The sequence below is a fragment of the Actinomadura sp. NPDC000600 genome, assembly GCF_040492135.1.
In the GTDB taxonomy this organism is placed as follows: Bacteria; Actinomycetota; Actinomycetes; order Streptosporangiales; family Streptosporangiaceae; genus Spirillospora.
In genome coordinates this window covers 1-54019 of record NZ_JBEUPD010000030.1, presented here as the reverse complement: position 1 = coordinate 54019, position 54019 = coordinate 1, and the positions used below count along the sequence as shown (strand labels likewise).

Here is a 54019-nt window from a genome sequence, read left to right as displayed (position 1 = left end):
TCTTGCAGTCCACCTTGGCATTTCCCGCCGTGGCGTGGTTCCAGTCGATTCCGTGGATGAAATAGACGGGTTCCGACTTGCCGTTGCCGCGGGCCGGACCGGACGCCCACGCGGGGCTCTGCGCGACCACCACGGCCGCGGCGGCGGCGACGGCGACCACCAGCGCCGCGAGGACTCGGACGATTCGACGGACCATCTCTGGCCTTTCTCCGGGCCGCGACCACGGGACGGTCGCGGCTGGAAGAAAGATCCCGGATTCCGGCGAATACCGGATAGTGCCCGGGGAACCGTTCACGGTGCGGGAAGAACGGTGCCGGAGGTTCTGGCGAACACCTCCCCTTTCTGCTAGGGGGCCTCCAAAGGCCTCCACTAGGAAAGGGCTTCGAGCCGTGGAATCGGCCGAGCCCGGCCAGGACCGGGAAGAAATGGCGTCCCGGACGGCCGGGTCGCGGACCGGCTGACTTTAGGTCTAAACTCAGGTCCGGAACACGGTGGGACCTGGACACGGGGAGGGGTTGGAGATGGCGCGCACGATCGTGGTCAGCGGCGGCGGCACCGGCATCGGGAGGGCGGTGGCGGCCCGTTTCGCGGCCGACGGGGACCGGACCGTCGTCATCGGCCGCCGCGCCGGCGTGCTGGAGGAGGCGGCCGGGAAGATCGGCGGCACCGCGCTGCCGGCCGACCTCGGCGACCCGGCGGAGGTCGAACGCGTCCGCGCCGAGCTGGCCGGGCGCTTCGGCTCGATCGACGTGCTGGTCAACTGCGCGGGCGGCAATGCCGAGTACCACGGCGGTCCCGACGGCGTCGCGGAGCGGTGGACGAGCAACTTCCGCGCCAACGTCCTGACCGCGGTGCTGCCGACCGAGGCGTTCCGCGATCTGCTGAACCCGTCCGGGAGGGTCGTGTTCGTCTCGTCGGTCGCGGCGCTCCGCGGCTCGCGCGGCACGTCCTACGGCCCGATGAAGGCGGCCCTGCACCCCTACGCGTTCGATCTCGCCGCCGCACTCGGGCCGCGCGGCATCACGGTCAACGTGGTCGCTCCGGGGTTCATCGAGGACACCGAGTTCTTCGGCGGCTCCATGAGCGGCGAGCGCCGCGCGGCGCTGGTCGCGCAGACACACACCGGCCGGGCCGGGACGCCGGGTGACGTCGCCGAGACCGTGCACTGGCTCGCCTCGCCCGGCGCGGGGCACGTCACCGCGCAGATAATCCAGGTGAACGGCGGGGCCGAGCGTGGCCGCTGAGCCGCCGCGCGTGGCCGCCGAGCCGCCACGCGACGGCGCCGACGCCATCCAGGACGCCTGGCGGCGCGAGCTGCCGGGCGTCCCGGTGGAGTCGATCGGGGTCGTCACCAGGATCTGGTGGGCCGCCAAGGTCTTCGGCGACGAGCGCCGCCGCCTCCTGGCGAAGCTGGGAGTGGACGTCGCGACGCTGGACCTGCTGTCCACGCTGCGCCGCGCCGGCCCGCCGTACCGGATGAGCCCGGGCGAGCTGGCCGACGCCTGCATGGTGACGCGCGGGGCGATCACCCAGCGGGTGGAGCGGGCGGCGGAGGCCGGGCTCGTCGAACGGACCACCGCCGGATCCGGCTACCACACGCGGGCGGTCACCCTCACCGGGGACGGCAGGGCCCTGCTCGACCGCGTCGTCGCCGACCTGCTCGGGGCCGAGGACCACCTCATCGGCCACCTGGCCCCCGACCGCCGCGATCAGCTCGCCGGCCTGCTGCGCGAGCTGCTCGCCGGGCTCGGCGGCCCGAGCCCGAAGAGCCAGGTCGGGGACTGAGCCGGGCCCGGCGGGTCAGGGGCTCGTGAGGACGACGAGCTCCCGGGTCGCCCGGGTCATCGCGACGTAGCGGTCGACCGCGCCCTCGATGCCGTCGCCGAACCCCTCCGGGTCGACGAGCACGACCAGGTCGAACTCCAGCCCCTTGGCCAGCTCCGGGGTGAGCGACCGGACGCGGGGCGTCCCCGGGAACGCCGGATCGCCGATGACGCAGGCGATCCCGTCGTCGTGCGCGGCGAGCCAGGCGCCGATGACCGCGTCCAGGTCCGCGGCCGAGCCGTGGACGACGGGGACGCCGGTCCCGCGGATCGACGTCGGCACGTTGGCGTCCGGGAGCGCGGCCCGGATGACCGGCTCGGCCTCCGCCATGATCTCCTCCGGCGTCCGGTAGTTGATGCTCAGGGACGCCAGTTCGATCCGGTCGAACCCGACCCGTTCGAGCCGCTCCCGCCACGACTCGGTGAACCCGTGCCTGGCCTGGGCGCGGTCCCCGACGATGGTGAAGCTCCGGGACGGGCAGCGCAGCAGCAGCATCTGCCACTCCGCGTCGGTCAGCTCCTGCGCCTCGTCCACGACGACGTGCGCGAACGGGCCGGCGAGCAGGTCCGGGTCGGCGCCGCCAAGGGCGCTCTCGTCGACGAGGACGTCATGGAAGTCCTCGCCGCGCAGCATCGTCACCAGCCCCGTCCCGTACTCGTCGTCGGCCACCTCGATCAGGTCGTCCACGACCCTGGCCATGCGCTCGCGCTCGGCGGCGACGGCGGCCTCGCGGCGGCGCCTGCGCAGCGGCGCCTTCGGGTCGCCGAGCCGCTGCCGCGCGGCGTCCAGGAGCGGCAGGTCGGACACCGTCCAGGCCTGGGCGTCCTCACGCTGCAACCGGCGGATCTCGTCGGCGCCGAGCCAGGGCGCGCACAACCGCAGGTAGGCGGGCACCGACCACAGGTCCCCGACGAGGTCGGCCGCCTCGATCAGCGGCCACGCGCGGTTGAAGGCGGTGCGCAGCTCCGGGTCCTGCCGGAGCGACCTGCGGACCAGGTCGGGCGACGCGTCGCCCTCGTGCTTGTCCGCCAGGATCGTGAGCAGCTCCTCCCAGATCTGGTCGCGCGCCTCGTTGTGCGGCGTTCCGGGTTCCGGCGCCTGGAACGCCTCGGCCCAGTCGGCGGGGCTCAGCCAGACGTCGGACCAGTGGGTGGTGACCTCCATCCCCTCGGTGGGCGGGTTCTCGTAGAACCCGACGGCCTTCTCGATCGCCTTGACCATGTCCGCGGACGACTTCAGCCGGGCCGCGACCGGGTCGGCCTCGACCGCCGCACCCGCGCCCTCGGCGACGAGATCGCGCAGGGTGCAGGTCTGCACGCCCTCCTCTCCGAGGCTGGGGAGCACGTCGGACACATAGGCCAGGTAGGGCTGGTGCGGGCCGACGAACAGCACGCCGCCCCGGTGGTGGCCGAGGCGCGGATCGGAGTAGAGGAGGTAGGCGGAGCGGTGCAGCGCCACGACTGTCTTGCCCGTGCCGGGGCCGCCGTCGACGACGAGGGCGCCGCGCGACCCCGCGCGGATGATCGCGTCCTGGTCGGCCTGGATGGTGCCGAGCACGTCGCGCATCCGGTCGGACCGGTCGCCGCCAAGGCTCGCGATGAACGCGGACTGGTCGTCCAGCGCGGCGTGCCCGGCGAACTCGTCCGCGGTGAACACCTCGTCCCAGTAGTCGCTGATTCGACCGGCGGTCCAGCGGTACCGGCGGCGGCTCGCCAGCCCCATCGGGTTGGCGTGGGTCGCGCCGAAGAAGGGTTCGGCCGCGGGCGAGCGCCAGTCGAGGAGCAGCCGGCGGCCCGTGGTGTCGGTGAGGCCGAGCCGGCCGACGTAGACGGGCTCGGAGCCGTCCGCGCCGACCATGTGCCCGAGGCAGAGGTCCAGGCCGAAGCGGCGGAGCGTGCGCAGCCGGGCGGTGAGGCGGTGTATCTCCATGTCCCGGTCCATCGCCCGCTGCCCTATGCCGCCGGGCGCCTTGCGCTCGGCCTCGAGGCGGTCGGACAGGTCGCGGATGGCCTGGTCGAGGCTCTCGGCGATCGCCGCGAAATGCCGCTCGTCGCGCTCGGTCAGCGCCGGGTCGGCCTTCGCGGACAGGCGCTCGGGAAGGTCGAACACGCTGGCGGTCAAGGGGTTCACGTATCGGCTCCGGCTCGTGGTCGCTGCTCGTGTGCCGGCGGGTTTCCCGCGACCGCCGGGAGCCCGCGGACCGCCGTCGCCGCGCGACTCGCACGGCGACGGCGGCCACCCGCACTGCGCCCCCGGTTTCCGCAGGTTCCGGCCTCGGCCGACGATTCTGCGGCACGACCCGGGTCTTGCCGCAAGCCCCCCGGTGCGCTATACGTTGAGAGTGGCGGGGGGAGTCGTCCCTCTCAGGCCCGCGGCTTCGCCGCCGCCTTCACCGCCACCCCTCCCGGCAGACGCCCTGCCGCTCCCCCGTGCTCAGACCATGTACTGGTCGTGGCGGTGGTAGAGGTCCGCCCACTCCTGCTCGCTGAGCTGCCGCCCGCTCCCCACGATCTCGGCCAGCTCCTCGAAGTAGGCCTCGCGCGGGGCGCCGGGGGCGAACAGGACCAGCATCGACGCGGGCCCGTGCGGGTTGTCGAACGCGTGGATCCCGCCCGGCGGGACGAACAGGAAGTCGCCGGGCGCGGCGTCGATCCAGCGGTCGCCGTCGTAGAGGGCGACGGTGCCGTCCAGGACGAAGAACGACTCCGACATCGTCTTGTGGAAGTGCGCGCCCGAGCCGCGGCCGGGCTCGGCCCCCATGTCCCACCGGTAGAGCCCGTACTGACCGCCGGTCGATTCGCCCGTGGCCAGGTAGTGCACCTTCGAGCGCGTGCCGATCAGCAGGTCGGGCTCGGAGTCGCCCTTCCACAGCCTGCCGCTGACCTCGCCCTTGTCACCGTGGAAGAGCTCCTTGGGATACGACATGCCCGCCTCCTCATCATTCGTCCCCGTCGCTGCCGGACCTTCCATGGCCGTGGCCGCCGGGTCCCGTCAACGTCCCAATAGTGGCGGTCGACCGTGACATTCCGCTCGGCACCCGCCCTGGATCACCGCGCGGCGCGAGAGGGGCCCTCGCCCCGGCCGAAGGCGATGATCTGCGGAAGGGCCGGGTCGTAGCCGTCGCCGGTGTCCACGGTCATGGTCGGGACGTCGAGGGAGATCCAGCCGAAGGAGTCGAGGGAGTGCCGTCCGTCGGCGATCGCCTCCAGGAGGTCCCGGTCCCCGTGGGCGGCCCGGTGGGCGTCGTCGGCGGCGCGGCGGGCGATCCGCGCGTGCGCGACCGCCGGCGGGGCGGTGCAGCGGACGACGCGGAGGTCGGCGGTGCCGCCGAGAGGTTCGAGCCGCGGGCGCCAGACGTGGTCCTGGAAGGCGGCCTCCGCGACCGCGGTCACCCCCGCCCGCACCAGCACGGCCAGCACGTCGAAGAAGGCGGAGAGCGTCGGCAGGTTGAGACGGTCGTTCGCCGCCGGACCGGACCGGGCGGCCAGGACCATGCCCTGCTTGATCTCGTCCCGGACGACGGCGGGGCACCCGAGCCCCTGCGCGAGCCGGTGGGCGAGCGTCGTCTTCCCGGCGCCGGGCGGTCCGCTCACGACGATCAAGGTCGGCTTGGTCACAGCGCATTGTGGCATCCCGCCCCGGCGCCCCGGGTGCGGCGGCCGACGGGACCTCCGACCTGGACGTTTCCGAGAGACCGGCCCCTCGTCGTCGTTAGAGCCGGGCATGGCCGGGTAGCCGTATGCGAAGGCCGGAGGAGCCGGCGACTCGATCGACACCGAGGGGGGCGGAGTTGACCACGCCTGAGGAGAACGCTCCGAAGACCGACGACACCGACCAGGCCGCAAGGAAGCCGGGCGGCAAGTCGGGCAGGAAGTCCGGCCGGGAGCCCGAGCGGCGGCCCGACGTGCGCACCGAACTGGGCGCCGAGCTCGAGGACAAGATGTCGGAGAAGGGGCTGTCGCGGGACGACTTCTCCGGGTCCTGAGGCGGCCTCGAAGCCCGGAGGCCCCGGTTCAACGAGTTCGGCCGAATGGGTAGGGACTATCCGGTACAAGTCGCCCGCGAAGGATTCGGGGCCCTCGTGGCCGGAAAGGACCATGTCGTCGCGGGCTCGTTCAAGAACAAGGTCCAGGTCGCCGGCTCCCGCACGGTCCCCGACCCCGTGAAGGCCTAGGCACTGGGCAGGCTCAGCGGACCCGGCGGCGGTGAAGGGCGGCAGGGCCGAGAGACAGGGGGATCCGCGTGATCGGCAAGCTGTACGAGCGGTGGCTGCTGGAGATGTGGGCCGGGGACTTCGAACTCGCCCGCGAACTGATCGCGCCGGGGTTCGTCGGCCATTGGCCGGGGCAGGACGTGCACGGGGCCGACGAGCTGGTCGACATGCTCCGGCAGGGGCACGCGCCCTTCGAGGACGTCGCGGTGACGATGGACGTGGGCCCGATCGTGGACGGCGACCGGGTCGCCGCGCGGTGGACGTTCAGCGGACGGTACCGGGGCGGCATGCCGGGGGCGGCCGCCGCCGAGGGGACGGAGATCTCGTTCAGCGGCCATGACGTCCTGCGCGCCGAGGACGGCCGGTTCGCGGAGTACTGGGTGATCTCCGACACCCGGTCCCTCTCCCGCGCCCTCGGCGTGGAGTGACCGCCGCCGCGTCCGGCGGACCCGCCAGGCGTCACTTGGGCAAGGGCTGGATGGTCGCGTCGCAGAGGCGGCAGCCCAGGGTTCCCTTGTAGATGCCGTGCTCCGGGCACGGTTCCAGGTCTTCGGGGGGCGGCGGGACGCGCCAGTCGGGCCACGCCGCCGGCCGCCACACGGGGGCGGGAGCCGGCCAGCCCTCCACCATCGCGCGGTATCGCCGCAGGTACCCGAGGGCGAAGGGCGGGTCGTAGGTGAGAAGCCCCCAGCCGTGACGTGTCATCGCCAGGTCGAGCACTCGCAGCAGGAACGCCTTCTCGGACGGCCAGGCCGCCGTCCAGGGCAGCTCGTTCAGGTCGAACCCGGCCGTGCCGCGGCCGATGCGGTGCCCGTCCGCGAAGAGCAGCACGAGGTTGCTCTCCCAGGCGGACTCGGCGAGGGCGCACCCGGCCAGGGTGAGCACGTCGAAGAAGACGTCGGTCCCGCCGTTGGTCAGGTACAGCTCTTCGCCGGACGTGCCCAGGGCCAGGAAGGAGTTGCCCACGGTTTCCAATCCCTCGTCGGCGTCCCGGCGGGACGCCGTCGACACCCTACGATCCCAGCCCGATCGGGCGGGCTCACCTGTCCCTCGCGGCGGACGGGGCGGCCTCGCCCGCACCTGCGTCCCGCGGGTGCTCCTCGAAACGGGTGGGCCACCAGACCTTGGGCCCGATCAACCGGACGAGCGCCGGGACCAGCAGCGACCGGACCACGAGCGTGTCCAGCAGCACGCCGAACGCGACGATGAACGCGATCTGCGCCAGGAACGACAGCGGGATGACGACCAGCGCGGCGAACGTCGCGGCCAGCACGACGCCCGCCGACGTGATGACGCCGCCGGTGGCCGTCAGCCCCCGGAGAACGCCCTCGCGGACGCCCCGGCGCCGCGTCTCCTCGCGGACCCGCGACATCAGGAAGATGTTGTAGTCCACGCCGAGAGCGACCAGGAACACGAACCCGTAGAGCGGCACCGAGGCGTCCAGGCCGGTGAAACCGAACAGGTACCGGAACACCAGCGCCGCGACGCCGAGCGTGGCGGCGTAGTTCAGCGCGACGGTCGCGATCAGCAGGACCGGCAGCGGTATCGAGCGCAGCAGCAGCACCAGGATGACCAGGATGATCGCCAGGACGACCGGGACGATGAGGGTCCGGTCGTGGGCGGCGGTCTGCTGGGTGTCGTACTGCTGGGCGGTGTAGCCGCCGACCAGCGCGTTCGCGCCGGGGACGGCGTGCACGGCGGTGCGCAGCCGCTTGAGGGTGCTCTTCGCGGCGTCGCTGTCGGCGGCGGCCTTCAGCGTCGCGTCGATCCGGACCCGCCCGTCCACGACCTTCGGCGGGCCGCCGGGGCGGCCGGACGCGCCGACCGGCGCGGCGCTCGCGACGCCCTCGGTGCGGGCGGCGGCGTCGAGCACGGCCCTGCCCTGCGCCGCGTCGGCGATGATGACCGCCGGCTGGCCCGAACCGCCCGGGAAGTGCTTGGAGAGCGTCCGCTGCGCGGCGACCGAGGGCGCGTCGTTGATGAAGATCTCGTCCAGGGGGACGCCGTGGGCGCGCAGCCCCGGGGCGAACGCGGCGCACGCGACGAGGGCGATGGCCGTTCCCGCGACGACGCGGCGCGGATGCAGGTCGACCAGGCGGGCGACACGGGACCACAGGCCACTGCCCGCGTCGGCCCCTTCCGCCACCGGCTTGGGCCTCGCGGGCCAGAACCCGACCCGTCCGAACGCGACGAGCACGGCCGGGAGGAACGTCAGCGCGCTGAGGACGGCGCAGGCGATGCCGATCGCCCCGACCGGCCCGAGCGCCCGGTTGTTGGTGAGGTTGCTGAGCAGCAGCGCGAGCAGGCCGAGCGCGACGGTCGCCGCGCTGGCGACGATCGCGCCGAACGATTCGCGCACCGCCAGCCATCCGGCGGTGAAGCGGTCCCGGCCCGCCGCGAGCTCCTCCCGGAAGCGGGACGCGAGCAGCAGCGCGTAGTCCGTGGCGGCGCCGATGACCAGGATCGACAGGATGCCCTGGACCTGGCCGTCGACCCGGACGATGTCGTTCTTGGCCAGCGCGTAGACCACCGCGCACGCGAGGCTCAGCGCGAACACCGCACCGACGATGATGACCAGCGGGAGCAGCAGGCTGCGGTAGACCAGCAGCAGGATGATCAGGACGGCGACCAGCGCGACGCCCAGCAGCAGCCCGTCGATCCCGGCGAAGGCGTCCGACAGGTCGGCCTGGGTGGCCGCCGGCCCGCTGATCTGCGTCTTCGTCCCCGGGACGGTCTCCGCCGCCGAACGGACCCCGTCCAGCACGGTCGGCAGTTCGTCACCGAGGTCGGGTCTGAGCGGGACCACGCCCTCCAGTGCCAGGCCGTCGTCCGAGCGCAGGGCCGGGGACGGCGTTCCGAGGGTGCCGGGCGCGCCTCGCAGCCCGGCGAGCGCGCGGGTCGCGGCGTCCCGCTGGGCGGCCGTGACCTGGCCGTTCGCCGTCCACACGACGATGGCGGGGATGGTCTCCTGCTCGTCGAAGGCCCGCTGCGCCTGCAGGACCTTGGTGGACTCGGCGCTGCGCGGCAGGAAGGCCGCCTGGTCGTTGGTGGAGACCTCGCCGAGTTTTCCGGCGTAGGGACCGAAGGCGCCGCCGATGGCCAGCCAGACCAGGAGCAGCACCGCCGGCACCAGCCAGCGGATCGAGCGCGGCGGTGTTCGGCGCGGTCCGGTCATCGGTTCCTCCCCCAGCAGGTTCGACCTGCCGCTCCATACCCACAAATACCTCAATCATTGATTATCTCAACGATTGAGTTAATGTAACCTGATCCGCATGGCCGAAGGAGCGGACAAGGCGGGTGAAGAGCCGCAAGACCCCGCCGACCTCCGGTCGTTCGCCGTCGAGCTGCGCCGGATGAACGCCGAGTTCAACCGGATCGCCCACGAGTTCGCCCACGCCAGCGGGCTGCACCCCACCGACGTCCAGGCCCTGGTCGCGATCATGGACGCCCCGCAGCGCTCCCCCGACCGGCCGATGACCCCCGGGCGGCTGCGGGAGGAGCTGAACATCACCTCCGGCGCGGTGACCGCCTGCCTCGACCGCCTCGAACGCCTCGGCCACATCACCCGGGTGCGCGACCCGGCCGACCGGCGAGTGGTCCACCTGCGGTACGAGCCGTCCGCGATGACCATGGCCCGCGACTACTTCCGCCCGCTGTCGGAGGGCACCGAGGCGGCGCGGAGCGGGTTCGGCGAGGAGGACCTCCGCCTCATCCTCCGCTTCCTCCGCGCGATGAACGACGAGCTGTCGGCTCTCCGCACACGCGGTTCCGGACGCTAGGCGCGGGCGCCCGGCCTAGGCCGGACCGAGCAGGTCCCAGCGGTTGCCGGCGATGTCGAAGAAGACGGCGACGCGGCCGTAGGGCTCGGTGCGGGGCAGGGTGGCGAACTCGACGCCCGCGGCCGTCATGCGCTCGTGGGCGGCGTCGAAGTCCTCCACGCGCAGGAAGAAGCCCACGCGTCCGGCGACCTGGTTCCCGACGGCGGCGGCCTGGCGCGGGCCGTCCGCGCGGGCCAGCAGGACGCCCGTCCGACCACCCGGCGGCCGGACGACGACCCACCGCTTGGGGCGCCCGTCGTCGGTGCGCGAGGGCGAGTCCTCGACCAGGTCGAAACCGAGGGCACCGGTGAAGAACGCGATGGCGTCGTCGTAGTCGTCCACGACGATCGTGATCAGGTCGAGTCGCACTCCGCGAGCGTACGATCAGTGCGGCCGCCGTGCGCTCGGGAGCCCCCGGGCGCACGCCGAAGGGATGGGAGAGCCGGCATGGACAGGACCGAGGGCAGCCGGACCGCCGTGCTGGTCTGCCAGGGCCGGGCGGTGGCGCACGGCCGCCTGGCCCCCGACCGGTTCGACGATCCCACCGCGTCGGCGCTGCTCCGTCCCGACGAGCTGGAGGCGGTCGAGCGGGTCCGTTCGGGCGTGCCTCCCCAGGGCATGGGCCCCCGGCTCGAGTACGAGTTCCTGCGGGCCACGGCCGAAGGACTGGTGCCGCGGACGGTCGCCATCGACGACGCCGTCAGGGAGCGGGCCCGGCCGCAGCTCGTGATCCTCGGCGCCGGCCTGGACGGGCGGGCCTGGCGGATGCCCGAGCTGGCCGGGACCGCCGTGTTCGAGGTCGACCACCCCCGTTCCCAGCGGGACAAGCGGGAGCGCACCGCGGCCCTGCCCCCGCCCGCCGGAAAGGTCGCCTTCGTGCCCGTCGACTTCACCGCCGACGATGACCTCGGCGCCTCCCTCGCGGCGGCCGGGTACCGGACCGACCAGCCCACCACCTGGATCTGGGAGGGCGTGGTCCCCTACCTGACCCGCGCCGAGGTGGCGGCCACGGTGCGGGCCGTCGCCGAGGCCTCCGCCCCGGAGAGCCGGCTCGTCGTGAACTACCAGTCACCGTCGCTGGTGGCCTCGATCGGGCGTCCCGTGGCCCGGGCGATGAGGCGGCTGTCCCGGCAGCCCGACCCGATGGCGCACGAGCCATGGCGCTCCGCCTGGACACCGGCCGCCATGCGCGACCTGCTGGCCGAGCACGGCTGCACGGTGTCCGGCGACACGGACCTGCTCACCCTGGCCGAGGCGCTCGCCATGCCCGTCCGCAGCACGCGCTCCCTGGCGTCCGGCCGCGTCCTGACCGCCGACCGGCAGCGCGGACCTCTTTCGCGGGCCGGGTGACACAACGAGGGCCCGTGGCGCTGAAGGAGATGTCGGCGGCCACCCGCGTGGCCTGCCGACGCGGGCCCCGCCTTTCGACACCGCCGGTCACGAGGCGGGGCCCGCTCACCGGATCGGCATCCGCTTCCCGACGGCCGGGGTGGAGCCGCCCTCCGCGCATGAACTCCGCCGAGCGGGAACACCCTCCTTGCAGGAGGTGCACGTGAACGCAGGCCAACTGCTCAGCCAGATCCCCGGACTGACGTATCGGCAGCTCGACAGGTGGACCAGCACCGGCTACCTGCGGGCGGCGCAGGCGGGCGAAGGCGCCGGTCACGCCCGCGACTACAGCGCCGAGGAGGTCCGGGTCGCCGCGCTGATGGTCCGCCTCCACGGCGCGGGACTGAACGTCGCCTCCTCCCATCGCGCGGCCCGCGACCTGGCCGCCGGGCGGCCCGCGGTCCTCGCCCCGGGTGTCGAGGTCGTCGTCCAGGACCAGGCCGTGGCCGCCGAGCCGCACGAGGACGCGTCCGGGGGTCCCCTCTCGGCGGCTTGACCCGCCGGAGCGGTCCGGGACGGGGCGGCCCGCGCGGCTCAGGCGTGGGACAGGGCGAACGCCGCCAGGAACCCCACGACGATGATCAGGCCGGTGAACAGGTGGGTGTCCTCGTAGGCCTCGGGGATCATCGTGTCGGCGATCATGGTGAGGATGGCGCCGCCGGCCAGCGCGGTGATGCCGGCGAGGAGGTCGGCGGGAGCGTCCCCGAGCGCCGTGTAGCCGAGGACCGCCGCCAGGGCGCTGATCACGGCGATGCCGCTCCACAGCCCGAAGACGTACCCGCGTCCGCGTCCCGCACGGCGCATCCCCGAGGCGCTCGACAGGCCCTCGGGCACGTTGCTGATGAACACCGCGACCACGGTGACCAGGCTGACCGCGCCGCCGCCCAGCAGGCTCGTGCCGATCACGATCGACTCGGGCACGCCGTCCAGCAGCGCCCCCAGCGCGATCGCGCTCCCCGACCCGGGCTGCTCCTCCTCCGAGGGCTGCTGCCCTCCCGAGCGCTTGCGGTGCCGCGCGCCCCGCCAGGCCAGGGCGGCGTTGGCGCCGGCGTAGAGGACCGCGCCGACCACCGCCCCGATCGCCGTCGGGGCCAGCCCGCCCTGGTCGTGCGCCTCGGCGATCAGGTCGAAGGACACCGCCGACAGCAGGACGCCGCTGCCGAACGCCATCACGCTCGCCACCACCCGTGCCGGGACCGGAGCCAGGAAGCCGACCAGGGCGCCCATCACCAGCGCCGACCCGGCCAGCAAACCCCATCCTCCGGCCTGCAACGCTCCCTGCACGGCTCTCCCTTCCGTCCACGACCGCCACGCGGTACCGGGTCCGGCACGCGGAGCGGCGCGCCATCCGGCACGCCGCCCCTGCGACTACCCGCCGGTTCGGTCTGAAACGCCCCGAACAGCGAAGCATGCGCTCTCCGGCGGGCGCCCGCGCTCTTCGGGGCGCCGCCTCGTCCTCTCGCCGCAGGCACGGTAGCGGGGAGCCGGGCGGTGCCGGCTAGTAGGGTCGGCGCATGCCCGCTCGTGCCGCCTCCTCGTCCCCGGTGAGAGAGCCCAGGCCGCCGCAGATCCCCCGCACGCTCACGCCTGCCGGGAAGGTCGAGCGGCATCTCCGGCATGACGGGAAGTACCTGTCGCTGGAGTACGGGGCGGAAACCCTGTCCATGGAGGATCCGGACGGGGTCGAGGACGTCGAGTTCGAGGGCTGCAGATTCACGCAGACCGCTTTCACCGGGGTGGTGCTGCACCGGGCCGGGTTCGCCGACTGCGCGTTCGGCGACACCGACCTGGCGAACCTGCGGGCGTTCAACTCGCGGATGTTCAGCGTGCGGATCGTGAACGCGCGGATGACGGGGATGCAGCTCCCCGAGAGCGGGCTGCGGGACGTGCTGGTCGAGGGATGCCGCGCCGACCTCGCCGGTTTCAGGTTCGCGCATCTGCGGAACGTGGTGTTCCGCGACTGCAACCTTGCCGAGGCGACGTTCCAGTCCGCCGGCATGACCGACGTCCGGTTCGAGAACTGCCGGCTCAGCGGCGCCCAGTTCTCCGGGGCGGCGATGAAGGCGGTCCGGTTCCGCGGCTGCGACCTGCGCGGGGTCGCCGGCCTGAGTTCATTCCAGGGCGCGATCGTGTCGAGCGCCGACGCGATGGGGCTCCTGGACGCGCTCGCCGCGGAACTCGGCATCACCGTCGAGGACTGAACTCAGGCGAGCGTGAGGAACAGCTTCTCCAGTTGCGCGCGGTCGACGGCGGCCTGCTCGGTGCCCGCGTTCTCCGGCATGGCGCAGCGCTCCAGCCCGGTAGCGATGATCTTGAAGCCGGCCCGGTGCAGCGCCCGCGAGACGGCGGCCAGCTGGGTGACCAGGTCGGCGCAGTCCCGCCCCTCCTCGATCATGTTGATGACGCCGCCGATCTGCCCCTGGGCCCGCTTCAGCCGCAGCACGACGTCGTCGAGCGCGTCCCTCTCCAGTTCCATCCCGCTCCCCCTCAGGCGCTGCGCTTCTGCTCGGCGGCCCGCCGCCGCACGTCGTCCATGTCGACCGCGCGGGCGCCGTCGATCAGCTTCTCCAGTTCCTGCTCGGGCAGGGCGCCCGGCTGCGCGTACAGCACCACGTTCTCCCGGATGATCATCAGGGTGGGGATCGAGGTGATGCCGAACGCCCCGGCCAGCTCCGGCTGGGCCTCGGTGTCGACCTTGCCGAAGACGATGTCGTCGTGCCGCCCGGAGACCCGCTCGTACACCGGCCCGAAGAAGCGGCACGGCCCGCACCAGCTCGCCCAGAAGTCGATCAGGATCATGTCGTTGCCGTCGAGGACCTCGTCGAAGTTCTCGCGCGTCAGTTCCGTCGTGGCCATCACGGTCTCCGTTCCTCCGATGGATACCCCTATGGGTATAGGAACCGGCACCGGGACCCCCTTATTCCGGGACCGATGCGAGCGGCGCGGCGGGCAGCCGCGTTGATGCGGGCCCGTTGGGGAAGGCACCCCTCAAGGGGGGAGCATCATGGGTTACTCGATCAGCGTCCGACTGCGGCGGCCGTTCGGCGAGACCGTCGACCAGGTGCGCAGGCTGCTGACGGACCAGGGCTTCGGCGTGCTGACGGAGATCGACGTGCGGGCCACCCTGCACGAGAAGCTCGGCGAGTCGATGGAGGCCTACCTCATCCTGGGCGCCTGCAATCCGGCGCTCGCGCACCAGGCGCTCGGCATCGACCGGCAGATCGGCCTGCTGCTGCCCTGCAACGTCGTGATCCGCGTCGACGGCGACGACACCGTCGTGGAGGCGCTGGACCCGCAGGTCATGGTGTCGGTCAGCGACCGTCCCGACCTGGGGCCGGTCGCCGACGAGGCGACGCGGCGGCTGGCCTCCGCGTTGAGGCGGCTGGACTCCTGAGCCGCGCTGTGGAGGCTCTTCCGAGCCGCGCCCGACGCCGCCCGCCGCGCTCAGAGGCCGGGGAACTCGATCTCGGCCTCCTGGCCGTCGGCCAACAGGAAGTACCCGAGGAACGTCACGCCGTCCTCCTCGGCGTCGAAGCGCGCGATGCGGGCGCCTTCGGGCTCGTAGAAGACGTCTCCGGGGCCGAGGACCGCCGCCGCCTCGCCCTCGATCTGGTAGACGACCGAGCCGGTCTCGATGCTGCCGAACACCGGCCCGTTGTGCACGTGCAGCCCGGCCGCCCGGCGGGGCGCGATGGTGATGCGGCGGACCTCGACCCGGTGCGTGCTCCGGGCCGGCGCGAGGAGCTGGTCGAGCAGCACCGTGCGAGTGATCGGCGGGACGTCCTCCGCGCCGTCGCCCCGGTACTCACCGTCACCGACCGGCTCCCCCGCCTCGGCCGAGGCGCCGTCGCCCGGGATCGGCTCGATGGCCAGATGCGTCATCGAGCGGTCGGGGGCGGCGCCGTGCCAGTGCCATTCGCCAGGCGCGATGCGCACGGTGTCGCCGGCGCGGACCGTCTCGACCGGCCCGCCGCGCCGCTGCACGCGCCCGGTGCCCTCGGTGACGACGAGCACCTGCCCGAGCGGGTGCCGGTGCCACACGGTGCGGGCCCCGGGGGCGAAGCGGACGCTGTCGATCTGCGTCCGCGCGCCTTCCCCGGAGTCGGCCACCGGCGTGATCCAGGCGTCGCCGGTGAACCATTCGGACGGGGCGGCGGATCCATGTGTCATCTGCATGGCGTTCCTCGGGGGTCAGCGGACGGTTCGCGCGTCGAGCAGCGCGAGGATTCCGGTGATCGCTTGGTCGAAGGGCTCGGAGGCTCCCGCCGCGCGGGCGAGCACGTATCCGCCCTGGAGCGTGGCGACGATCGCGGCCGCGGTGGACGCGGGGCCCACTGAGGGCTCCAGCTCTCCCCGGTCCACTCCCTCGCGCACCACCGCCGCGAGCCGCGCGCGAAGCCAGGCGAAGGTCTCCTCCACGGGGCCGCGAAGCGCGGGTGTGGCCATGACGTCGGGGTCCTGGGTGAGCCGGCCGATGGGGCAGCCCCGCAGGACGTCCCGCTCCCGATGCAGGTACGCGGCGAGGCGGTCGAGGGCCGGACCTGGGCCGGACAGCTGCGCGTCGATGGCGGCGCGCATCTCCTCGGCGGTGCGGTCGATGGCGGCGCGAGCGAGGTCCTCCTTGCTCGCGAAATGGTGGTACATGCTGCCCTGGCCAGCGTCGGCCCGCTGCTGGATGGTCTTCGGGCTCGTTCCCACGTAGCCGCGCTCCCACAGCAGTTCGCGCGCGCTCTCCACCAGCCGTTCCCGTGTACTCACCCGGCCAGTGTACATACCGATAGGTACAGAGTCGATCGCCCGCCTCGGCGGCCCGCGCAGCCCGTCCCCGGCGCCCTCACTCCGCCGCGACCGCCTCGGGCGAGGAACGGCCGGACACGATGTGCCGCTTCGCCGCCGATCGACTCGTAGATGCTCATTCGGTCCCCTCGGGTCGGGTGACTGGGGACCGCAACGATAGACGCTTATTGGCGCTCCGCCAATAGTGCCCTCCGCGCGCGGAGGGCGGTCATGCCGACTCCCCCGCGTGGACGGGCAGGTCGGCGAGGCGCCACTCGAGCATGCCGTCGCTGAGCCGGACCGCGCGGCGGCCGTGTTCGGCCAGCAGCCGGACCGCGTCATAGGCCAGCACGCAGTACTCGTCCCTGCAGTACACGACGATCTCCCTGCCGTCGGGCAGCTCGCCGATCCGCGCGGCCAGGTGCTCGACGGGAATGGAGATCGCGCCGGGGATGTGCCCGGCCAGGTACTCCTCGAACGGCCGGACGTCCAGCACCGTGGCCGCACCGGCCGCCGCCCTGGCGCGCAGTTCGTCGCGCGTGACCTCCGCCGCGCCGTCGTCGCCGAGGTAGGCGTCGCGGGCGGCCGGGACGGCGGCCTGGTGGGCGTCGGCGACCTTGCGCAGCAGCGCGAGCAGCAGCGCGACGTCGTCCCCGGCCAGCCGGTAGTGGATGCGCACGCCTTCGCGGCGGGTGGCGACGAACCCGGCCTGCTTGAGGATCTGGAGGTGGGCCGAGGCCGTCGTCAGGTTCAGCCCGGCCGCGCCGGCCAGCGCGTCGACCGTCCGCTCGCCCTGGGCCAGCAGGTCCAGCAGTTCGAGCCGCCTGCCGTTGGCCAGGGCCTTGCCGCCGGCCGCGAACGCCTCGTACAGCCGCGCCTTCGACGCCTTCGAACCCGTGGGAACCTGCTCCGCCATCCATCCTCCATAAATCCATGGAATATTGTAATTCACGGATGCGTCCCGCATCCCCGCAACGACCCGACCTTGGAGGACTTCCGTGGGCTTCGCCGAGAGGCGCCCGCCACCGCTGCCCGATGAGGCGGGGGCGCGGGCGTGAGGAACGCTTCCGCCGATCGCCCGTCCGCGCGACCGGTCCGGCTGGGGCTGCGGGAGAACTGGCCGCAGTTCGCGCTGCTGGTCGTCGTGAACGTCTGCGTCGGCGCCCTGGTCGGCCTGGAGCGCACGACCGTCCCGCTGATCGGCACCAAGGTGTTCGGGCTGACCAGCGACCTGGCGGTGTTCTCCTTCATCATCGCCTTCGGCGTCACCAAGGCGCTGACCAACCTCGCCGCGGGCGCGCTGACCGCCCGGTTCCACCGCAGGACGCTGCTGCTCGCCGGCTGGCTGGTCGGCCTCCCGGTGCCGTTCGCCCTCGCGTGGGCGCCGTCCTGGGGCTGGATCGTGGCCGCCAACGTCCTGCTGGGCGTCAACCAGGGGCTCACCTGGTCGATGACGGTCAACATGAAGATCGACCTCGTCGGCCCCGCCCGGCGCGGGCTGGCCACCGGGCTCAACGAGGCCGCCGGGTACGTCGCGGTGGGCGCCACCGCGCTGCTCACCGGATACCTGGCCACCGCCCACGGGCTGCGGCCCGCGCCCGAACTCGTCGGCGTGGTGTTCGCCGCCGCGGGACTGGGGCTGTCGCTGTTCGTGCGGGACACCGCGGCGCACGTCGCCCTCGAACTGGCCCGGCATCCCAGGCCCGTCCCCGCCGGGGAGCGGACCGGGCCGGGCACCGTGTTCGCCCGGACGTCCTGGCGGGACCGCTCGCTGCGCGGCGCCAGCCAGGCCGGGCTGGTCAACAACCTCAACGATGGCCTGACCTGGGGCGTCTTCCCCCTGCTGTTCACCGACCACGGCCTCGGCCTGGCCGCCGTCGGGCTGATCAAGGGGCTGTACCCCCTGCTGTGGGGGCTCGGGCAGATCCCCACCGGCCATCTGGCCGACCGCGTCGGCCGCAAGCCGCTCATCGTGGCCGGCATGCTCGTCCAGTCCGCCGCCTTCGTGCTCGCCCTCGCGCTGCTGGCCCGGCCGCTGCTGGCGGGCGTCGTGTCCGCCGCCGTCCTGGGCATCGGCACCGCGATGGTCTACCCGGCCCTGATCGCCTCGGTGTCCGACCACGCCCACCCCGCCTGGCGCGCCAACGCGCTCGGCACCTACCGCTTCTGGCGCGACATCGGCTACGCCGCCGGCGCCCTGGTCGCCGGCGTCCTCGCCGACGCCCTCGGCCTCAACGCCACCGTCATCGCCGCCGCCGTCCTCACCGCCGGCTCCGGCCTGCTCGCCGCCCGCTGGATCAGCGAGCACCGCACAGCCGCGACCGAACAGCCCCTTCGTCGCTGAACGCGGGATAATTACCATGGGCGGCATGGAGCGGAGCGCGGAGGAAACGCCGTCGTCCACGGGCTTCGAACGGGTGCACGTCGAATTCGAGTGGTACGACGGCCCGAGGGGAGGCATCGCGGATATCGACGGCGTTCCGCACTACTTCTGGGCGCTACCTGGAAGGGGCGGTGGCGCGGAACACCGCGTCTGGCCCCTGAGCACCGACGTATTGGCCATGGAACGGGAGCAGTGGGCGATCTTCATTGCCTGGCACGACCGGTTCGAGGCGGGCACGAACCCTGAGGAGGACCATCCGGTGCAGGGAGGAGTCGATGCCCGCTATGACGCGCTCGAAGAACTGCTCGTGCCCCATCGCGCCGTGCCGAAGAACGCCAGAGTGATGCGAGTCGAGTGGCGCGGAAACGGCGCCCCGAAACGCTACCGCCTCGAAGGCCCCGCCTACGAGGGTCGCTGGCGGCCTCTCGCTTGAGTGCTCATTGGTCGGCCGTCCCGAGCCTCACTGCGGCGGAGCAGGGGCGCGGTCGGCGAGCCATCGGTTCAGGCCTGCGAGGGGGACGTCGGCTCGGACGACTTCCAGCAGCGTGACCGTCAGCCCCCATTCGCCGACGGCCTCATCCAGGTCGCTGGTCAGGAGTCTCATCTGGTCGGAGGTCAGCCCGCCCAGTTCGTTCAGGTCCCGGTCCGCAATGTGGCGGCGCAGCCGGCCCTCCACGATGAAGCTGACCGCCGCCGTCTGCGGAACCGGCCGCAGCGCATGGCGGGCGGGGTCGGACACCGCCACGAGGACGATCGCCTTCAGCCGCAGGAGCACCCCGTCCCGGGTGGACGCTTCGAGCCATACGTCCATCGGACTCCAGCGCAGGGGGACGCGGACCCACCGGTCGACGCCCGGCACCACCAGCGCACGGCCCGGCCCCCGCACCGTGGGAGGGCGGCCGAGCCGGGAGACCACCAGGCGCTCCCCTTCGGGCACGACTCGCAGCGACGCGATGACCAGCATCGTGATCAGCACGAGCAGGGCCAGGACGGCGAGCGACGTCCAGGTGAGGAAGCCGGGCAGCAGCTCGTCCCGATGGGGCGAGGCGGCGGCCGTCGGATCGCCTCGCAGGAGATTCCTGCTCATGCGTCCTCCCCTGGCGTTGCGGCGCTCGGGCCGGGCCCCTTCACCGGGTGACCCGTGATTCCACCATGACCGCTACGCGGCCGCTTCGCCATCGGGCACGGCCACCAATTCGGCGAGACCGACCATGTAGAGGACGACCGGGGATTGCGAAAGGCACGACCGGGCATGCGTCCGCCGTGCTCAGGACCGGCCGTCGTGGCCCGTGATCAGGCGCAGGCGGGCGCCGTCCTCGCGTTCGCGCTCCTCCAGGGCGACCTCGATCTGTTCCAGTGCGGAGCGCAGCCGGGGAAGGCGGCGGCGTTCGACGGCGCGGATGCGCTGCCGCGTGGCGGCGGCCTCGGCGTCGACGGCGGCCGCGGCGGCCGTCGCGGCGGCGTGGGCGCAGGCGGCTTCGAGCGCGGCCCGGCAGGCCCGCCGCGCCGGGGCCAGGGCGACGCCGGACGGCGACGGCGCGGACCCGACGGGCGCCTCGAAGCGGATGCGCCGGGGATAGGCCACCCCCATGAGGGAGGTGTGCTCCACGGTCAGGCCGGCGGGCTCTCCGGTCGTGGCCAGGGGCAGCACGCGGCGTCCGCCCAGCAAGGCGGCGCGCGCCAGCAGCCGGTCGGCCTCCCGGCAGCGGCGCTCCCATTCCGCGCCGGTTTCCTCGGCGACCCGGTGGAGCCCTGCCTGCTCGTCCCGCAGGATGCCGAGCTTGCGTTCCAGCAGGTCGAGGGCGGCTTCGGCGGCCGCGATGCGCTGCCGGAGCCAGAGCCGCCCCGCGCGCCCCCGCGGTCCGGTGTTCACCGCCCCCGCCCGAGGTGGTCGTCGATCATCTCGCGCGGCAGCATCGTGAGTTCGCGGCGCGGCAGGGCGGCGAGCGCCTGCCACGCCCTGTCCAGCGTCCGGTCGAGCGCGCGGGCCTCCGTCCTGCCCTGGGAGATGAGGGTCTCGCGGCAGGCGCGCTCGAAGTCGAGGTAGTGGCGGTCGGTGTCGCTGAGGGCGCCCGCTCCGATGAGCTCGCCGAGCTCGCGGGCGCGGCGGGCCCCGGCGAGGGCGGCCGTCGTCTGCGCGGCGACGTCGAGGTGGTCGGCGCGCGTGCGGCCGGGTCCGGCGGCCTTGCGCATGAGCCGCGACAGCGACTCCAGCGCGTCGACGGGCGGGTACACGCCGAGCGCGTGCAGCTCCTCGGACAGGACGATCTGGCCCTCGGTGATGTAGCCCGTCAGGTCGGGCACGGGGTGCGTGATGTCGCCGCCGGGCATCGTCAGGACGGGGACGAGCGTGACCGATCCGGGGCGTCCGCGGACGCGCCCGCACCGCTCGTAGAGGGAGGCCAGGTCGCTGTAGAGGTAGCCGGGGTAGGCGCGCCGCGCGGGGATCTCGCCGCGCGCGGCGGACACCTCGCGCAGCGCCTCGCAGTAGGACGTCATGTCGCCCATGACGACCAGGACGTGCCGCCCCTCCTCGAAGGCGAGGTGCTCGGCCGCGGTCAGCGCGATGCGGGGGGTGAGGGTCCGCTCGATCACGGGGGCGTCGGCGAGGTTGAGCAGCAGCACAAGCTCGCCGGAGGCGGAGCGGCCCTCCAGCGTCTCCCGGACGGCGGCGGCGTCGGCGTGGGTCAGGCCCATGGCGGCGAAGACGACGCAGAAGGGCTCGTCGCCCGCCGACGCCTGCGCGGCGATCTGGGCCGCCAGCTCCAGGTGCGGGAGCCCGGCGCGGGAGAAGATCGGCAGCTTCTGGCCCCGGGCCAGAGTGGTGAGCGCGTCGATGGCGGAGATCCCGGTCAGCACCGGCTCGGCGGGCGGTTCGCGGTGCACGGGGTTCAGGGGGACGCCGGCCACCGGGGCGTCGGCGCCGCCCAGCACCGGCGGGCCGCCGTCGAGCGGCTGCCCCATCCCGTCGCAGACGCGTCCGAGCCAGGCCGTCCCGACCGGGACGCGCAGCGGCGCGCCGCTGAAGGTGACGCGCATGCCCTCCGTGCGCAGGCCGCCGGTGCCCTCCAGCACCTGCACGAGCACGCGGTCGCGCGCGGTGTCCAGCACGAGCCCGTGGCGGTCGGCGTCCGGGCCCCTGTCGTCCGAGGCGTCGCCGCCTGCGCGTTCGGTCTCTGCACGGTCGTCTTCTGGGAGGTTGTCGTCCGGGCCGATCTGGATGTCGGCGAACTCGTCCCATCCGACGCTCCCGGCGCCCGTCACGACCACGAGCGGTCCGCGGACCCGCGCGATCCCGGTGTAGGAGGGCCTCGGCCAGCCGCCGCGCCCCGCCGCCTGCCGCGGGTCGGCGTCCCCGGTCACGGCAGCCCGTCCAGCCTGCTCAGGATCGTGTCGCGGCGCTCGCGGACGTCCGCCGCGGTCCGGGCGTCCTCGCGGGCCCGCACGAGGGGCGAGTAGTCCACGTCCTCGATGGCGGAGGCGGCGACTCCGCGGCCGACCAGGTCCTGGCACCGGTCCACCACGGCGAGGACGGCATCGGTCAGCGCGGCGGTGCGCTCGGGGGTGCAGGAAGCGTCGTTCGGGCTGAGGGCGCTCTGCTGCAGGACGCCTTCCCGCAGCAGGCGCCCTGCCACGAGCGTCACGCGTTCGGCGGCCGGCAGCGTCCCGGTGCCGACGAGCTCGGCGAGGGCGGTCAGGCGGTCGGCCTCTGCCAGCAGGCCCGCCGTGCGCGCGCGGCGATGCGCCCACTCCGGGTCTCCGGCGGCGGCGTGGCTGCGCGCCAGGACCGGGACGTCCCTGGCGAAGGACCCCGACCAGGAGACCGCCGGGTAGTGCCGCGAATAGGCCAGGTCCTTGTCCAGGCTCCAGCGCGCCCGCACGAACCGTTCGGTGTAGGCGGTGACGGGCTCGGTCATGTCACCGCCCGGCGGGGACACCGCGCCGATGACGGTGACCGAGCCCTCGGCGCCGTCCCGCGTCCGGACCCGTCCGGCGCGCTCGTAGAAGGCGGCGAGCGCGGACGGCAGCGCGGCCGGATAGCCCTCCTCGCCGGGCAGCTCGCCGGCCCGGGAGGCGAACTCGCGCAGCGCCTCCGCCCACCGCGAGGTCGAGTCGGCGATGACGACGGCGTCCCTGCCCTGGTCGCGGAAGTACTCGGCCACGGTGACGCCGCTGTGCACGCCCGCCTCGCGGGCCATCATCGGCATGTTGGAGGTGTTGGCGACGACGACGGTGCGGTCGGCGAGCCTTCCGCCCGTCCGGGGGTCGTCCAGCTCCGCGAGTTCCTCGAGCACGTCGGCCATCTCGTTCCCGCGCTCGCCGCACCCGACGTAGACGATCACGTCGGCGTCGCACCACTTGGCGACCTGCTGCAGCAGCATCGTCTTGCCCGTCCCGAAGCCGCCGGGGACGGCGACGGTCCCGCCGAACGGCACGGGGAAGAGCAGGTCGATGACGCGCTGCCCGGTGTGCAGGGGCGTGTCGGCGTCGAGCCGCTCGGCATAGGGGCGGGGCCGCCGGACCGGCCAGTACTCCGTCCGGCGCGCGTCCGCCTGCACGGCGCGGGTGGACGGGTCGAGCCAGACCCCCGCATCGCTCAGCGGGCGCAGCAGCCCGTCGAAGACGCCGCCGAGCAGGTGCGGGCCCAGCGGGGCGGACAGGGCGCGGCCGGTCGTGGCGGCGGCCGCGCCGGGCGCGAGCCCGCCGGTGTACTCGTAGGCCTGGACGGTGGCCGCGTCGCCCTCCAGCGCGACGATCTCGCCGGGGAGGCGGGCCGGGCCGAGCTCGACCACGTCGTTCATCGCCGTGCCGCGCATGCCGGACGTCTCCACGAGGGGGCCGTTGACGCGGGTCACCTCGGCGCCCACAGCTCCGCCGCCTCCGTCCCGAGAGCCGCCACCGCCCGGTCGGTGAGGGCGCGGGCGGACAGGTCCACCTCCGCGTCGGGACCGCGGGCGACCAGGCCGCCGCCGCTCGCCCGCCCGACGAGCGCGCCCGACCCGAGCAGTCCGCGGGCCCTCGCCGTCAGCGCCCGCTCGTTCGCCGGGGCGTCCGGGCCGTCGAACAGGGCCCGGACCTCGCCGCCGATCCGGCGGCGCAGCTCCTCGTAGGCCTCCCTGCGCGCCCGCAGGACGATCGCGCGCGAGGCCGCGCGCGCCCGGGAGCGCTCCGCCGCGGCGGCCAGCGCCCCGTCGGCGCGTCCCGCCGCCCGCGCGTCGTCCAGGATCCGGGCCGCCTCGGCGCGGGCCCGGCCCACGATCGCGGCGGCGTCGCGTTCGGCGTCGGCGACGAGGCGGGCGGCCTCGGCGCGGGCGCCGTCCGCCAAGGCCGCGCGCACCGGTGCGAGCGCGTTCTCGATGCGACGGTCACCGGTCACGGCGGCATCACCACGGTCAGGACCCCTGGACGCCGGTGGCGCGCGTCCTCCAGGACTTCGGCGGCGGCGGGCGTCATCACCACGACGGCCACCTCGTCGTCGAGCGCCTCCCAGGCGGACCGGACCTCCCCGGCGCCGTCCGCCGGGCTGACCAGCGCCCCGGCGAGTCCGTAGCCCTCCACGCGGGCGCGCTCCCCCAGCACGGCGACACGGCCGGCGGCGCTTCCCCCGGCACCGTTCGCGGAGCTCATGCCTTCCCGATCAGGATGATGCCGATGATCAACCCGTAGATGGCGATGCCCTCGGCGAGCCCGACGATGACCATCGCGCGCCCGAACAGCTCGGGGCGCTCGCTCAGCGCGGCGAGCGCCGCGGCGCCGGTGTAGGCGACCGCGACGCCGGCGGCGATCGAGGCCCCGGCGACCGCTATCCCGGCGCCCACGTACGGGGCCCAGTTCGCGGCCGCCACCTGCCCGGCCGCCATCACGCCTGTGGACATGCGGCGTCCACCTCCTCTGCCGTCATGCGGATGTGCCAGGGCCGGAACGGCCGGCCCCGCGCGTTGAAGAGCCGGGAGAACAGCTCGTAGTACTCCAGCCGGAGCGCCTGCACGCCCGCGACGAGCGCCTCCAGGGCGAACGTCACCGCCGTCCCCAGAACGAAGAGGACCACGGCGAGGACCGGCATGACGCCGCCGTGGCGCCACAGGGCGGCGGTACCCGTCCAGACGACCGCGGCCAGCGCCGCGTGCGTCAGCCCGAACGCGGCCAGCCGCGCGAACGACACCACGTTGGCGCCCAGCCGCACGACCAGGTCGAACAGCTCCACGACGGCTTCGACCGCGCCCGTGCCGCCGCCGCCCGCCCGCGCGAGGAAGCCGGTGAAGGCCAGCACCAGGCCGAGGACCGCGAGGGCGCCGCCGGCGACCGCCGCGACGGGGCGGTGGAAGTAGAAGCCCGCCGCGAGAGCGCCCGACCCGAGGAACACCGAAGCGCCGGATATGCCGGAGGGCTCGTACAGCGCCGCGGACCAGCCGCCCTCCCTCCAACGGTTGACGATGCCCAGCGCGTAGGCGCCGGCCAGCAGCGCCGTCCCGAGGCCGACCGCGAACACCATCAGCTCGACCGGGCTGTCGAGCGGCGAGAGCCACAGCCGGGGGACGACGCCGGTCGGCCCGAAGAACTCCCCGTACAGGACCCCGAACACCGTGGCGGCGATCCCGGCGCCCAGCACGAACGGCCACGCCCGCCGCCACCGCGCCGGCGGGCGCGGCCACCCGGCCGCCAGGGCCGCGGCGGCCGCCACCAGCATCAGCCCGTGGCCCGCGTCGCCGAACATGATCCCGAACATCAGGACGTAGGCCGCCGACGCGAGCGGGGTCGGATCGAGGTCGGCGTACGGGACGGGCCCGTAGGTCGCCACCAGCGGCACGAGGGAGCCGCGCAGGCTGTCCCGGCGGTCCTCCCCCGCCAGCAGGGTCGGCGCCTCCACGCCGCGCGGGTGCGGCAGCCGCACCAGGGCGGCGCCGACCTCGGCGAGCCGGGCGGCCAGCGCCGCGTGGGCCGCGCGGGGCATCCACCCGACGACCGCGGCCACATGCCCCTTCCGGACCGCGGCGTCGGCGCGCTCCCGCACCTGCGCCTCTCCTTCGACCAGGTCCGGGCGGTTGCGCTCGGCCAGCCGGCGCGGATCGGGCGCGAACGGGAGGACCGCCGGTTCCAGACCTCCCGCCCCTGGCAGGGGCCGTGCGGCGCCGCCCGGTCGGCCGTGGGGGCGCGGACCGGGCTCGGGCTCGACCACCCCGGCGTCCGCCACCCGCGCAAGGGCGTCGCGCAGGGACCCGGCGGGGGCCACGACCGCGACGCGCGCCATCCGCACCGGCCACAGGCTCTCAGGCCACCTCATCGTAGGCCTCCGCCGATCCGCCGCCGAGCGCCGCCGCCTCCAGCGCGGCGCGGACCCGCCGGACGTCGGCGGCCATCACGGCCACCGCCCCGACGACCGGCTCCATGCCGAACGCGGAGCTGCGCAGCATCGCCTCGCCGTCCCGCTCCAGCCGCCGCCAGCAGCGGATCTCGGCCCGCCAGAGGTCCGCCGCGTCGTCGACGCCCTCAAGGGGCCGGCGGGCGTTCCGGCCCAGGCGGTCGGCCATGGCGGGCAGGGTGGGCGCCTCCAGCGCCGCCCGGCCGAGCAGCCGCGCCGCCCGTCCGGAGGCGTTCTCGGGGAGCTCGCGGCCGTCGCCGAACCGCTCGCCGGCGACGAGCACGGCCGCCGCCCCCGCCGCCCAGGCGCCGGCGCGCGCCCCGAGGCCGGAGACGCGCGAGGCCCACGACAGCCTGAGGAACAGCCGGACGTCGTACGGGTCGGCCGACCCGGGATCGCCCCACGGCGAGGCGGCGAGGCGTTCGCGCACCGCCCCCGCGTCCGGCGCGTCCGCCAGGTGCGGCCACGCGGTGGCGAGCGCCCCGAGCGCGTACGGTTCCTCGGCGGGCCGGTCCTCCAGTCGCTGGAGCAGGCCGTCGACGTTCGCGACCTCGAACCATCCGGCCATGGCCCGCATGGCGGCCACGGCCCGGGGCGGAAGCCAGCCCGCCAGGACGCGCAGATGCCAGAGCAGCGAGCCGGCGACCGCGTGCTGCGCCGCGTCCAGCCCGGGCGCCGCCGGAAGCCGCTTCCCGTAGGGCGTCGCGGCCAGGCCCGCCAGCGCCTCGGCCAGAGAGCCCGCCTGCGCGAGCGCTCTGCCCCGGCCCGGGCCGAGCACGTTCCGCGCGAGCGCCCGGGCGCGGACCTGGCCGGCGACGAAGCCCGCGGTCATGGCGCCGCCCTCGTCTCGTCCAGGAGGCCGCCGACGAACCCCATGGCGCGGGCCACCAGGCCGTCCAGCCGGGTCGCCGCGGCCTCCCGGACCCGTCGGGCCTCGTCCTCCGCGGCGGCCCGCAGGGCCTCTCCCTCCTCCTCGGCGGCCCGCAGCGCCTCGGCCGCGGCCGAGGCCCGGACGCCGGCGGCCGCGGCGCGCGCCCGCTCCACCAGGCCGGCCGCCTCCTCGCGGGCCGCCTCGGTGAGGTCCCGCGCCCGGTCGTGCGCCGCCGCGACGACGCGCCTCCGGTCCTCCTCGGCTTCCGCCAACCGGGCGAAGACCGGTTCCAGCTCGTCCTCCACGGGCCGGCGCTCCGCCGGGGCGGCCGCCGCCGGGCCCGGCGCTCCCGCCGGACGGAACCGCTGCAGAAGGTCGTGGAGTGCCGGCACCCGCGCCTCCCCCTGGACTCGTCTGCTCGGTCTCCCCGCCGGCCTTGAACGCGCCGCACGCCGCCGCGGCCGGATGACTCCCTCCGCAGCACGAAGATCCCCTTCACGCGGCGACACAAACAGCGAGCAGGAGATCACACTCGGCGATCAATGGTGAGGCGTGCCCGGGCGATCACGCCGCCCGGCCGCTGACGCGGTCGTCCGCCGGGGAGCCGACGACGTCCTCGGCGAGGAGGTTCTCCAGTGCCGTCATGTGGCCCCTCTGGGCGGCGTCGAGGAAGACCGCCAGGAAGCGCCGGTAGTCGTCGACGTCGATCGGCTCCCGCCGGGCGCTGCCCAGGTGCCTGCGCGCGCGGCTCACCAGCTGGCGGACGTTGACCGGGCTGACCTGGATGATCTCCGCGATCCGCTCGTAGGGGTAGACGAAGGCCTCGCGCAGGACGTAGGCCGCCCGCTGGGCCGGGGTGAGCCTCTCCAGCAGCACCAGCAGGGCGCGTTCGAGCGCCTCGCCCCGCTCGGCCCCGACGGCGGGATCGTTGCCGGGGTCGACCAGTTCGGGCAGCAGGGAGCCCAGGGAGGTCACGCTGCGCACCCGCGCGGACCGCGCGGTGTTGATGGACAGCCGGGTCGTGATCAAAGCCAGGAACGCCGGCGGGTTGACGATCGTCGCGCGGTCGGAGCCCTGCCAGCGCAGCCAGGTCTCCTGGACGATGTCCTCGGCCTCCGCCGGGTCGGCGAGCACCCGGTAGGCGATGCCGAAGAGGCGCGAACGCACCTCGGTGAACGTCTCGGCGGCCTGGTCGAGGGAGTCCGCCCGGTCTCGTTCCTCAAGAGCAATGCTCATTCCAACCTCACGACGATGGTGTCCGATTCCGCCTGTCAAGCCGTTCTCCGAGTGGCCGTATCCGTGGGTTGCGCTCCTCATGCACTCACCATCTCGTCTAGGGTCGAATGGGGCATGACACAAATGCATGAGATCGCCTAGTTGCAGTTCAGAGCATGAGTAGGAGCTGTCACAGCAGAATTGTCAAGGCAGCACCGAAAGGCTGGAACCGCACCGCCGATACGGTTCCAGCCTTCCTTTCAGGAATGGTCAGCCCGCGTCGCGCTCCAGGTAGGCGCGCGCCAATTCCACGCGGGAGTTCACGCCGAGTTTGCGGAACGTGTGCATGACGTGAGTGCCGACCGTGGCGGGCGACAGGAAGAGCCGTTCGGCGGCCTGGCGGTTGGTCGCCCCCGTCGCCACGAGCGCGGCGACCCGGCGCTCGGCGGGCGTGAGCGCGTCCCATCCCTGCACTCGGCCCGCCTCGACTGCCCTCTCGGATGCCGCCGCGGGAACTGTCTTCGGCGCCGTCCCGCCGAGAGCGCCCAGGAGGAGGTCGTGCCGGAACGTGAGGGGGTCCGTAGGACGGACGAGACCGGCGTCGACGGCTTCCTGGAGGGCCGCCACGACCTCGGCGAGGGTGCGCCCGGCGAGGTCGGCGAGCCGGCGGGCCTCCAGGTCGCGGCCGAGCGACGACGCGAGCCGGATCACGTCCTGGGCGGGCGGGGACAGGTGGCCCAGCAGGCGTTCCGCGGAGCCGTAGGAGGGGACCGGGGAGCGCCGGCCGGTCAGGTGCGCGACCGCGCCCGTCCGGGTCACGGCGCCCTCGCGGAGGAGTCCGCGGACCGTCCCGGTCACCAGCTCCGGCAAACCCTCGGCCTGCCGGAGCAGGTCGAGGACGTCGCGGCCCGGTTCGGCGCAGAGCAGATCCCGGGCGATCTCGGCGACCGCGTCCTCCGGCAGCCGGTCGAGACGCATCGTCCGGGCGCCCGCGTCGGCGAGCCGGGCGAGCGTCGCCCGCACGTCGGCGCCGGGGGAACCGGTGCGGACGGCGAGCAGCCAGCGGATCGGGAGGGAGCGGAGCCGGGCCGGCAGGATGCGCAGCGCCAGGAGCGTCCCGGCGTCGCACCACTGAAGGTCGTCGATCACGACGAGGAGCGGCCCGTCCAGGGCCGCCTGACGCAACCGGTCCTGCACCGTCCGGACCAGCCAGAAGCGGTGCTCGGGCGACTCGGACAGCGTCCGGAGGTCGGCCGCGCCGGGGAGGGGGGGACCACCGGACGCCAGCGTCCCCAGCAGCGCGCTGAACGGGACGCTCTGCCGCTCCCGCTCCCCCGTCCCCCTGAGAACGCGGATCGCGAGGTGCTCCGCGAAGGTCCGGGCCTCCTCCGCGAGGCGGCTCTTACCGGCTCCCGGGTGTCCCTCGACCAGCAGGACCCCTCCGCGTCCGTCGCGCGACCGCGAGATCCATCCGGCCAGTTCGGCGGCCTCGGCTTCGCGACCCCGCAGCGGCCCCGTCTCGTGCTCGACCGCCATGGCTCCTCCGTTCGGCCTTCCCGGCGGCACCCCACCACCGGCACGATCCACTGTGGCCGGGAGCGCCTCGCGGTCGCATCGGGGAGAGTCCCTTGCCCGCACCCCTGGGGGACCCCCGGGGCACCCGGGGGTCCCCCAGGGAGTGCGCGCGGACCACACCCGGGAGCCATGACCCCGGAGCCCGGGCCGCCGCCCGGGCACCAAGAAACGCCCAGACAGGGCGATCAACAACGAACTGTCGCTGACCAGCGCGAACGCCCCGGGGAGCCGCCTCGAACAAAGCCTGTTCGCACGACTGCCCCCACTCCCGGAGCCGGCGCGCGGCCTCCTGCTGCCGGGCCACGGCCCCAACCGGTGACCCCGGGGGCTGCGGCGAGCGCGGCCCTAGGCGTGGCGGACATAGAGGTCGCCAAGGCGCTCGTCGCCAGCGCGCGCGTCAGCTTCCGCCCCCTGGTGCGATCGGCCATCTACCGGGCGACGGAGCCGCGCGCCTGTACGCGAGCGCCCGCGCCCGTCGGGCACCCAATCGGCGCAAGCAGCTCGCGCCCGATCAGGTCGACGAGGCCCTTTGGGTCGGCCTTTTGGGGGCGGGGCCGCCTGCCTCGTGTGACACGACGAGGCGGGTGAGGTCGACGCGGGAGCGGATGCCCCATTTGGCGAAGATGCTCCGCAGGTGGGTGTTCACCGTGTGCCGCGACAGGAACAGCTGCTCGGCGACCTGGCGGTTGGTCGCGCCCTGCGCCACCAGCCGGGCCACGCGCGCCTCCGCCGCGGTCAGGCCCCATCGGGCCTCGTCCCCGACCTCCCGGAGGCGCGGCGGACGGCGCACGCCGAGCAGGCGCAGCCGCCTCCGCACGCGGGCAGCGTCGCGGGCGGCGCCCGACTCCTCGTACAGGTCGAGGGCGGCGTCCAGGTAGTCCGGCGCGGCGGGGTCGCCGTCCGCGCCGAGGGCGCGTCCCGCGTCCTCGGCCGCGGACGCGTGGACCAGCGGGCGCTCGGCGTCCTTGAGCAGTTTGACGGCGTGCTGAAGCAGGTCGGGGTCGTCGTCGACGATTCCGCGCGCCTGGAGGGCGAGGCCGCGCAGGAGGGGCACCGCCGGGTCGAGCCCTGCCGAGTCGAGTGCGGCGGCGCGGTCCGCGGCGGCGGCCGCGAGGCCGGGCAGCCCGGCGGCCGGCGCGAGGCGCGCGAGCACGACATGGTCGGCCGGGTCGGGCGGAGCGCCGGGCGCCGGGCCCGCGGCGTCCGCCCCCTGCCAGGCGAACTCGACCAGCTCGGCGACGCGGGCGGTGTCGCCGAGGGCGTCGGCTGCCAGCGCGGCCAGCCAGGCACCGGTGCGCCGCACCGCCGGCGCCTCGGCGGCCATCATCCGCGCGCCGTCGGCGGCGCAGCGGCGGAGGCCGTCCCGGTCCCCCAAATGCACCGCCGCCCGGCCGAGCGCGTACCGGGCCGTGGCGTCGGCGAAGTCGCCCGCCTCCGGGTCTCCGGCGGAGTCGAGGGCGGCGGCGGCCTCGGCGCGGGCGGCGGCGAGCCGGCCCGCGTCGAGCAGGACCCGCGCGCGGGTCATCGACCACGGAAGGGCCGCGGCCGCGTGCCCGAACCGCCGGGCCCCGCGTACGCCCTCATCGGCCTCCCGCAATGCCGCCCCGACCTGCCCCGACGCGGTGAGGAGCAGCGCGCGCCCGCAGGCCTCCGGGGTCCCGGGCACGAGCTCGGCCCGCGCCGGGACGGCGGTGTCCGCCGCCCCGGCGCCCTGGGCGAGACGAACCTCCGCCGCCTGGCGCCTCAGGGAGCGGCGCAGCGCCGAAGGGAGGGCCTCCCAGAGCGCCTCCCGGACCAGGTCGTGCCGGAAGTCCAGGAGAGTGCCCGTTCGGGTGAGGAGTCCCGCGCCGACCGCCTCGTCAGCCACCGCTGCGGTCTCGCCGGCCGAGGCCCCCGTGAGCCCGGCCAGTTCGTCGGCGGTGAAGGCCCGGCCGAACACGGAGGCCGCTTGCAGGCCGTGCCGGGCGGGTGGCGACAACTGGTCGAGCCGGCGCCGGACGAGGTCGAGGAACCGGCGCGGGATCGTCTCGGCGGCCGTCGAGGCGACACCGGCCCGAACCGTGATGAGCCCCTCCTCCCGCATGCCGAGGAGCAGTTCGGCGACCAGTTGCGGTATGCCGTGCGCACGCCGCGCCACGCGCATCACGTCGTCGCCCGGCTCGGCTTGGAGCAGATCGGCCGCCAGTGCCCTGACATCGTGGTCGGACAGCGGCCCGAGGACGATCCGGTAGTCCTCTCCGGGACGCCTCGGCAGTGAGAACGCCTCGTCCGCGCCGCCGGGACCTGGACTCACTGCGAGCACCCAGAGGAGGGGGAGGTCTATCAAGCTCACCCGCAACGTCGCCAGCGCCTCCAGGGTCACCGGATCGCACCACTGCACGTCGTCGAGGCAGACCACCAGCGGCCTTTCAGCCGCACTCCGCGCCAGCCTGTCCCGGATCTCCCGCAGCGTCCATGACCGCAGGTCCGCCGCGCCGACGGCGGGGAGCGCGAGGGGGTCCGGCAGCGGCTCCGGACCGGCGGACAGGGCCTCCAGCAGCGGGCCGAAGGGGACCGGGAGGCCGCCGGGCACCCCGGCCCCGTGCAGGCAGGGCAGGCCCGCGGCGACGGCCAGGGCACGGGTCTCCGCGAGCAGCCGCGACCTCCCCGAACCCGCGGGCCCCTCCACCACGACCACCCCGCCCTCTCTTGCGCCCAGCGCGGCGAGCCGCTCCCCCAGCAGCCCCGCCTCGGCCTCGCGGCCGCGCAACGGAAGGTCGCCCCGCTCCGGAATCGTCCCCTCGACCGTCATGACTCCTCCGTTCGCACTGCCGCGAATGCGCCTCGCCGACACGCCATCGCCGGCAAGAGAAACTGTGGCCGGGCCCGTGTCGCGCTCGCATCGGGGACATGCCCTGGCGCGGGTCCCTGGTGGGGATCCATCCCCCGGGCCCGTGCCTGGTCGGGCCACTCCCGGTACGGGGCACGCGCGTCACTCACGGGTGCGGCCGGTCCGGGCGGAAGACGCCTCGGTCAGGTCGCGATCAAGCCTTCGGTGGTGGATCGGCCGTCGTCCCTCGGGTTCCTGCCCGTGGAGGCGTCGCGCGGCGCCGTGGGCCGTCCGGCACCGCGCGGCGCAGCCGCGGCTCCGCTCACTCCCCGGCGTCGACGGCCTCGATGATGGAGGCGGCGACGGCGTCCGGCTGGGAGGCGGCGACGGCGTGCGAGGCGCCGGCGATCTCCCGGGTCCCCCGCGAGGAGGCGCGGTCGGCCATGAACCGGATCGCCTCGGCGGGGATGTTGCGGTCGCTCCCGCCGAAGACGAACCAGGACGGCTTGGTGCGCCAGGCCGGCTCCGCCGCGCCCAGCCCGTCGGTCAGGGCACGCTCGGTCACCGGGCGCTGGGTCACCGCCATCAGCGCGGCCTCGCCGGCGTCCAGGTCGGCGCAGAACTGGCCGTGGTACTTCTCCTCGTCGATCCGGAACTCGTTGCCCCCGGACGCGACCGGATAGGCCACCAGCGCGTCGCCCAGGGTGCTGCCCGCGAACTTGCCCGACAGCGCCAGGGCGCTCTCGCCGGTGTCGGGCGTGAAGGCGCCGACGTAGACCAGGGAGCGGACGGCCGGGACGCCGGCCGCCGCCTGGCTGATCACCATGCCGGCGTAGGAGTGGCCGACCAGGACGACCGGCCGGTCGAGGCCCAGGATCACGTCCCGGACGTAGGCGGCGTCGCCCGCCAGGTCGCGCAGCGGGTTCGCCGCGGCGACGGCGCGCAGCCCGCGGCCGTGCAGGCGTTCGATCACCCGGTTCCAGCTGGCCGACTCGGCGAAGGCTCCGTGGACGAGGACGACGACGGGATTCTCAGTGGTGCTCATGAGTCTTCCTTTCGGGTCTGCAGCGCGGCCTTGAGGGTCGCGATGGCTTGCGCGGTCGCTGCCCGTGCGGCGTTGGTGTCGCGGACGGGGTTGAGCATCATGAAGTCGTGGAGCGTGCCGTTGTAGCGGACGCTGGTGGTGGGCACGCCGGCCTGGGTGAGGCGGCGGGCGTAGGCCTCGCCCTCGTCGCGCAGCACGTCGTTCTCGTCCACGATCACGAAGGCGGGCGGGAGCCCGGCCAGGTCCTCCAGGGTGGCGCGCAGCGGCGAGGCGGTGATCTCGGCGCGCTCTTCGGGACTGGTGGTGTAGGCGTCCCAGAACCACGCCATCGCCTTGGCGGTCAGGTGCGGGCCGTCGGCGAACTCGCGGTAGCTGCCGGTGTCCTGCGCGGCGTCGGTGACCGGGTAGTACAGCGACTGGTGCACGAAGGACACGTCGCCGCGGCGCTTGGCCAGGATGGCCAGCGCGGCCGCCATGTTCCCCCCGACCGAGTCCCCCGCAACCGCCATGCGGGAGGGGTCCAGGCCCTCGGCCGCGCCGTTGGCGCCGATCCACTGCGCGGCGGCGTACGCCTGCTCGATCGCGACGGGGTAGCGGGCCTCGGGCGAGCGGTCGTACTCCACGAACGCCACCGCGGCGCCCGCCCCGACGGCCAGTTCGCGCACCAGGCGGTCATGGGTGCCGGCGTTGCCCAGCACCCACCCGCCGCCGTGGACGTACAGCACGACCGGCAGCGCACCGGCCGCCCCGATCGGCCGCACCAGGCGGACCCGCACGTCACCCGCCGCAGCCGGCGCCGTGATCCACTTCTCGTCCACCTCGGGCATCTCCACCGGCCCGGCCTGGACCTCGTCCAGGAGCCTCCGGGCGCCCTCCACACCCCGCTCGTACAGCAGCGGCGGCTTGGCGGCCGCCTCGCCGAACTCCTGCGCGGCCGGTTCCAGAATGGGTTTGCTCATGCTCGTCTTCCTTTCTCAGTGGTGCTCCCGTCATCGGCCGGTCGGGGCTCCGGCCCCGTCCCGTCCTCACGGAAGTCGATCTCTCGGTGGGTTCCGTCGCACAGCGGCTTGTTCGCGGAATGGCCGCAGCGGCACAGCGTCATCCGGTTGCGGGTCTCCAGCGGGAGCCCGTCCGCGCGCTCGACCGGGACGCCGCCGGTGACCCACAGCGCGCTGGCCAGGCCGTGCTCCTCCTCCAGGACCGATACGGCCCGCGGGAGGTCCGGCTCGATCGACTCGCCGCCGCGCCGCAGGGCGTAGCTGTAGGACCCGGAGGGGCAGTGGTCGATCCGCCCCATGATGTCGGCGCGCACGTCGCTGTCCTCGGTGTCGGCGAGCATCGCGGCGATCGGCCTGGTGCGTCCGATGCAGAACGCGGCGTGGATGCACAGCTCGCCGACGCGCTGGGCCGAGATGCCGACCCCGTCGTGCACGTGCTGCAGCTCCTTGTACGGGCGGACGTCGGCCGTCTCGGTGCCGTCGAACCCGATCAGGGCGTGGGTCCCGTCGCAGAAGGGCTTCGCGCCCGACCGGCCGCAGCGGCACAGTGCGTAGGTGTCCTCGGTGGCGAGGGTCTCGCCGGTCTGCCAGGTCAGCGCGTCGTCCTCGGCGGAGACGATCTTGCGCTTGCGCCTGAGCGGCACCCTGCCGTAGACGAGGTAGGGGCCGTCCGGGAGCACGACGATCCGCTGCCGGTCGTCGGTGCTCCAGCGCCGGCGCTCGGGCGGGACGTAGGTGAACGTGGGGCCGGCCCTCATGCCCTCCACGTCGGGCATCCGCATGAGGGCCTGCGCCTGCGCCCTGAGCCCGTACATGGTGCCGGTGGCCACCGCGAGCAGCCTCGGGCTGCCGTTGAACGCCTGCTCCAGCAGGTGCAGGACGGCGCAGTAGGTGTGGTCGAACTCCTCCTGGGCCGTGCGGATCGCGCTGCCCGGAGCGTGGTCGGCGAGTCGCGGGTCGCGCCTCATCGGCAGGACGCCCGCGGGGTCCACGGCGATCGCCTCGCCGGTGGGCCCGGACCGCGGGGTGTCGCCCCGCCGGTAGCGCCGCCCGGCTCTGAGCTCCTGGAAGCGGTAGTAGTGGGCGACCTCGTCCCGCTCGGGGTGGTGGACGTCCTGGTCGCCGTCCCAGACCTCGCCGCGGGACGACCCCTCCCCCTCCTCGACGATCTCCCGCAGCGCGGTCAGCGCCGAGGCCAGGTCGCCGACCGCGACCAGCCGGCCGGCGGTGTGCCGGAAATGCCCGGCGTGGACCTGGCGGGCCGGGTCCCCGGTGAAGACCTCCCGCTCGCCGAGCCGGTCGCACAGGTGGCGCAGCCCGTCCTCGACCGCGTCGTAGAACTGCCCGATCGTCTCGTAGGCGTCGCCCTCCGGCGGGGCCCCGGGCGGCGCCGGCCGTTCGAGCCTTAGGAACATGTCGAGCGCCTCTGGACCGAACGGAAGCAGCGACAGCACCAGCGAGGGGTCCGCGTGGGGCAGCCGCCGGGGGTGCGGCGGCAGCATCCGCGGCATGTCCAGCCTCGGGCGGCCGCCGACGGCGTTGAGCAGGTTCGCGGCCAGCGCCAGGTGGAGCATCTCCTCGACGAAGACGCCGGCCACCGCCTCGGCGGCCTCGGGGTTGCGCTCGGCGTCGAGCGAATAGAGCGCGCACAGGTACGGCGGCAGGGTGGCGTGCTCCAGCTCGATCGCCCACTGCAGATGCTCACGGAGATCGTCGAGCGTGGCGATCCTCGCGGACCCGGCGGGCGCCGCGCGATGCCGTCCCTGCGGGGGACGGTTCATGGTGTCCCGGTTCATGGCGTCTCGTCCCGGAGGTCGTCGGTCTCCAGCTCCTGGGCCGCGCCGAGCAGGTTGCGGAGCCCGAGCTGTTCGCGCCCCGCGTCGGCCGGGTCGAACAGCCACTCCGAGACCGGCAGGGCCGCGACCTGCTCGGCGTCGCTCGACGCCACCAGGTCCAGCTCGGCCCGGACCTCCGCCTCGAACTCGATTTCGAACTCGTTGTCACCGGTCGGACCGTTCATGGCTCCTCCACGCGTGGCCGGGGCGGACGGCGCCCCGAGCGGACGTCCGTCCGCATGGATCAGTTGCATCGAGATCTGTCCGGTGGCGAACAGACGGGTGAGGCTCCGGCTCTGGCGGACCGCCAGCGCGTGCGCGCGGTCGGCCCCGTGCTCGGCGGCGACCAGCGCGGCGGCCCGTTCGGCGCGGCGCGTCCACGACAGCGGCGCGCCGCCGGGCCGGTCGATCCGCTCGATCACTTCGAAGCCGGTGCCGGCGAGCAGCTCGTCGAGTTCCCGGCGGGTGGGGAACAGGTTGCCCTCCGGGGCCGGGAAGTCCTGCGAGTCCCAGGCGTCCAGCGGGTCGCGGGCCACGACGGCCAGGAGCCCCAGGGGCGCCCCGGGCCGCAGGACCCTGTGGATCTCCCGGAGCACGGCGGCCTTGTCCTGGACGGTGTCCAGCACCCCCAGGCACCAGGCGGCGTCGACGGACCCGCCGCGGAGCGGGATCCGGCCGCCGTCCGCCGTGACGACCGGCAGTCCGAACAGCCGGGCGGCGGCCCGGCAGGCGGCCGGCATCGGGTCCAGCAGGATCGGCCGGACCCCGAACCTCTCGGCCGCCCAGGCCGCCGGACCGCCGGCGCCCGCGCCCACGTCCAGCAGCCTGGTCCCGGCTCCCAGCTCGCACGCCTCCGCCAGCCAGGCCAGCCCCGCCGGGTCCGCGCTGCCGCGGCAGGCCGCCGGGATCGCGTACCCCTCGCCGAGGTGCTCGACGGCGTCGGCGGTCCATCCGGCGACGTCGCCGAACTCCGCGGCCATGGCCGATGCGATCATCGTGAATCCCCCCGTCCGGTCGCCCGCACCGGCATTCGCGCCGGGCCCACCGGGTCTTCGTGCGGTTGTCCGCCGTGCGGCTGTCAGGCGTGCGGTCGTCAGGAACGCCTGGGCGCCCGCAGATGCGCGCGCCGGGCGAGCTCCGCCTCGTCGACCAGGGTCAGCATCGGATCCCCCGGTGCGCAGAGCATCGTGACGACGAATCGGAGCGGCAGGTCCTCGCGGTTGTTGCCGTCCTGGTAGTGGACGACGTCGCCGCCCGGCTCCCAGAACGCCTCGCCCGCGGGTACGGGCCGCTCCGGCTCCCCCTCGATCTCCAGAAGCATCTCCCCCTCCAGTACGTACCCGAAGGCGGGACCCGAGTGCCGGTGCGGCGGTGCGCCGGGGTCGCCGGGCGGGTACTCGATGACCACGGTCATCGCGTGCGCGTCGGCGGGGACGAAGGGCGGCGCGGCCTCCTGGACCATCGTGAGCGCCGTCTGCCACGCGTTGGAGCGCGCCTTCGGCTCCGCGGCGGCCTGCTCGGTACCTGCCATGGGGTGTCTCCTTGACTCGTGGGTGTGCGGCCGGGGCGGGTGTCACGCGGCGGCGCTGCCCGCCAGCCAGTCGGCGTACTTGATCTCGCCGAGGGTCGCGGGGCCTACCGGCACGAGGTCGTGCTCGCGCATCTCGGCCCCGAAGTAGTGCGCATGCGGGTCGGTGACCACCTCGCGCGGGTCGCCCCAGGCCGCGAGGGCGCCGCGGAAGAACTCGTCCATGCGGAACCGCTCGGGGCCGGCGACCTCGGTCCGCCCGTTCAGCGGCGCGCCGGCCGCGGCCCTGCCGACCGCCTGGGCGACCTCGTCGCCCGCGATGGGCTGGAACAGCACCGGGGGCATCCGGACCGCACCGCCGTCGGCGGCCCCGTCGGCGATCCTGCGGGCGAACTCGAAGAACTGCGTCGCGTGCACGATCGAGAACGGGATCCCGGAGTCCTCGATCTGCTTCTCCTGGGCGAGCTTCGCCCGGAAGTAGCCGACGTCGGGCCGCCGCTCGGTGCCCACGACCGACAGCGCGACGTGGTGCCCTACCCCCGCCTCCTTCTCCGCGGCCAGCAGGTTGCCGGTGGATGTCCTGAAGAAGGACAGCACCGCGGCGTCCTCGAAGGACGGGGAGTTGGACACGTCGACCACCACCGACGCGCCGGTCAGTACCTCGGCGAGTCCTTCGCCGGTGAGCGTGTTGACACCGGTGTCGGGCGCGGCCGGCACCGCCTCGTGGCCGTGCTCGCCCAGCCTCGCCGCGACCTTCGACCCGATCAGGCCGGTACCACCGATGATCACGATCTTCATGCCGCCTCCTGGTGCTCGGGATCCCGGTTCCGCCCGGTCGGCAGCTAAGACAGGGCACCCGCCCGCCTTGTGACAGCTCGCGGGAGAAACCGGCGAAAGCGGCCGCGTGCGGCGTTCGCTGTCACAACCGGGTGCACCGGCCTGTCTTAGCCGCAGGACGGGTCTGTCCCGCCAGGACGGACCCACGGGAAGACGGGAGCGAACCTGTGCCGCCAGAAGGTGCCGGATGCCGGATCCGGGTCCGGATGACCGCGCGCGCCATCGACGAGCCGCACCGCGCCTCGAGCCAGCTCGAGCTGCTGTTCGACCTCACGTTCGTGGTGGCGGTGGCGGCCGTCACCGCCGAGTTCGCGCACGACATCGCCGAGGGGCGCGCCCTGGCCGGGCTCGTGCCTTTCCTCCAGGTCTTCTTCGCGGTGTGGTGGGCGTGGATGAACTTCACCTGGTTCGCCTCGTCGTACGACACCGACGACGTCCCCTACCGGCTGCTGACCATGGTGCAGATGGCCGGCGTCCTGGTCATCGCCGCGGGCGTGCCGGCCGCGGCCGACCACGCCGACTACCGCGCCGTCGCGGCCGGCTACCTGGTCATGCGGGCCGCCCTCGTCGGGCAGTGGCTGCGGGCCGGGGCCGAGGACCCGGCGGGCCGCCGCACCGCGCTGCGCTACGCCCTCGGCATCACCGTCGCGCAGGCGGGCTGGCTGCTCTGGCTCGCCGCCTCGGCGGCGGGCGCCGTCCCCTCGGCGGCCCAGGTGCCGTGCTTCGCCGGCCTCGCCCTCCTGGAGCTCGCGGTGCCGCGGTGGGCGGAGCGCGCCGCCCCCACCGCCTGGCACCCGCACCACATCGCCGAGCGCTACGGCCTGTTCACGATCATCCTCTTCGGGGAGAGCGTCCTCGCCGCGTCCAACGGCCTCGGCGGGGCGCTCGAAGAAAGCGAGATCGGCGGGCCGCTCGTCGTCATCGCGGTATCGGGCCTCGTCCTGCTGTTCTCCCTCTGGTGGCTCTACTTCCTCGCCCCCGCCGGGGACGCGCTCGACGACCGCCGGCACCTGTCCTACCTCTGGGGCTACGGCCACTACGGGATCTTCGCCGGCCTGGCGGCCCTCGGCGCCGGACTCGAGGTGGCCGTCGAGCAGACCGGGCACGGGATCCAGGCGTCGCCGCTCGCGATCTGCTACGCCGTGGCGCTCCCGACCGCGCTGTTCGTCCTGATGCTCTGGACCGTCCACAAGCCCCTTCTGGCCGACCCGGTCCTACGTCCCGCCGTGGTGCTGTGCGGGACCGCCGCCGTCCTGCTCCTGCCGCCGGCGGCGCCGCGGACCGGAACCGTCGCGGTCGTCGCGGCGATCGCCGCCGTCTGCGTCCTGATGACCGGCACCACCCTGGTCCTCATCCGGAGGGGGGCGTCGACCGGTCGCCGCGCCGACCGCGTCCGGCACCGCTCCCCGATCGGGTCTCCTCGCGAAGGAGCATGAAGAGGCCGGGGATCTGGCTCCAGCCCACCAGGTCCATGAGCTCGGCCAGATGGGGGGCGACCGATCGCAGGACCAGCCGCCGGTCCTGGAGTCCCAGCCGGCACGCTGCTGCGGCCAGGGCCCTGAGCCCGGCGACGTCGATGAAGTCGAGCTTCTCCACGTCCACCCAGACGTCGCCGGACCCGCGGGCCAGGACGCTGGACAGCGCGGTGGTGAAAGCGTCGAGTGTGGCCAAGTCGATCTCTCCGTCGACGACCAGGCGCGGCGGCTCGAAGGTGCCGTCCAGGCGCAGCAGCGCGCTGCGCACCCGCACCCCCTCGCTCGCGAAGCCCGGGCCGCTCCACGTCGGCAGGCGATCCCTGTGGCCGCTCATCCGGTCTGGCGAACGCTCGACGGTCTGGCCGGTCATCGTCGTCTCCATGGTCATGCTCGCTGTCGCTTTGCTGTTTGCACTTTTCTCACCGTCTCCTATCAGGCACCGATTCCGGCGCCCGCCGCCTCTGTTCGCAATGCCGACAGAGCGGCGTGAATTCTGACGAAAGCAAAGGCCGGCGCTCGCTTCCATAGTTGCGCGAAGTCCCACGGTGCCGCCCGTCACCTTCCGAAGCTAAGACAGATCGGCAGCGCGGTCTGTGACATCTTGAAGGGAAAGCCGAATGGTGGAACAGCCGCCGGCCCTGGATCGCTTCCTTGTCAAACTGGGTGTCACAGCCTGCACGGCAGCCCTGTCTTAAAGGGTGATGGGATTGGTCCGCGTCCACTCGCCAGGGAGGTAATTCCATGCCGGAGACCCCGTCGATTTCCGCCGAACAAAGGGCGTCGGCCGATGTATGCGCATTGGCGGCGCCCATGTCCGAGGGAGTGGATTTCCCTGCCGATCCGGAGAGCGGACGACGGCCCGCGACAACGGTCGAGGAGTCCCTCGATCCGGCTGCGGCGCAGGCGGCGGTCGCCCCGGAGCCGGCCGGCCGGGAGGCCGAGCGGCTGGCCGTGCTGGAGGAGCGGGACCGCATCGCCAGGGAATTGCACGACACCGTCGTCCGGCGGCTGCTGGCCACCACCATGATCCTGATGAGCGCGACCAAGGCCGCGCAGAGGGCGGATGTCGCGTCCCGGCTGCGGCGGGCGGCGGACGAGTTGGACGCCGCCGTCCGGCAGCTCCGCTCGGCGGTCTTCGACATGCGGCCCGCCCCCGAAGACGAGGGACTGCGCAGCCGGCTGCGAAGGGTGATCGACCACGCGGCCGCCGGTCTCGGTTCCGCGCCCTCGGTGCGGCTGGACGGCCTGCTGGACACCGCCGTGTCCGGCGGGACGGCCGAACACCTCCTGGCCGCCGCGTGCGAGGCGCTGGCCAACGTCGCCCTGCAGCCGCGGGTCACCTCGGTGCAGGTGACCGCCGAGCTCTGCGATCTCGGGGTGGCGCTGCGCGTGGAGGACGACGGAGCCGGCGTCCCCGACGGCAGGCGGCTCGGCGGCCTCGGCTCCCTGGCAGGCCGGGCGGCGGAGCTCGGCGGCTTCTTCCGAGCGCGCCCCCGCCCAGGAGGCGGAACGACCCTGCTGTGGTGCGTCCCTCCCGACGCCGCGGACGGCCGGAGCGAGAGCCGTTCCCCCCGGTCAGAGCCGGGTCACTGCTCCCAGAAGTAGCTGACCCGGACGCGCAGGTCGGCGCTCCATTCGATGTTCGCCCAGACCTGGACGCCCCCCTGGTACGGCCGGACGTTGTGGACGGTCATGCGGGCCGCTCCGATGAACGAGGCGTCGGCGTTGTCGACCTCCACGATGGAGGCGGTGACGCGCGTGTCGGGGGTGAACAGGTTCGAGGTGGCGTTGAGGATCACCTGGCCGTGCGCGACGAAGATGACGGTGGCGGAGAGAACGGCCGCGACGGAGCGCTCGGAGGGTGTCTCCATGCTCGAGTCGATCGTTTGCAGGTCCATATGCCCCTTTCTCTGCGGACGATATGGACAGGGTGCACCTGATCTATTACATAGCGTTATCTCCTGGGAGCCATAAGCGCCTTCCGAGGGACGAGACGTCCACCGGAAGGCGCCTTTCAGGTCCGCGCCGTCAGCGCAGGAGGGGGTGGCGGCGGATCACGGGGAGCCGTCCCCAGACCCGCCCGAGTCCGAGCGTGGTGCCGGCGTCGGCGAGCGCGGCGGCGACCAGCGTCGAGGCATAGATCCAGTGCATGTCCATGAAGGGGTTGGCGTCCGGCCACAGGGAGGCCGCCCACAGCATGGCGAGCAGCACGGTGCCGCCGATCGCGGCGAGCCGGAGGCAGATCCCGAGGAGGAGCGCGACGCCGAGGCCGCCGAGCCCGAACATGAAGAGGGCGTCGACCCAGACCTTCCCCGCCATCGCGTGGAAGACCTCCTTGAACGGGCCGTCGGCATGGCCGAGGAAGCCCTTGGACGGCGAGACGCCGGACAGCCAGCCCTTCTCGGCGGGCTTGCCGAGGCCGAGGAGCTTGTCGGCGAAGGCCCAGATGAAGATCCAGCCCAGGAAGAGCCGTCCGGCGGCGAGGGCGTAGCGGGCGGGATGCTCGGCGGTCGCGGCCGAAGGGGGCCGCACAGGGGTCTCAACGGACATGGGAGAGGTCCTTGGGGCGGGGGGTATTGATAGTTAAGTTTCCTATTAATTAGCTTCCGGAGTCAAGAGGCCGCCGGGGCCTCAGTCGGCCGCGTTCCATAGGTCCGGGCCGAACACCTCGTAGTGGATGCGCTCGTCCGAGACTCCGGCGGCGGCCAGTCCGCGCCGGATCTCCCGCATGAACGGGATCGGCCCGCACATGAAGACGCGCGCCTTGCGCGGAAGCGGGAGCACGGCGACGTCGATCCGGCCGGGCCGGATGCCCTCGCCCTCGGCCCCGCCGGTGTCCTCGTACCAGGTCAGCTGCTGGAAGTCGGCCATCCGGGCGCCCGCGTCGGCGATCTGCCGCCGCAGCGCGTGCGTGCGCGGGCTCCGGTCGGCGTGCACGGCGAGGACGCGGCGGCCCGGCTCCACGGCGGCCAGATGGTCGACCATCGCGGCGACGGGGGTGATGCCGATGCCGGCGCTGACCAGGACCAGCGGATCGCCGTCGGCCTCCATCACCACGTCCCCGAACGGCGGGGACACCTCCAGCACGTCCCCTGCCTCGACGTGCTCGAACAGGAACGTCGAGACGGCGCCGTCGGGCGCGGGGCCGTCGCCGCGGACCCGCCGCAGCGTGATCTGGACCGTGTCCCCCGCCGTCCGCGACAGCGTGTACTGGCGGGGCTGGCGCAACCCGTCCGGGAGCGTGACCGCGACGGAGACGTACTGGCCGGGCCGGTGCGCGGACACCGCGCCGCCGTCCGCGGGGGCGAGGACGAGCGAGACCGTGTCCTCCGCCTCGTCCCGCCGCTCCGTGACCCGCCACGGCCGGTACGGCGCGGCCGGATCGCATGCGGCCTCCTGGTACAGCCGGGCCTCCTCCGCGATGAGCAGCGTCGCGAACAGCCAGTACACCTCGGACCAGGCCGCGTGCACCTCCGGCGTCACCGCGTCGCCGAGCACCTTGGCGACCGCGTCCATCAGGTGGCGTCCCACGATGGTGTACTGCTCGGGACGGATGCCGAGCGAGGCGTGCTTGTGCGCGATGCGGGACAGGATCTGCTGGAACGGGATGGCCGACTCCTCGGCGACCAGGTGCTGGGCGAACGCGGCCACCGAGCCCGCCAGCGCCCGGCGCTGCTCGCCGTTGGCCTGGTTGCCCTGGTTGAACAGGTGCCGCAGCTCGGGGTGCGCGGCGAACATGGCGGAGTAGAACTCGCCGGTGATCGCGGTGCCGTTGGCGGCGACGGCGGGCAGCGTGGCCCGCACGGTCTCGGCGTGGTCGGAAGAGAGCATCAGAGACCTTCCTCTGCGGGGGACGCGGCGGCGGGCGCCGGCCGCGTCAGGGAGAGCGGGACCGGTTCGAGGGGATCGGTCGCCAACTCGCCCAGTCGCACCTGGTTCAGCGAAGCCAGGAAGGCCTCCTGCGCCGTCCGCAGCGCCCCGCGCAGGCGGCAGCCGCCGCGCAGGGGGCAGGGCGGACTGTCGCATTCGACCGCCTCCCCGGGACCTTCCAGCACTCGGACGATCTCACCGACCGGGGTTTCGGTCACCCCGTCGGCGAGGACGACGCCGCCGCCCCGGCCGCGGGTCGTCCTGACGAACCCGGCGCGCCGGAGCCGCTGCACGATCTTCGCCATGTGCTGCGGCGGGACGCGCAGGCGCTCGGCCAGCTCGGCGGCGGACCGCCGCTCGTTCCGCGCGGCCAGCAGCATCAGCACGCGCAGGCCCAGATCGGTCGACTGAGTCAGGTGCACGGCTTGATCGTAGTTGAATCGGAATTCCAGAGTCTGATTTAGGCGTGTGGGGATCACCACAGGGTTTTCCGTGGGCCGCTTCAGCTGGTCCGGCGTATTTCGGGCAGGTTTGGGGGGCAGATTCGGGCCCCCCGAGCCGGGTAGGGACCTCGCGAGAGTCACGGCGGGGGAAATCGTGAAACAGCATGAGCCTTCTCGGGATGGTCGTCGCGGTCGTGGCGGCCTGCCTCATCGGCCTGGGGTTCGTGGCGCAGCAGCACGCGGCGTTCCAGGAGCCGCTGGGGCGGATCCTGCATCCGCGCCTGCTGCTGGACCTGCTGCACAGCCGGCTGTGGTTGGGCGGGATCGGCCTGATGATCGCGGGCCAGCTCGTCTTCGCGTTCGCGCTGAACCTCGTCGGCGTCGCGCAGGCCACGCCGGTGCTCACCCTGAACCTCGTCTTCGCACTGATCGCCGCGCATGTGATCTACCGGGAGCCGCTCGGCGCCAGGACGCTGCTGGGGTCGCTGACGCTGACCGGCGGGGTCGCGCTGTTCCTGTTCATCGGGCGGCCGCACGGGGGCACGCCGCCCGGCGAGCTGTCCTTCCGCTGGGTGGGCGGGGCGGTCGTGCTGGGCCTCGCCATGGTGGTCGCGCTGGGCGGAGGCCACAAGGACCTCCGCGTGCGCGCGATGCTGCTCGCCTCGGCCGCCGGACTCCTCTACGGCCTCCAGGACACGCTGACCCGCAGCGTCGTGCTGCTGTTCGACAAGGGGGTCGGCGGCGCCTTCACGACGTGGCAGCCCTACGGCCTGGTGGGCATCGGCGCGCTCGCCCTGCTCTTCGCGCAGAGCGCCTTCGACGCCGCGCCGCTGCGCATCTCGCTGCCGGCCAGCACGGCGGCCGAGCCGCTGACCGGGATAGCGCTGGGAATCGTGGTCTTCGGCGAGAAGGTCCGGCTGTCCACGATTGACCTGGCCCTGGGGGCGCTGGGGCTGGCGGGCATGGTCGCGGGCATCGTCGTCCTCGGCCGGTCGCCGTATCTCGGGAAGCCGGAGGAGCTGGCATCGCGGGACGGGGGCGGACGCTCGTGATCGCCATCATTCTGAGCCTGCTGGCCGCCGCGTCCAACGCCCTGGCGTCGGTGCTCCAGCGCCGGGCCACCGTGGCCGCGCCGGAGGCAGACGCCTTCAAACCGTCCCTCATCCTCGACCTGCTGCGGCAGCCGCTGTGGCTCGGCGGGGTCGGCGCGCTCATCGCCGCGTTCCTCCTTCAGGCCGCCGCGCTGTCGATGGCGGGGCTGGCACTGGTCCAGCCGCTGCTGGCCGCCGAGCTGCCGTTCACCATGATCATCATCGCCTGGCTGCCGCCGCGCGGGCTGCGCCGGGTGCCGTGGGCGGGCGTCGCGGCACTCACCGCGGGCCTGGCCGGGTTCCTCGTCGCGGCGGCCCCCAGCGGAGGCAAGGGCGTTCCGGGCACCGGCGAGTGGATCGTCGCGACGGCCGCCACGGTCGGCTGCGCCGCCGTCCTGGTGACGGTGGCGTGGCCCATGCGCGGACCGTTCCGCGGGGTGCTGCTGGGCGTGACGACGTCCCTGGGCTTCGCGCTGACCGCCGCGTTCATGAGGACGGCCACCCGCGCCTTCTCCGACGGCGTCGTCGCCGTCGTGACCTCCTGGGAGCTCTACGCGATGGCCGCGGCGGGGGTCACCAGCCTGTTCCTGCTCCAGAACGCGCTGCAGAGCGGCACCCTGGTGGCCGTGCAGCCCGCCCTGACGGTCACCGACCCCGTCGCCAGCATCCTGCTGGGCGTCGGCCTCTTCGGCGAGCACCTCCGGACCGGCGGGTGGATCGCCATGGAGGCCGTGGGCATCGTGCTGGTCGCGCTCGGCAGCGTGCTCATCACCCGCTCCCCCCTGCTGCACGGAGAGCGCGCCGTCACCCCAGCGCGGCGCGGATGACGTGCTCGGCCCGGACGGCGTCGAACAGCGTCCCCACCCGCTGCGCCCAGGCCTTGCGCACCTGCTCGCTCCCCAGGAGGTCCAACGTCTCGACGAGTCCGGCGGGCGACCGCGCGAACGCGCTCAGCCCCGCCCGTGCCATCGCCTCGGCGCCGTCGCGGCCGTGGCCGGGGATGGGCCGGTAGGAGACCACCGGCAGCCCGCACGCGAACGCCTCCCGGCACGTCTGGCCCGCCGCGTTGTCGACCAGCGCGTACGCGCCCGCCATCAGCCCTGGCATGTCGTCCCGCCAGCCGAGGGCGTACCCGATCCCGCCCTCCCGGATCCGGGCGCGCAGCCGCCCGTTCCGTCCGCACAGCACGACCGGCAGGTACCGGCCGGACGCCGCGAGCCCGCGGGCCGTCTCGGTCACCCGGCCGACGCCCCAGGCCCCCGCCGAGACCAGCACGACCCGTTCCCCTGGCCGCGCGCCGGCCTCGGCCCGGAGCCGTCCGCCGTCGTGCGCGCGCAGGAACCCCGGCCGCACCACGGGCGCGACCCGCTCGGCCGGACGCCCCGTCCGCTCCGCCACCGAGCGCGCCGAGGCCTCGTCCGGGCACAGGTAGCGGTCGTTGCCCGGGTGCAGCCACATCCGGTGGGCGGCGAAGTCGGTCACCAGGACGAGCGACGGCGCGTCCAGCCGCCCCCTCAGGCGCATCAGCCCCGCGACCTGCGCCGCGACATGGAAAGTCGACACCACGGCGTCCGGGGGCGGTCCCGGCAGCCGCCGCTCGAGCCCCCTGGCGATCAGCGCCGTCAGCGGCGACGCGGGCGGCGGGCGCGGCGACACGAAGAACGCCTGGTAGACCCCCTCGTACAGCCACGGCGCCCCGCGGAGCATCGCCTCGTACATCCTCCTCAGCCCGTGCCCGAGCCGCAGGGGAACGAGCTCCAGCACGTCGAGGACGCACACCTCCACGCCCCGCCGCGCGACCCGGCGCGCCAGCTCCCCCGCGACGGCGTCGTGGCCCGCGCCCATGGCCGCCGTGAGAATGAGGAGTCGTTTGCCCATGCGATTCGATCCCCCTGTGAGACTGGTCCCATGTCGCACCTGACCAGGGGACTCGCCGCGGCCCTCCTGGCGCACGCCCTGCCCGCCGCGACCTGGCTTCCTCCGGTCCGCCGCCTGACGCCCCGCCTCGCCGGCCGCGGCGGCGCCCGCCATGTCGCGCTCACCCTCGACGACGGGCCCGATGCCCGCTCCACGCCCCTCTTCCTGGACGAGCTGGCCCGTCTCGGCTGCAACGCGACCTTCTTCGTCCTCGGCACGATGCTCCAGCGCAGCCCTGCCCTCGGGCGGCGCATCGTCGCCGAGGGACACGAGATCGCCGTCCACGGATGGCACCACGACAACCCCCTCGGGACCCGCCCCGGCCGTGTCGCCGCAGAGATTCACCGCACCGTCCGCCTCATCGAGGACGTCTGCGGCGTCTCCCCCGCCTGGTACCGCCCCCCGTACGGCGCCCTCAGTGCCGAGGCTCTCGTCGCAGCCCGCCGCGCCGGACTCCGGCCCGTCCTGTGGACGGCTTGGGGCAAGGACTGGACGGCCTCCGCGACGCCCCGTTCCGTGCTCGCCGCTCTCTCGCCGGGCCTGGTCGGCGGCGCGACGCTCCTGCTGCACGACAGCGACGCCACCTCGGCGCCGGGCGCCTGGAGAGCGTCCCTCGGCGCCCTCCCGGACGTGGTGGCGACCTGTCGCGCCACCGGCCTGGCCGTCGGCCCGCTGCGCGATCACGAGGTCCACTCGTCAGGGGCGTCACCTGATCACTCTTAACCAACCGGCGTCGCTCCATGCCGCCGACACTCCGATCGTCCCAGTTCAGGGGCGGTGCGGCCGGAACCCCGGGCGGTCCGGCGCCGACGATGCGGCACCGGACCGGCGACATGCCTCACTGCCGCGCTGAAGCGGCCTCAGGGGAAGGCGCACGGACAAGGGTCTCCTTCGGACGGGCCAGGGGGCCGCGCGGAAGGAGCGTGCCGCAGACGACGGCGCCGACCGCGAAGATGCCGGCACACCACCAGAACACCGTGGTGTAGCCGTGGATCGCCGCGAGCTGGAGCACCTGCGGCGTCGGCCGTCCGTGCAGATGGTCGGCCAGGTAGCCGGTGGTGGCGCTCGCCGCGACGGAGTTGAGCAGCGCGGTGCCGATCGAGCCGCCGAGCTGCTGCCCGGTGTTGATGCTCGCCGAGGCCACCCCCCGCGTCGCGCGGCGCCACGCCGAAGGTCCCGCTGGCGGCCGCCATGCCGAAGATCAGGCCCATCCCGGCGCCGATCACCATGAGCGGGCCGAGCAGCGCGGACGCGTAGCCCGAGTCCGCGCCGATCCTCGTCAGCCAGACCATTCCGGCCGCGCTGAGGAGCATGCCGGCGACGACCATCGGCCTGGGGCCGAACCGCGGCATCAGCCTGGTGTTCCCCAGGGCGGCCGAGGTGCCGCTGAGAAGCACCATGGGCAGCATGGCCAGGCCCGACCTGACGGCCGAGAACCCCAGGGAGACCTGCATGTAGTAGACCAGGAACAGGAAGACGCCGAACGTCGCCGCCCCGCTGATCAGGATGGTGAGGTAGGCGCCGGCGCGGACGCGGTCGAGCACGATGCGGGGCGGCAGCAAGGGGTGCGCGCTGCGCCCCTGCCAACCGGCGAACACGCCCAGCAGCGCCGCGCCGGCCACGAGGAACCCCCAGGTCGAGGGCGTGCGCCAGCCGTGCGACGCCGCGTTGGAGAGCCCGTAGACCAGGCAGAGCATCCCGCCGGACACCGCCGCCACGCCCGGGACGTCCAGCCGGCCGCCCGGCGTCCGCTCCTGCCTGCCCACCAGCAGCACGCCCCCGATGATCGCGACCGCGGCGAACACCAGGTTGACGTACATGCACCACCGCCAGGACAGGTAGGAGGTCAGCGCGCCGCCGAGCAGCAGCCCGAGGCCCCCGCCCGCGGCCGCGACCGCGCCGTAGACGCCGAACGCCCGCGCCCGCTCCTTCGGGTCCCTGAACGTCGTGGCCAGCAGCGACAGGGCGGACGGGGCCAGCAGGGCCCCGAAGACCCCCTGGCAGGCCCGCGCCGCCACCAGCATCGAGAAGTCCGCCGCCGCGCCGCCGGCGGCGGAGGCGGCCGCGAAGCCGACGAGCCCGGTGAGGAAGGTCGCCTTGCGTCCGACCAGGTCGGCCAGCCGCCCGCAGAACAGCAGCAGGCTCCCGAACGACAGCGCGTACGCCGTCACCACCCACTGCCTGTCGGCGGCCGAGAAGTCCAGCGCGCGCTGCGCCGACGGCAGCGCGAGGTTCATCACGGTCAGGTCGAGGACGACCATGAGCTGCGCCACGGCGATGACGGCGAGGATCGGCCACCGCCTCGGATCCCGGGCCGCCGGCTCGTCCGCGGCCCCGGCCGCCGGGGCCGCACTGCGTGTTGCCACAATCATCTCCTTGTCACGTCGACCGGCTCGAGGGTCGCCACGCCGGGTGACGACGTCGCCGGCTCCCCGCCGCCGCGACGGCGGGTCCGTCTCAGAAGCCCGACGACACGACCTCCCGAAATGTCAGGCGGCCTGACGATTCGGGGCGATATCTCGTCGGAGTGGTGAGGGCACATCCGACCCAGGGAGCCACCGGACCATGACCGAGCACGCGGAAGCACGACACGACCACCCCGACGCGGGCCTGAGCGCGATCATCAGCGAGCGGCGCCGGTTGACCGGTCTGGCCTACCGGCTCCTCGGCTCCCTGGCCGACGCCGAGGACGTCGTGCAGGAGACCTACGCCCGCTGGTACGCCCTGTCCCCCGCCCGGCAGGAGGCCATCGCCTCCCCCGGCGCCTGGCTGTCGAAGGTCGCGAGCCGCATCTGCCTGGACGTGCTCGGCTCGGCGCGCGCGAGGCGGGAGCGCTACGTGGGCGAGTGGATCCCCGAGCCGGTGCCCGAAGCGGGGCACTGGATCAGCGGCCGGCCGGGCGCGGCCCCGCCCGATCCGGCCGACCGGGTCACCCTCGACGAGTCGGTCAGCATGGCCTTCCTCGTCGTACTCGAATCGATGACCCCGGCCGAGCGCGTCGCGCTCGTCCTGCACGACGTGTTCCGCTACCCCTTCGCCGAGATCGCCGAGATCACCGGCCGCACCCCGGCCGCGTGCCGCGAACTGGCCTCCTCGGCCCGCCGCCGCATACGCGCCTCCGGGCCGCCCGCGACCCCGGCGGCCCGCCGCGCCACCGTCGTGCGGGGCTTCCGGCAGGCGATGGAGGCCGGCGACGTCGACGCCCTCATCGGCCTCCTCGACCCGGCCGCCGTCCTCACCGCCGACGGCGGCGGCGTGGTCAAGACCGCGCTCCGCCCGCTCGAGGGCGGCGAGCTGATCGCGCACCGGTGCGTCGAGATCGCCCGCCGGGTGCCCGGCGTGACGCTCCTGGAGCGCACCGTCAACGGCCAGCCCGGCCTGATCGCCCAGCAGCACGGCCGCACCGTGACCGTCTACGCCTTCGACATCGCCGACGACCGCATCACCCGCATCTGGGCAATACGAAACCCCAACAAACTCCGCCCCTGGACCGCCCTTTGAGCCGTGCCCGCCCCGGTCGGGGCCTGATCACTCCTCTCCGTCAGGACGTCTACCAGCGCTCCTTTACCAGACATTCCCTCGGTCAATATGCTTGCGCCCCCGGTGTCGAGGCGGGTCGTCCCGGGGCACTGGCGAAGGAAGAAGGCATGGCCGAGCCGGAGGGCACGTTCAGCAACGAGCGGATCAAGCATCTGGAGTTCATCCAGGCCGTTGTGACCCGGCTGGGAAACGGGTCGTTCCTCATCAAGGGATGGACGCTGACGGTCGTCTCCGCATTCCTCGGAGTTTCCATCAGCACGCTGAAATGGCAGGTGGCGCTGACCGCTCTCGTCCCGGCCGCCGGCTTCTGGCTCCTCGACTCCTACTTCCTCCGCCAGGAACGCCTGTTCCGCAGGCTTTACGACGACGTCCGCGACCCCGGCGCCCCTGTCGAGCCGTTCTCGATGGACACGACGCCCTACATCGGGGACACGGGGTGGCGACCCGTTCTGACGTCCAGGACCATCCTCGGGTTCTACGGGGTCCTGGCGCTCGTCTCAGTGATCGTTTCCCTCGTCACGCTGGGGCGGTGACCACCGTTCCAGGGGTCGCTCCGCGTCTCTGGCCCGCGTGCGGCGCGGGTCACGCCTCGTCGCCTGACTCCAGCCGCTCCAGTTCCTCCTTGAAGCGCTTGACGAGCCGCTTCTCGAGCGGCCGCGAGTCGGCGTAGGGGATGTAGGTCCAGCCCCTCACATCGACATGCGCCTTGCTTCCCTCCTTGAGGAGGGTGACCACCGTCTTCCCCTTCCCCCGGGCGTAGCCGAGCTCGAAGTAGACGTTGGGCCTCTCCATGGTCAGGTCGGCGACGACGAACAGCGCCTTGTCGATCTTTTCGAGGATCCGCTCGCTGATGACGTAGTCGGCGTCGTCGTCGCTGATCGGCCTGGCCGACAGCCCCGCCTTCTTCGCCGCGCGCTTGATCGCCTCGATCGTCGGCTTCATGGCCTCGTCGAAACTGATCACGATGAAGACGTCGCGGTTGGGCGGTGCCCCGGCGCCGGGGACGGGGTCCGGCTCCCGGCCGGGCGCGCCCGAGGCGGCCACCGCGGCCGGCCGCGGGTCGGCGGACCGGGCGGCCGCGCGGATGGACCTGACGAGTTCGTCCATCCCGTGCTCCTCGTCCGCGCCGAGCGTGATGGTGCCCGTCGCCCGGAGCGCAGGGGCCAGGTCGGCGTGCTCCGCGCCGTCGATGAGCACGGGGATGACCCTCCGGTTGCTGCCCATCGCCGCCGTCCAGCTGGAGTGCACCTCCGCCGAGGTGCTGCCGGCCGGCGAGAGGAGGACCACCACCGCGTCGGCCAGCCGGAGCTGCTCGTCCGTGGGCGGCGGCCATCCCTCGTCCGCGCCGCGGCCCGTCGGCCAGACCTTGATGCCGCGGGCCCGCAGCCTGGAGGCGACGCGCCCCGCGGTCGCGAGGTCTCCCGCGGAGCAGACGATGAGCGCGTTCAGGACGGCCGCCTCCCTGACTCACGAATACGGGCGATGTTGATCGGATAATTCGGCACGCGCATATCGGCGGTGTTTCCCGTCCATGTTATGTGGATTCTGCGACTCGCACCGAGCGGCAGGGGCGTTGTGTCCGGGTGTGGCCGCCGCTCACGAAGGCGCGGAAGGGAGAATCCCGACCGCCCCTCTATGCCGGATGACGCACTGCCCACCGGCACCGGTGGGGACAATAACCGTGGGATGTGAAACGGCGGGAGGCGGCATGAGTGTCCTGCAGCGGCTCTCCATAGACGAACATTTGTTCGATGTCATGGCTTCGGGAGTACCCGACGACGAAGTCACGGCTTTCGTCGTCAAGGCGTCCTACGGCATCAATGTGATGCTGCTCCGAAAGATCGCCGGGCATCCGAACGCCTCGGCCGCCTTCGCGGACCTCGCGGAAATGTACGCCCGCGACGCCGCAGCGGTCCGCGAAATCCTCCGCTATCCGGCGGTGGGCGCGTGGGCGCGGGCGGCCGTGGGGCTGGCCGGAGGTCCCGACTCCCCCGCGGCGCCCGACGCCCTCCACGCCGTCGCCGTCGCCGCGGCGATCCGGACCGGAACAGACCACCGCGCACGCCTGCGCGCCAGGTGCGGCCTGGTCATGATCCCTTCCGTGGGCATGGCCAGGGTGGAGGGCGACTGGTGCACGGCGGTCGTCCGCGGTTCGCGCTGCGAGATAGCGGGCGTCCCGGTGCCGAGCGACCCCAGCATGGACGGGAGGGCGTGGTGGGGGCTCCGCCGGATCCGCCCCTTTCCGGGCGGTCTGTGCCTCCTGGTGGACGATCTGGACCCGTATCGCTTCCCCGAGCAGGCAGGGGGACGCCTCGATCCGCAAGCCGCGGCGGCCTGGACGGGGACCATCGGCCGGGCATGGACGATCCTCGCCCGCGACCACTCCGGGCACGCCGCCGAGACGCGGCACATCATGACCGTGCTCACTCCCCTGGCCGCACGCAGGAACGCGACGTCACGGACGGCCTTCGGAGCGCTCGCCGCCGGCCCGCCGGCGAGCCCCCTGCACCTCGCCGAGACGCTGGTGCACGAGACCCAGCACGCGAAGCTCGCCGTCCTGCTGGACCTGGTGGAACTCGTGCGGGACGACGCGCACCGCCTCTACCGCACCCGCTGGAGAAGCGATCCGCGGCCTCTGGGCGGCCTCCTCCAGGGCGCCTACGCCCACCTCGGGGTCGCCGGGTTCTGGCGGCGCCGCTTCGAGGTCACGGGCTGCGCGAGTGCGCGGGTCCGCGCGCAGCGGGTGGCGTCGGCGGTGGCCGAGACCGCCGGGGTCCTCCAGGCCAGCGGGGCGCTGACCGCGCTCGGGCACCGCTTCGTCGGCGGCGTCGCCGCCGCCGCGGCCGAGATCAGGTGGGTCACAGCGGGACAGGATCGAAGTCATACTCGATGCGCCGGCCCAACCCCATCGACCGCACCCACGGGCTGTCCCTGCCGACACGCTCGCTGAGCCGCTCGCCGACCTCGCCGACCTCGCCCGCCTCGCCCGCCTCGCCCGCCTCCGCGCCGTCGGCCGAGGCCGCCGCCTCGTCGAGCGCGAGATTGATCTGCGCGACGGCCCGCATCGGATGGTCGGCGCCGAGCTGGCCGGTGATGAGCGTGCACGTCCGGCCGCCGAGGTCGGCCGCCGCGGCCGGCCGGCCGGCCGCGGCGAGGGGCCCGGCCGGTACGAGGGCCCAGAACAACGGGAGGGGGTGCGGCACGCCC

The 54019-nt window shown here is 73.9% G+C and carries 59 protein-coding genes and 1 pseudogene (1 of these 60 cut by a window edge); 19 read left to right on the top strand and 41 right to left on the bottom strand.

Annotation, left to right across the window (positions count from 1 at the left end; all coding sequences use genetic code 11):
- On the bottom strand, positions 1–196 hold the start of the coding sequence (locus ABWI07_RS32990; RefSeq protein WP_149264619.1) for an esterase/lipase family protein. The gene continues 704 nt to the left of window position 1, outside the view; only the first 196 of its 900 coding nucleotides appear in the window; it begins with the start codon at positions 194–196; its stop codon lies off the left edge, out of view.
- A 325-nt stretch (positions 197–521) separates the two neighbouring features.
- Between ABWI07_RS32990 and ABWI07_RS32985 the strand changes: the two genes are divergently transcribed.
- Together ABWI07_RS32985 and ABWI07_RS32980 are read left to right on the top strand one after the other, a co-directional pair.
- Positions 522–1244 carry an SDR family NAD(P)-dependent oxidoreductase gene (locus ABWI07_RS32985; protein WP_149264618.1) on the top strand — a complete coding sequence of 241 codons (723 nt, stop codon included), beginning with the start codon at positions 522–524 and terminating at the stop codon, positions 1242–1244.
- Positions 1234–1785, top strand: coding sequence for a MarR family winged helix-turn-helix transcriptional regulator (locus ABWI07_RS32980; RefSeq protein WP_353820955.1), 552 nt, complete (start codon positions 1234–1236; stop codon positions 1783–1785). Before ABWI07_RS32985 ends, ABWI07_RS32980 begins: the two co-directional genes overlap by 11 nt.
- Before the next feature lie 15 nt (positions 1786–1800).
- On the opposite strand, the gene helR is transcribed toward ABWI07_RS32980, so the two are convergent.
- The 3 genes from helR to ABWI07_RS32965 form a co-directional block, all read right to left on the bottom strand.
- Entirely contained in the window at positions 1801–3954 is a 2154-nt protein-coding gene (gene helR / locus ABWI07_RS32975; RefSeq protein WP_353820954.1) for an RNA polymerase recycling motor ATPase HelR, read from the bottom strand.
- Positions 3955–4257: 303 nt separating this feature from the next.
- Positions 4258–4749: a cupin domain-containing protein gene (locus ABWI07_RS32970; protein ID WP_149264615.1), complete on the bottom strand. Its 492-nt coding sequence runs from the start codon at positions 4747–4749 to the stop codon at positions 4258–4260.
- A 122-nt stretch (positions 4750–4871) separates the two neighbouring features.
- Positions 4872–5417 (bottom strand): P-loop nucleotide/nucleoside kinase family protein, encoded by a 546-nt coding sequence (locus ABWI07_RS32965; protein ID WP_200842423.1) that lies wholly within the window; start codon positions 5415–5417, stop codon positions 4872–4874.
- 197 nt (positions 5418–5614) lie between these two features.
- On the opposite strand from ABWI07_RS32965, the gene ABWI07_RS32960 reads away from it, so the two are divergent.
- Together ABWI07_RS32960 and ABWI07_RS32955 are read left to right on the top strand one after the other, a co-directional pair.
- A complete protein-coding gene (locus ABWI07_RS32960) occupies positions 5615–5809 on the top strand; it encodes a hypothetical protein (RefSeq protein WP_149264613.1) in 195 nt (64 codons plus the stop codon).
- Between the two features lie 257 nt (positions 5810–6066).
- On the top strand, positions 6067–6465 hold the full coding sequence (locus ABWI07_RS32955; RefSeq protein ID WP_353820953.1) for an ester cyclase: 399 nt from the start codon (positions 6067–6069) through the stop codon (positions 6463–6465).
- A 31-nt stretch (positions 6466–6496) separates the two neighbouring features.
- Here the strand turns inward: ABWI07_RS32955 and ABWI07_RS32950 are convergent, their stop codons facing one another.
- Positions 6497–7003, bottom strand: coding sequence for a hypothetical protein (locus ABWI07_RS32950; protein ID WP_149264611.1), 507 nt, complete (start codon positions 7001–7003; stop codon positions 6497–6499).
- A 73-nt stretch (positions 7004–7076) separates the two neighbouring features.
- Positions 7077–9212 carry an MMPL family transporter gene (locus ABWI07_RS32945; protein ID WP_353820952.1) on the bottom strand — a complete coding sequence of 712 codons (2136 nt, stop codon included), beginning with the start codon at positions 9210–9212 and terminating at the stop codon, positions 7077–7079.
- 97 nt (positions 9213–9309) lie between these two features.
- Between ABWI07_RS32945 and ABWI07_RS32940 the strand changes: the two genes are divergently transcribed.
- Positions 9310–9816 carry a MarR family winged helix-turn-helix transcriptional regulator gene (locus ABWI07_RS32940; RefSeq protein ID WP_353820951.1) on the top strand — a complete coding sequence of 169 codons (507 nt, stop codon included), beginning with the start codon at positions 9310–9312 and terminating at the stop codon, positions 9814–9816.
- A 15-nt stretch (positions 9817–9831) separates the two neighbouring features.
- On the opposite strand, the gene ABWI07_RS32935 is transcribed toward ABWI07_RS32940, so the two are convergent.
- Positions 9832–10224: a VOC family protein gene (locus tag ABWI07_RS32935; RefSeq protein ID WP_149264608.1), complete on the bottom strand. Its 393-nt coding sequence runs from the start codon at positions 10222–10224 to the stop codon at positions 9832–9834.
- 78 nt (positions 10225–10302) lie between these two features.
- On the opposite strand from ABWI07_RS32935, the gene ABWI07_RS32930 reads away from it, so the two are divergent.
- Together ABWI07_RS32930 and ABWI07_RS32925 are read left to right on the top strand one after the other, a co-directional pair.
- Positions 10303–11205: a class I SAM-dependent methyltransferase gene (locus ABWI07_RS32930; RefSeq protein WP_149264607.1), complete on the top strand. Its 903-nt coding sequence runs from the start codon at positions 10303–10305 to the stop codon at positions 11203–11205.
- 202 nt (positions 11206–11407) lie between these two features.
- Positions 11408–11740, top strand: a complete 333-nt coding sequence (locus ABWI07_RS32925; protein WP_160161223.1) for a MerR family transcriptional regulator — start codon at positions 11408–11410, stop codon at positions 11738–11740.
- A 38-nt stretch (positions 11741–11778) separates the two neighbouring features.
- Here the strand turns inward: ABWI07_RS32925 and ABWI07_RS32920 are convergent, their stop codons facing one another.
- A complete protein-coding gene (locus ABWI07_RS32920; protein ID WP_353820950.1) occupies positions 11779–12528 on the bottom strand; it encodes a ZIP family metal transporter in 750 nt (249 codons plus the stop codon).
- 230 nt (positions 12529–12758) lie between these two features.
- Here ABWI07_RS32920 and ABWI07_RS32915 point away from each other — a divergent pair, with 230 nt between their 5' ends.
- The gene (locus tag ABWI07_RS32915; protein WP_353820949.1) at positions 12759–13445 is read left to right on the top strand and encodes a pentapeptide repeat-containing protein; all 687 of its coding nucleotides are present in this window, start codon (positions 12759–12761) and stop codon (positions 13443–13445) included.
- A gap of 2 nt (positions 13446–13447) precedes the next feature.
- On the opposite strand, the gene ABWI07_RS32910 is transcribed toward ABWI07_RS32915, so the two are convergent.
- The gene (locus tag ABWI07_RS32910) at positions 13448–13720 is read right to left on the bottom strand and encodes a metal-sensitive transcriptional regulator (protein WP_149264603.1); all 273 of its coding nucleotides are present in this window, start codon (positions 13718–13720) and stop codon (positions 13448–13450) included.
- Positions 13721–13731: 11 nt separating this feature from the next.
- The gene (locus tag ABWI07_RS32905) at positions 13732–14100 is read right to left on the bottom strand and encodes a thioredoxin family protein (protein ID WP_353820948.1); all 369 of its coding nucleotides are present in this window, start codon (positions 14098–14100) and stop codon (positions 13732–13734) included.
- 148 nt (positions 14101–14248) lie between these two features.
- On the opposite strand from ABWI07_RS32905, the gene ABWI07_RS32900 reads away from it, so the two are divergent.
- Positions 14249–14638, top strand: a complete 390-nt coding sequence (locus tag ABWI07_RS32900) for a DUF302 domain-containing protein (protein ID WP_149264601.1) — start codon at positions 14249–14251, stop codon at positions 14636–14638.
- Positions 14639–14688: 50 nt separating this feature from the next.
- On the opposite strand, the gene ABWI07_RS32895 is transcribed toward ABWI07_RS32900, so the two are convergent.
- The 3 genes from ABWI07_RS32895 to ABWI07_RS32885 all read right to left on the bottom strand — a co-directional run bounded on the left by ABWI07_RS32895 (position 14689) and on the right by ABWI07_RS32885 (position 16936).
- On the bottom strand, positions 14689–15414 hold the full coding sequence (locus ABWI07_RS32895; protein ID WP_235037409.1) for a (R)-mandelonitrile lyase: 726 nt from the start codon (positions 15412–15414) through the stop codon (positions 14689–14691).
- A 21-nt stretch (positions 15415–15435) separates the two neighbouring features.
- Complete coding sequence (locus ABWI07_RS32890) at positions 15436–16002, bottom strand: TetR family transcriptional regulator C-terminal domain-containing protein (protein ID WP_235037408.1); 567 nt, start codon at positions 16000–16002, stop codon at positions 15436–15438.
- A gap of 247 nt (positions 16003–16249) precedes the next feature.
- On the bottom strand, positions 16250–16936 hold the full coding sequence (locus ABWI07_RS32885; RefSeq protein ID WP_149264598.1) for an ArsR/SmtB family transcription factor: 687 nt from the start codon (positions 16934–16936) through the stop codon (positions 16250–16252).
- Between the two features lie 138 nt (positions 16937–17074).
- Between ABWI07_RS32885 and ABWI07_RS32880 the strand changes: the two genes are divergently transcribed.
- Positions 17075–18364, top strand: a complete 1290-nt coding sequence (locus tag ABWI07_RS32880; RefSeq protein WP_149264597.1) for an MFS transporter — start codon at positions 17075–17077, stop codon at positions 18362–18364.
- A 25-nt stretch (positions 18365–18389) separates the two neighbouring features.
- Entirely contained in the window at positions 18390–18836 is a 447-nt protein-coding gene (locus tag ABWI07_RS32875; protein ID WP_149264596.1) for a protein kinase family protein, read from the top strand.
- A gap of 27 nt (positions 18837–18863) precedes the next feature.
- On the opposite strand, the gene ABWI07_RS32870 is transcribed toward ABWI07_RS32875, so the two are convergent.
- The 19 genes from ABWI07_RS32870 to ABWI07_RS32780 all read right to left on the bottom strand — a co-directional run bounded on the left by ABWI07_RS32870 (position 18864) and on the right by ABWI07_RS32780 (position 38437).
- Complete coding sequence (locus ABWI07_RS32870; protein ID WP_149264595.1) at positions 18864–19490, bottom strand: SPFH domain-containing protein; 627 nt, start codon at positions 19488–19490, stop codon at positions 18864–18866.
- Between the two features lie 180 nt (positions 19491–19670).
- Entirely contained in the window at positions 19671–20276 is a 606-nt protein-coding gene (locus ABWI07_RS32865) for a V-type ATP synthase subunit D (protein WP_160161222.1), read from the bottom strand.
- A complete protein-coding gene (locus ABWI07_RS32860; RefSeq protein WP_149264593.1) occupies positions 20273–21766 on the bottom strand; it encodes a V-type ATP synthase subunit B in 1494 nt (497 codons plus the stop codon). The genes ABWI07_RS32865 and ABWI07_RS32860 overlap by 4 nt, the downstream gene beginning before the upstream one ends.
- Positions 21763–23271, bottom strand: a complete 1509-nt coding sequence (locus ABWI07_RS32855) for a V-type ATP synthase subunit A (protein WP_353820947.1) — start codon at positions 23269–23271, stop codon at positions 21763–21765. Before ABWI07_RS32855 ends, ABWI07_RS32860 begins: the two co-directional genes overlap by 4 nt.
- On the bottom strand, positions 23256–23780 hold the full coding sequence (locus tag ABWI07_RS32850) for a V-type ATP synthase subunit E family protein (RefSeq protein WP_149264592.1): 525 nt from the start codon (positions 23778–23780) through the stop codon (positions 23256–23258). The genes ABWI07_RS32855 and ABWI07_RS32850 overlap by 16 nt, the downstream gene beginning before the upstream one ends.
- Positions 23777–24031, bottom strand: a complete 255-nt coding sequence (locus ABWI07_RS32845; RefSeq protein ID WP_353820946.1) for a hypothetical protein — start codon at positions 24029–24031, stop codon at positions 23777–23779. Before ABWI07_RS32845 ends, ABWI07_RS32850 begins: the two co-directional genes overlap by 4 nt.
- On the bottom strand, positions 24028–24279 hold the full coding sequence (locus ABWI07_RS32840; RefSeq protein WP_149264590.1) for an ATP synthase subunit C: 252 nt from the start codon (positions 24277–24279) through the stop codon (positions 24028–24030). The genes ABWI07_RS32845 and ABWI07_RS32840 overlap by 4 nt, the downstream gene beginning before the upstream one ends.
- A complete protein-coding gene (locus tag ABWI07_RS32835; RefSeq protein ID WP_353820945.1) occupies positions 24264–25685 on the bottom strand; it encodes a V-type ATPase 116kDa subunit family protein in 1422 nt (473 codons plus the stop codon). The genes ABWI07_RS32840 and ABWI07_RS32835 overlap by 16 nt, the downstream gene beginning before the upstream one ends.
- Positions 25672–26595 carry a hypothetical protein gene (locus ABWI07_RS32830; protein ID WP_160161221.1) on the bottom strand — a complete coding sequence of 308 codons (924 nt, stop codon included), beginning with the start codon at positions 26593–26595 and terminating at the stop codon, positions 25672–25674. Before ABWI07_RS32830 ends, ABWI07_RS32835 begins: the two co-directional genes overlap by 14 nt.
- Complete coding sequence (locus tag ABWI07_RS32825) at positions 26592–27026, bottom strand: hypothetical protein (protein ID WP_160161220.1); 435 nt, start codon at positions 27024–27026, stop codon at positions 26592–26594. The genes ABWI07_RS32830 and ABWI07_RS32825 overlap by 4 nt, the downstream gene beginning before the upstream one ends.
- A gap of 172 nt (positions 27027–27198) precedes the next feature.
- The gene (locus tag ABWI07_RS32820) at positions 27199–27870 is read right to left on the bottom strand and encodes a sigma-70 family RNA polymerase sigma factor (RefSeq protein ID WP_149264588.1); all 672 of its coding nucleotides are present in this window, start codon (positions 27868–27870) and stop codon (positions 27199–27201) included.
- Between the two features lie 249 nt (positions 27871–28119).
- Complete coding sequence (locus ABWI07_RS32815) at positions 28120–29385, bottom strand: helix-turn-helix transcriptional regulator (RefSeq protein ID WP_353820944.1); 1266 nt, start codon at positions 29383–29385, stop codon at positions 28120–28122.
- A 550-nt stretch (positions 29386–29935) separates the two neighbouring features.
- Positions 29936–32215, bottom strand: coding sequence for an ATP-binding protein (locus ABWI07_RS32810; protein WP_353820943.1), 2280 nt, complete (start codon positions 32213–32215; stop codon positions 29936–29938).
- Positions 32216–32555: 340 nt separating this feature from the next.
- Positions 32556–33278 (bottom strand): alpha/beta fold hydrolase, encoded by a 723-nt coding sequence (locus ABWI07_RS32805; RefSeq protein ID WP_149264585.1) that lies wholly within the window; start codon positions 33276–33278, stop codon positions 32556–32558.
- The gene (locus ABWI07_RS32800; protein ID WP_149264584.1) at positions 33275–34237 is read right to left on the bottom strand and encodes an alpha/beta hydrolase; all 963 of its coding nucleotides are present in this window, start codon (positions 34235–34237) and stop codon (positions 33275–33277) included. The genes ABWI07_RS32805 and ABWI07_RS32800 overlap by 4 nt, the downstream gene beginning before the upstream one ends.
- Positions 34234–36072 carry a ferritin-like domain-containing protein gene (locus ABWI07_RS32795; RefSeq protein WP_353820942.1) on the bottom strand — a complete coding sequence of 613 codons (1839 nt, stop codon included), beginning with the start codon at positions 36070–36072 and terminating at the stop codon, positions 34234–34236. The genes ABWI07_RS32800 and ABWI07_RS32795 overlap by 4 nt, the downstream gene beginning before the upstream one ends.
- Positions 36069–37106 (bottom strand): class I SAM-dependent methyltransferase, encoded by a 1038-nt coding sequence (locus ABWI07_RS32790; RefSeq protein ID WP_353820941.1) that lies wholly within the window; start codon positions 37104–37106, stop codon positions 36069–36071. Before ABWI07_RS32790 ends, ABWI07_RS32795 begins: the two co-directional genes overlap by 4 nt.
- A gap of 98 nt (positions 37107–37204) precedes the next feature.
- On the bottom strand, positions 37205–37642 hold the full coding sequence (locus ABWI07_RS32785) for a cupin domain-containing protein (RefSeq protein WP_149264581.1): 438 nt from the start codon (positions 37640–37642) through the stop codon (positions 37205–37207).
- 42 nt (positions 37643–37684) lie between these two features.
- Positions 37685–38437 carry an SDR family oxidoreductase gene (locus tag ABWI07_RS32780; protein ID WP_149264580.1) on the bottom strand — a complete coding sequence of 251 codons (753 nt, stop codon included), beginning with the start codon at positions 38435–38437 and terminating at the stop codon, positions 37685–37687.
- A 245-nt stretch (positions 38438–38682) separates the two neighbouring features.
- Between ABWI07_RS32780 and ABWI07_RS32775 the strand changes: the two genes are divergently transcribed.
- Complete coding sequence (locus ABWI07_RS32775; RefSeq protein ID WP_149264579.1) at positions 38683–39912, top strand: low temperature requirement protein A; 1230 nt, start codon at positions 38683–38685, stop codon at positions 39910–39912.
- On the opposite strand, the gene ABWI07_RS32770 is transcribed toward ABWI07_RS32775, so the two are convergent.
- Complete coding sequence (locus ABWI07_RS32770; protein WP_353820940.1) at positions 39827–40321, bottom strand: STAS domain-containing protein; 495 nt, start codon at positions 40319–40321, stop codon at positions 39827–39829. The two genes, ABWI07_RS32775 and ABWI07_RS32770, sit on opposite strands and share 86 nt — an antisense overlap.
- A 440-nt stretch (positions 40322–40761) precedes the next feature.
- On the opposite strand from ABWI07_RS32770, the gene ABWI07_RS32765 reads away from it, so the two are divergent.
- On the top strand, positions 40762–41556 hold the full coding sequence (locus ABWI07_RS32765; protein WP_353820939.1) for a sensor histidine kinase: 795 nt from the start codon (positions 40762–40764) through the stop codon (positions 41554–41556).
- Here the strand turns inward: ABWI07_RS32765 and ABWI07_RS32760 are convergent.
- From ABWI07_RS32760 to ABWI07_RS32745, 4 genes are all read right to left on the bottom strand, one after another.
- On the bottom strand, positions 41538–41822 hold the full coding sequence (locus tag ABWI07_RS32760) for a hypothetical protein (protein WP_353820938.1): 285 nt from the start codon (positions 41820–41822) through the stop codon (positions 41538–41540). The genes ABWI07_RS32765 and ABWI07_RS32760 overlap by 19 nt on opposite strands.
- Positions 41823–41979: 157 nt before the next feature.
- Positions 41980–42501 (bottom strand): DoxX family membrane protein, encoded by a 522-nt coding sequence (locus tag ABWI07_RS32755; RefSeq protein WP_149264575.1) that lies wholly within the window; start codon positions 42499–42501, stop codon positions 41980–41982.
- Between the two features lie 81 nt (positions 42502–42582).
- Positions 42583–43782, bottom strand: coding sequence for a globin domain-containing protein (locus tag ABWI07_RS32750; RefSeq protein WP_353820937.1), 1200 nt, complete (start codon positions 43780–43782; stop codon positions 42583–42585).
- A complete protein-coding gene (locus ABWI07_RS32745; RefSeq protein WP_353820936.1) occupies positions 43782–44243 on the bottom strand; it encodes an RrF2 family transcriptional regulator in 462 nt (153 codons plus the stop codon). The genes ABWI07_RS32750 and ABWI07_RS32745 overlap by 1 nt, the downstream gene beginning before the upstream one ends.
- A gap of 185 nt (positions 44244–44428) precedes the next feature.
- Here ABWI07_RS32745 and ABWI07_RS32740 point away from each other — a divergent pair, with 185 nt between their 5' ends.
- Together ABWI07_RS32740 and ABWI07_RS32735 are read left to right on the top strand one after the other, a co-directional pair.
- A complete protein-coding gene (locus ABWI07_RS32740) occupies positions 44429–45316 on the top strand; it encodes a DMT family transporter (RefSeq protein WP_353820935.1) in 888 nt (295 codons plus the stop codon).
- A complete protein-coding gene (locus tag ABWI07_RS32735; RefSeq protein ID WP_353820934.1) occupies positions 45313–46182 on the top strand; it encodes a DMT family transporter in 870 nt (289 codons plus the stop codon). Before ABWI07_RS32740 ends, ABWI07_RS32735 begins: the two co-directional genes overlap by 4 nt.
- Here ABWI07_RS32735 and ABWI07_RS32730 read toward each other — a convergent pair.
- Entirely contained in the window at positions 46160–47233 is a 1074-nt protein-coding gene (locus ABWI07_RS32730) for an MGDG synthase family glycosyltransferase (protein ID WP_353820933.1), read from the bottom strand. The genes ABWI07_RS32735 and ABWI07_RS32730 overlap by 23 nt on opposite strands.
- A gap of 30 nt (positions 47234–47263) precedes the next feature.
- Between ABWI07_RS32730 and ABWI07_RS32725 the strand changes: the two genes are divergently transcribed.
- Positions 47264–47995 (top strand): polysaccharide deacetylase family protein, encoded by a 732-nt coding sequence (locus ABWI07_RS32725; RefSeq protein WP_353820932.1) that lies wholly within the window; start codon positions 47264–47266, stop codon positions 47993–47995.
- Between the two features lie 137 nt (positions 47996–48132).
- On the opposite strand, the gene ABWI07_RS32720 is transcribed toward ABWI07_RS32725, so the two are convergent.
- Entirely contained in the window at positions 48133–49638 is a 1506-nt protein-coding gene (locus tag ABWI07_RS32720; protein ID WP_353820931.1) for an MFS transporter, read from the bottom strand.
- 199 nt (positions 49639–49837) lie between these two features.
- On the opposite strand from ABWI07_RS32720, the gene sigJ reads away from it, so the two are divergent.
- Together sigJ and ABWI07_RS32710 are read left to right on the top strand one after the other, a co-directional pair.
- Complete coding sequence (gene sigJ, locus ABWI07_RS32715) at positions 49838–50773, top strand: RNA polymerase sigma factor SigJ (protein ID WP_353820930.1); 936 nt, start codon at positions 49838–49840, stop codon at positions 50771–50773.
- 146 nt (positions 50774–50919) lie between these two features.
- Positions 50920–51345 carry a hypothetical protein gene (locus tag ABWI07_RS32710; protein WP_149264567.1) on the top strand — a complete coding sequence of 142 codons (426 nt, stop codon included), beginning with the start codon at positions 50920–50922 and terminating at the stop codon, positions 51343–51345.
- Positions 51346–51394: 49 nt separating this feature from the next.
- Here the strand turns inward: ABWI07_RS32710 and ABWI07_RS32705 are convergent, their stop codons facing one another.
- Complete coding sequence (locus tag ABWI07_RS32705) at positions 51395–52198, bottom strand: TIR domain-containing protein (protein WP_353820991.1); 804 nt, start codon at positions 52196–52198, stop codon at positions 51395–51397.
- 370 nt (positions 52199–52568) lie between these two features.
- Here ABWI07_RS32705 and ABWI07_RS32700 point away from each other — a divergent pair, with 370 nt between their 5' ends.
- On the top strand, positions 52569–53762 hold the full coding sequence (locus ABWI07_RS32700) for an aKG-HExxH-type peptide beta-hydroxylase (protein WP_160161217.1): 1194 nt from the start codon (positions 52569–52571) through the stop codon (positions 53760–53762).
- Here the strand turns inward: ABWI07_RS32700 and ABWI07_RS32695 are convergent.
- Positions 53671–54019: pseudogene (locus ABWI07_RS32695) on the bottom strand (hypothetical protein); the annotation flags it as partial. The gene ABWI07_RS32700 and the pseudogene ABWI07_RS32695 sit on opposite strands and share 92 nt — an antisense overlap.

Bases quoted from the DNA above. Each gene is read 5' to 3' on its own strand.
- ABWI07_RS32985 (WP_149264618.1), top strand. From the start codon at position 522: ATGGCGCGCACGATCGTGGTCAGCGGCGGCGGCACCGGCATCGGGAGG.
- ABWI07_RS32970 (WP_149264615.1), bottom strand. From the start codon at position 4,749: ATGTCGTATCCCAAGGAGCTCTTCCACGGTGACAAGGGCGAGGTCAGC.
- ABWI07_RS32945 (WP_353820952.1), bottom strand. From the start codon at position 9,212: ATGACCGGACCGCGCCGAACACCGCCGCGCTCGATCCGCTGGCTGGTG.
- ABWI07_RS32940 (WP_353820951.1), top strand. From the start codon at position 9,310: ATGGCCGAAGGAGCGGACAAGGCGGGTGAAGAGCCGCAAGACCCCGCC.
- ABWI07_RS32930 (WP_149264607.1), top strand. From the start codon at position 10,303: ATGGACAGGACCGAGGGCAGCCGGACCGCCGTGCTGGTCTGCCAGGGC.
- ABWI07_RS32915 (WP_353820949.1), top strand. From the start codon at position 12,759: ATGCCCGCTCGTGCCGCCTCCTCGTCCCCGGTGAGAGAGCCCAGGCCG.
- ABWI07_RS32910 (WP_149264603.1), bottom strand. From the start codon at position 13,720: ATGGAACTGGAGAGGGACGCGCTCGACGACGTCGTGCTGCGGCTGAAG.
- ABWI07_RS32905 (WP_353820948.1), bottom strand. From the start codon at position 14,100: ATGGCCACGACGGAACTGACGCGCGAGAACTTCGACGAGGTCCTCGAC.
- ABWI07_RS32900 (WP_149264601.1), top strand. From the start codon at position 14,249: ATGGGTTACTCGATCAGCGTCCGACTGCGGCGGCCGTTCGGCGAGACC.
- ABWI07_RS32895 (WP_235037409.1), bottom strand. From the start codon at position 15,414: ATGACACATGGATCCGCCGCCCCGTCCGAATGGTTCACCGGCGACGCC.
- ABWI07_RS32885 (WP_149264598.1), bottom strand. From the start codon at position 16,936: ATGGCGGAGCAGGTTCCCACGGGTTCGAAGGCGTCGAAGGCGCGGCTG.
- ABWI07_RS32875 (WP_149264596.1), top strand. From the start codon at position 18,390: ATGGAGCGGAGCGCGGAGGAAACGCCGTCGTCCACGGGCTTCGAACGG.
- ABWI07_RS32870 (WP_149264595.1), bottom strand. From the start codon at position 19,490: ATGAGCAGGAATCTCCTGCGAGGCGATCCGACGGCCGCCGCCTCGCCC.
- ABWI07_RS32845 (WP_353820946.1), bottom strand. From the start codon at position 24,031: ATGAGCTCCGCGAACGGTGCCGGGGGAAGCGCCGCCGGCCGTGTCGCC.
- ABWI07_RS32840 (WP_149264590.1), bottom strand. From the start codon at position 24,279: ATGTCCACAGGCGTGATGGCGGCCGGGCAGGTGGCGGCCGCGAACTGG.
- ABWI07_RS32835 (WP_353820945.1), bottom strand. From the start codon at position 25,685: ATGAGGTGGCCTGAGAGCCTGTGGCCGGTGCGGATGGCGCGCGTCGCG.
- ABWI07_RS32830 (WP_160161221.1), bottom strand. From the start codon at position 26,595: ATGACCGCGGGCTTCGTCGCCGGCCAGGTCCGCGCCCGGGCGCTCGCG.
- ABWI07_RS32820 (WP_149264588.1), bottom strand. From the start codon at position 27,870: ATGAGCATTGCTCTTGAGGAACGAGACCGGGCGGACTCCCTCGACCAG.
- ABWI07_RS32815 (WP_353820944.1), bottom strand. From the start codon at position 29,385: ATGGCGGTCGAGCACGAGACGGGGCCGCTGCGGGGTCGCGAAGCCGAG.
- ABWI07_RS32810 (WP_353820943.1), bottom strand. From the start codon at position 32,215: ATGACGGTCGAGGGGACGATTCCGGAGCGGGGCGACCTTCCGTTGCGC.
- ABWI07_RS32805 (WP_149264585.1), bottom strand. From the start codon at position 33,278: ATGAGCACCACTGAGAATCCCGTCGTCGTCCTCGTCCACGGAGCCTTC.
- ABWI07_RS32800 (WP_149264584.1), bottom strand. From the start codon at position 34,237: ATGAGCAAACCCATTCTGGAACCGGCCGCGCAGGAGTTCGGCGAGGCG.
- ABWI07_RS32795 (WP_353820942.1), bottom strand. From the start codon at position 36,072: ATGAACCGGGACACCATGAACCGTCCCCCGCAGGGACGGCATCGCGCG.
- ABWI07_RS32790 (WP_353820941.1), bottom strand. From the start codon at position 37,106: ATGATCGCATCGGCCATGGCCGCGGAGTTCGGCGACGTCGCCGGATGG.
- ABWI07_RS32785 (WP_149264581.1), bottom strand. From the start codon at position 37,642: ATGGCAGGTACCGAGCAGGCCGCCGCGGAGCCGAAGGCGCGCTCCAAC.
- ABWI07_RS32780 (WP_149264580.1), bottom strand. From the start codon at position 38,437: ATGAAGATCGTGATCATCGGTGGTACCGGCCTGATCGGGTCGAAGGTC.
- ABWI07_RS32775 (WP_149264579.1), top strand. From the start codon at position 38,683: ATGACCGCGCGCGCCATCGACGAGCCGCACCGCGCCTCGAGCCAGCTC.
- ABWI07_RS32770 (WP_353820940.1), bottom strand. From the start codon at position 40,321: ATGACCGGCCAGACCGTCGAGCGTTCGCCAGACCGGATGAGCGGCCAC.
- ABWI07_RS32765 (WP_353820939.1), top strand. From the start codon at position 40,762: ATGTCCGAGGGAGTGGATTTCCCTGCCGATCCGGAGAGCGGACGACGG.
- ABWI07_RS32760 (WP_353820938.1), bottom strand. From the start codon at position 41,822: ATGGAGACACCCTCCGAGCGCTCCGTCGCGGCCGTTCTCTCCGCCACC.
- ABWI07_RS32755 (WP_149264575.1), bottom strand. From the start codon at position 42,501: ATGTCCGTTGAGACCCCTGTGCGGCCCCCTTCGGCCGCGACCGCCGAG.
- ABWI07_RS32750 (WP_353820937.1), bottom strand. From the start codon at position 43,782: ATGCTCTCTTCCGACCACGCCGAGACCGTGCGGGCCACGCTGCCCGCC.
- ABWI07_RS32740 (WP_353820935.1), top strand. From the start codon at position 44,429: ATGAGCCTTCTCGGGATGGTCGTCGCGGTCGTGGCGGCCTGCCTCATC.
- ABWI07_RS32730 (WP_353820933.1), bottom strand. From the start codon at position 47,233: ATGGGCAAACGACTCCTCATTCTCACGGCGGCCATGGGCGCGGGCCAC.
- ABWI07_RS32725 (WP_353820932.1), top strand. From the start codon at position 47,264: ATGTCGCACCTGACCAGGGGACTCGCCGCGGCCCTCCTGGCGCACGCC.
- sigJ (WP_353820930.1), top strand. From the start codon at position 49,838: ATGACCGAGCACGCGGAAGCACGACACGACCACCCCGACGCGGGCCTG.
- ABWI07_RS32710 (WP_149264567.1), top strand. From the start codon at position 50,920: ATGGCCGAGCCGGAGGGCACGTTCAGCAACGAGCGGATCAAGCATCTG.
- ABWI07_RS32700 (WP_160161217.1), top strand. From the start codon at position 52,569: ATGGCTTCGGGAGTACCCGACGACGAAGTCACGGCTTTCGTCGTCAAG.